The organism is Mycobacterium aquaticum (genome assembly GCF_002086485.1).
GTDB classification, from domain to species: Bacteria; Actinomycetota; Actinomycetes; order Mycobacteriales; family Mycobacteriaceae; genus Mycobacterium; species Mycobacterium aquaticum.
Genome location: NZ_MVHF01000015.1, coordinates 56,707 through 112,341, shown reverse-complemented (window position 1 = coordinate 112,341; position 55,635 = coordinate 56,707). Strand labels below are relative to the sequence as shown.

Annotated in this window: 56 protein-coding genes, 1 tRNA gene and 1 other RNA gene (2 of these 58 cut by a window edge); 26 read left to right on the top strand and 32 right to left on the bottom strand. The window is 67.2% G+C overall.

The genetic code is table 11. The features are described from left to right. From BST13_RS16690 to BST13_RS16665, 6 genes are all read left to right on the top strand, one after another. Window positions 1-844, top strand: partial view of a PDR/VanB family oxidoreductase gene (locus BST13_RS16690; protein WP_083165134.1) — the 3' portion only. Its footprint begins 107 nt before the window's first position; the window shows 844 of its 951 coding nt (coding positions 108-951); its start codon lies off the left edge, out of view; the stop codon is at window positions 842-844. A 1-nt stretch (window position 845) separates the two neighbouring features. Beyond that, window positions 846-1,502, top strand: coding sequence for an MSMEG_1061 family FMN-dependent PPOX-type flavoprotein (locus tag BST13_RS16685; protein ID WP_083165133.1), 657 nt, complete (start codon window positions 846-848; stop codon window positions 1,500-1,502). Between the two features lie 49 nt (window positions 1,503-1,551). Continuing rightward, window positions 1,552-2,907 carry a WS/DGAT/MGAT family O-acyltransferase gene (locus BST13_RS16680; protein ID WP_083165167.1) on the top strand — a complete coding sequence of 452 codons (1,356 nt, stop codon included), beginning with the start codon at window positions 1,552-1,554 and terminating at the stop codon, window positions 2,905-2,907. Between the two features lie 89 nt (window positions 2,908-2,996). After that, window positions 2,997-5,216, top strand: a complete 2,220-nt coding sequence (locus BST13_RS16675) for a propanediol/glycerol family dehydratase large subunit (RefSeq protein ID WP_083165165.1) — start codon at window positions 2,997-2,999, stop codon at window positions 5,214-5,216. Next, entirely contained in the window at window positions 5,213-5,545 is a 333-nt protein-coding gene (locus tag BST13_RS16670) for a diol dehydratase small subunit (RefSeq protein ID WP_083165132.1), read from the top strand. Before BST13_RS16675 ends, BST13_RS16670 begins: the two co-directional genes overlap by 4 nt. Further along, entirely contained in the window at window positions 5,545-7,245 is a 1,701-nt protein-coding gene (locus BST13_RS16665) for a diol dehydratase reactivase ATPase-like domain-containing protein (protein WP_083165166.1), read from the top strand. Before BST13_RS16670 ends, BST13_RS16665 begins: the two co-directional genes overlap by 1 nt. Window positions 7,246-7,249: 4 nt before the next feature. Here BST13_RS16665 and BST13_RS16660 read toward each other — a convergent pair whose 3' ends face one another. From BST13_RS16660 to BST13_RS16645, 4 genes are all read right to left on the bottom strand, one after another. Beyond that, entirely contained in the window at window positions 7,250-7,483 is a 234-nt protein-coding gene (locus BST13_RS16660; protein WP_083165131.1) for a hypothetical protein, read from the bottom strand. Window positions 7,484-7,607: 124 nt separating this feature from the next. After that, a complete protein-coding gene (locus BST13_RS16655; RefSeq protein WP_083165130.1) occupies window positions 7,608-9,389 on the bottom strand; it encodes a penicillin-binding transpeptidase domain-containing protein in 1,782 nt (593 codons plus the stop codon). After that, window positions 9,386-10,045, bottom strand: a complete 660-nt coding sequence (locus BST13_RS16650) for an SGNH/GDSL hydrolase family protein (RefSeq protein WP_083165129.1) — start codon at window positions 10,043-10,045, stop codon at window positions 9,386-9,388. Before BST13_RS16650 ends, BST13_RS16655 begins: the two co-directional genes overlap by 4 nt. 93 nt (window positions 10,046-10,138) lie before the next feature. Beyond that, window positions 10,139-10,651 (bottom strand): lipoprotein LpqH, encoded by a 513-nt coding sequence (locus tag BST13_RS16645; RefSeq protein ID WP_083165128.1) that lies wholly within the window; start codon window positions 10,649-10,651, stop codon window positions 10,139-10,141. 137 nt (window positions 10,652-10,788) lie between these two features. On the opposite strand from BST13_RS16645, the gene BST13_RS16640 reads away from it, so the two are divergent. Next, window positions 10,789-11,703, top strand: a complete 915-nt coding sequence (locus BST13_RS16640) for a haloalkane dehalogenase (RefSeq protein ID WP_083165127.1) — start codon at window positions 10,789-10,791, stop codon at window positions 11,701-11,703. Here BST13_RS16640 and BST13_RS16635 read toward each other — a convergent pair. Together BST13_RS16635 and BST13_RS16630 are read right to left on the bottom strand one after the other, a co-directional pair. Further along, a complete protein-coding gene (locus BST13_RS16635; protein WP_083165126.1) occupies window positions 11,700-12,872 on the bottom strand; it encodes a hypothetical protein in 1,173 nt (390 codons plus the stop codon). The two genes, BST13_RS16640 and BST13_RS16635, sit on opposite strands and share 4 nt — an antisense overlap. Before the next feature lie 264 nt (window positions 12,873-13,136). Continuing rightward, the gene (locus tag BST13_RS16630) at window positions 13,137-13,649 is read right to left on the bottom strand and encodes a lipoprotein LpqH (RefSeq protein WP_095533574.1); all 513 of its coding nucleotides are present in this window, start codon (window positions 13,647-13,649) and stop codon (window positions 13,137-13,139) included. Between the two features lie 68 nt (window positions 13,650-13,717). Here BST13_RS16630 and tgt point away from each other — a divergent pair, with 68 nt between their 5' ends. After that, complete coding sequence (gene tgt, locus BST13_RS16625) at window positions 13,718-14,950, top strand: tRNA guanosine(34) transglycosylase Tgt (RefSeq protein WP_083165124.1); 1,233 nt, start codon at window positions 13,718-13,720, stop codon at window positions 14,948-14,950. A 34-nt stretch (window positions 14,951-14,984) separates the two neighbouring features. After that, window positions 14,985-16,196 (top strand): cytochrome P450, encoded by a 1,212-nt coding sequence (locus tag BST13_RS16620; RefSeq protein WP_083165123.1) that lies wholly within the window; start codon window positions 14,985-14,987, stop codon window positions 16,194-16,196. Here the strand turns inward: BST13_RS16620 and BST13_RS16615 are convergent. Continuing rightward, complete coding sequence (locus tag BST13_RS16615; RefSeq protein WP_245839665.1) at window positions 16,099-17,409, bottom strand: MFS transporter; 1,311 nt, start codon at window positions 17,407-17,409, stop codon at window positions 16,099-16,101. The genes BST13_RS16620 and BST13_RS16615 overlap by 98 nt on opposite strands. A gap of 97 nt (window positions 17,410-17,506) precedes the next feature. Between BST13_RS16615 and BST13_RS16610 the strand changes: the two genes are divergently transcribed. Continuing rightward, window positions 17,507-18,877, top strand: a complete 1,371-nt coding sequence (locus BST13_RS16610) for an aldehyde dehydrogenase family protein (RefSeq protein WP_245839663.1) — start codon at window positions 17,507-17,509, stop codon at window positions 18,875-18,877. Here the strand turns inward: BST13_RS16610 and BST13_RS16605 are convergent. From BST13_RS16605 to BST13_RS16590, 4 genes are read right to left on the bottom strand one after another with little or no spacing between them, the layout of a single operon-like run. After that, a complete protein-coding gene (locus tag BST13_RS16605) occupies window positions 18,864-19,619 on the bottom strand; it encodes an amino acid ABC transporter ATP-binding protein (protein ID WP_083165122.1) in 756 nt (251 codons plus the stop codon). The genes BST13_RS16610 and BST13_RS16605 overlap by 14 nt on opposite strands. After that, window positions 19,616-21,076, bottom strand: a complete 1,461-nt coding sequence (locus BST13_RS16600) for an ABC transporter permease subunit (protein ID WP_083165121.1) — start codon at window positions 21,074-21,076, stop codon at window positions 19,616-19,618. Before BST13_RS16600 ends, BST13_RS16605 begins: the two co-directional genes overlap by 4 nt. A 59-nt stretch (window positions 21,077-21,135) precedes the next feature. Beyond that, complete coding sequence (gluQRS, locus tag BST13_RS16595; protein WP_083165120.1) at window positions 21,136-22,017, bottom strand: tRNA glutamyl-Q(34) synthetase GluQRS; 882 nt, start codon at window positions 22,015-22,017, stop codon at window positions 21,136-21,138. A 13-nt stretch (window positions 22,018-22,030) separates the two neighbouring features. After that, the gene (locus tag BST13_RS16590) at window positions 22,031-22,399 is read right to left on the bottom strand and encodes a hypothetical protein (protein ID WP_083165119.1); all 369 of its coding nucleotides are present in this window, start codon (window positions 22,397-22,399) and stop codon (window positions 22,031-22,033) included. Between the two features lie 55 nt (window positions 22,400-22,454). On the opposite strand from BST13_RS16590, the gene BST13_RS16585 reads away from it, so the two are divergent. Beyond that, on the top strand, window positions 22,455-22,964 hold the full coding sequence (locus tag BST13_RS16585; RefSeq protein WP_083165118.1) for a carboxylesterase family protein: 510 nt from the start codon (window positions 22,455-22,457) through the stop codon (window positions 22,962-22,964). A 38-nt stretch (window positions 22,965-23,002) separates the two neighbouring features. Here the strand turns inward: BST13_RS16585 and BST13_RS16580 are convergent, their stop codons facing one another. Then, window positions 23,003-24,076, bottom strand: a complete 1,074-nt coding sequence (locus BST13_RS16580; protein WP_170064295.1) for an ATP-dependent DNA ligase — start codon at window positions 24,074-24,076, stop codon at window positions 23,003-23,005. Window positions 24,077-24,123: 47 nt separating this feature from the next. On the opposite strand from BST13_RS16580, the gene BST13_RS16575 reads away from it, so the two are divergent. After that, entirely contained in the window at window positions 24,124-25,236 is a 1,113-nt protein-coding gene (locus tag BST13_RS16575; RefSeq protein WP_083165117.1) for an ATP-dependent DNA ligase, read from the top strand. Continuing rightward, on the top strand, window positions 25,236-26,282 hold the full coding sequence (ligD, locus tag BST13_RS16570; protein ID WP_083165116.1) for a non-homologous end-joining DNA ligase: 1,047 nt from the start codon (window positions 25,236-25,238) through the stop codon (window positions 26,280-26,282). The genes BST13_RS16575 and ligD overlap by 1 nt, the downstream gene beginning before the upstream one ends. A gap of 10 nt (window positions 26,283-26,292) precedes the next feature. Here the strand turns inward: ligD and BST13_RS16565 are convergent, their stop codons facing one another. The 7 genes from BST13_RS16565 to BST13_RS16535 all read right to left on the bottom strand — a co-directional run bounded on the left by BST13_RS16565 (window position 26,293) and on the right by BST13_RS16535 (window position 32,508). Further along, the gene (locus BST13_RS16565) at window positions 26,293-26,862 is read right to left on the bottom strand and encodes a TetR/AcrR family transcriptional regulator (RefSeq protein WP_083165115.1); all 570 of its coding nucleotides are present in this window, start codon (window positions 26,860-26,862) and stop codon (window positions 26,293-26,295) included. Between the two features lie 82 nt (window positions 26,863-26,944). After that, window positions 26,945-27,439, bottom strand: a complete 495-nt coding sequence (locus BST13_RS16560) for a GreA/GreB family elongation factor (RefSeq protein WP_083165114.1) — start codon at window positions 27,437-27,439, stop codon at window positions 26,945-26,947. Window positions 27,440-27,543: 104 nt separating this feature from the next. Beyond that, window positions 27,544-28,794 (bottom strand): NAD(P)/FAD-dependent oxidoreductase, encoded by a 1,251-nt coding sequence (locus BST13_RS16555; RefSeq protein ID WP_083165161.1) that lies wholly within the window; start codon window positions 28,792-28,794, stop codon window positions 27,544-27,546. Window positions 28,795-28,884: 90 nt separating this feature from the next. Next, window positions 28,885-30,414, bottom strand: a complete 1,530-nt coding sequence (locus BST13_RS16550; protein ID WP_083165113.1) for a PucR family transcriptional regulator — start codon at window positions 30,412-30,414, stop codon at window positions 28,885-28,887. Between the two features lies 1 nt (window position 30,415). Next, complete coding sequence (locus tag BST13_RS16545) at window positions 30,416-31,435, bottom strand: S1C family serine protease (protein WP_083165112.1); 1,020 nt, start codon at window positions 31,433-31,435, stop codon at window positions 30,416-30,418. 46 nt (window positions 31,436-31,481) lie between these two features. Further along, window positions 31,482-32,348, bottom strand: coding sequence for a lipid uptake coordinator LucA (lucA, locus tag BST13_RS16540; protein WP_083165111.1), 867 nt, complete (start codon window positions 32,346-32,348; stop codon window positions 31,482-31,484). Window positions 32,349-32,422: 74 nt separating this feature from the next. Continuing rightward, a tRNA-Ser gene (locus BST13_RS16535) sits at window positions 32,423-32,508 on the bottom strand. Window positions 32,509-32,614: 106 nt separating this feature from the next. On the opposite strand from BST13_RS16535, the gene ffs reads away from it, so the two are divergent. The 3 genes from ffs to BST13_RS16520 all read left to right on the top strand — a co-directional run bounded on the left by ffs (window position 32,615) and on the right by BST13_RS16520 (window position 36,043). Beyond that, window positions 32,615-32,709, top strand: an RNA gene (gene ffs, locus BST13_RS16530) — signal recognition particle sRNA small type. 50 nt (window positions 32,710-32,759) lie between these two features. Then, window positions 32,760-34,040 (top strand): aspartate aminotransferase type Ic, encoded by a 1,281-nt coding sequence (locus tag BST13_RS16525; protein ID WP_083165110.1) that lies wholly within the window; start codon window positions 32,760-32,762, stop codon window positions 34,038-34,040. A 26-nt stretch (window positions 34,041-34,066) separates the two neighbouring features. After that, on the top strand, window positions 34,067-36,043 hold the full coding sequence (locus BST13_RS16520) for a DNA polymerase III subunits gamma/tau (RefSeq protein WP_083165109.1): 1,977 nt from the start codon (window positions 34,067-34,069) through the stop codon (window positions 36,041-36,043). Here BST13_RS16520 and BST13_RS16515 read toward each other — a convergent pair. The 4 genes from BST13_RS16515 to BST13_RS16500 all read right to left on the bottom strand — a co-directional run bounded on the left by BST13_RS16515 (window position 36,040) and on the right by BST13_RS16500 (window position 41,136). Further along, on the bottom strand, window positions 36,040-36,867 hold the full coding sequence (locus BST13_RS16515) for a nitrilase-related carbon-nitrogen hydrolase (RefSeq protein WP_083165108.1): 828 nt from the start codon (window positions 36,865-36,867) through the stop codon (window positions 36,040-36,042). The two genes, BST13_RS16520 and BST13_RS16515, sit on opposite strands and share 4 nt — an antisense overlap. Further along, the gene (locus BST13_RS16510) at window positions 36,864-38,312 is read right to left on the bottom strand and encodes a purine-cytosine permease family protein (RefSeq protein WP_083165107.1); all 1,449 of its coding nucleotides are present in this window, start codon (window positions 38,310-38,312) and stop codon (window positions 36,864-36,866) included. Before BST13_RS16510 ends, BST13_RS16515 begins: the two co-directional genes overlap by 4 nt. A gap of 113 nt (window positions 38,313-38,425) precedes the next feature. Then, complete coding sequence (locus BST13_RS16505) at window positions 38,426-39,739, bottom strand: class I SAM-dependent methyltransferase (protein WP_083165106.1); 1,314 nt, start codon at window positions 39,737-39,739, stop codon at window positions 38,426-38,428. Continuing rightward, the gene (locus BST13_RS16500; RefSeq protein WP_083165105.1) at window positions 39,736-41,136 is read right to left on the bottom strand and encodes an FAD-binding oxidoreductase; all 1,401 of its coding nucleotides are present in this window, start codon (window positions 41,134-41,136) and stop codon (window positions 39,736-39,738) included. Before BST13_RS16500 ends, BST13_RS16505 begins: the two co-directional genes overlap by 4 nt. A 91-nt stretch (window positions 41,137-41,227) precedes the next feature. Here BST13_RS16500 and BST13_RS16495 point away from each other — a divergent pair, with 91 nt between their 5' ends. Beyond that, entirely contained in the window at window positions 41,228-41,668 is a 441-nt protein-coding gene (locus BST13_RS16495; protein ID WP_083165104.1) for an SRPBCC family protein, read from the top strand. On the opposite strand, the gene BST13_RS16490 is transcribed toward BST13_RS16495, so the two are convergent. Further along, window positions 41,665-42,432, bottom strand: a complete 768-nt coding sequence (locus BST13_RS16490) for an Rv3717 family N-acetylmuramoyl-L-alanine amidase (protein WP_211296104.1) — start codon at window positions 42,430-42,432, stop codon at window positions 41,665-41,667. The genes BST13_RS16495 and BST13_RS16490 overlap by 4 nt on opposite strands. A 113-nt stretch (window positions 42,433-42,545) precedes the next feature. Between BST13_RS16490 and BST13_RS16485 the strand changes: the two genes are divergently transcribed. From BST13_RS16485 to BST13_RS16470, 4 genes are all read left to right on the top strand, one after another. Continuing rightward, window positions 42,546-42,878 carry a YbaB/EbfC family nucleoid-associated protein gene (locus tag BST13_RS16485; protein WP_083165102.1) on the top strand — a complete coding sequence of 111 codons (333 nt, stop codon included), beginning with the start codon at window positions 42,546-42,548 and terminating at the stop codon, window positions 42,876-42,878. 6 nt (window positions 42,879-42,884) lie between these two features. Beyond that, window positions 42,885-43,496: a recombination mediator RecR gene (gene recR / locus BST13_RS16480; protein WP_083165101.1), complete on the top strand. Its 612-nt coding sequence runs from the start codon at window positions 42,885-42,887 to the stop codon at window positions 43,494-43,496. Window positions 43,497-43,625: 129 nt separating this feature from the next. Next, window positions 43,626-44,336 carry an MBL fold metallo-hydrolase gene (locus BST13_RS16475; protein WP_083165100.1) on the top strand — a complete coding sequence of 237 codons (711 nt, stop codon included), beginning with the start codon at window positions 43,626-43,628 and terminating at the stop codon, window positions 44,334-44,336. Between the two features lie 80 nt (window positions 44,337-44,416). After that, window positions 44,417-45,478: a hypothetical protein gene (locus BST13_RS16470; protein WP_142282797.1), complete on the top strand. Its 1,062-nt coding sequence runs from the start codon at window positions 44,417-44,419 to the stop codon at window positions 45,476-45,478. A 9-nt stretch (window positions 45,479-45,487) separates the two neighbouring features. Here the strand turns inward: BST13_RS16470 and BST13_RS16465 are convergent, their stop codons facing one another. From BST13_RS16465 to BST13_RS16435, 7 genes are read right to left on the bottom strand one after another with little or no spacing between them, the layout of a single operon-like run. Further along, the gene (locus BST13_RS16465) at window positions 45,488-45,811 is read right to left on the bottom strand and encodes a hypothetical protein (RefSeq protein ID WP_083165098.1); all 324 of its coding nucleotides are present in this window, start codon (window positions 45,809-45,811) and stop codon (window positions 45,488-45,490) included. A gap of 9 nt (window positions 45,812-45,820) precedes the next feature. Then, the gene (locus BST13_RS16460) at window positions 45,821-46,864 is read right to left on the bottom strand and encodes an LLM class flavin-dependent oxidoreductase (protein ID WP_083165097.1); all 1,044 of its coding nucleotides are present in this window, start codon (window positions 46,862-46,864) and stop codon (window positions 45,821-45,823) included. After that, entirely contained in the window at window positions 46,861-47,058 is a 198-nt protein-coding gene (locus tag BST13_RS16455; protein ID WP_083165096.1) for a tautomerase family protein, read from the bottom strand. Before BST13_RS16455 ends, BST13_RS16460 begins: the two co-directional genes overlap by 4 nt. 1 nt (window position 47,059) lies before the next feature. Next, the gene (locus BST13_RS16450; protein ID WP_083165095.1) at window positions 47,060-48,547 is read right to left on the bottom strand and encodes an aldehyde dehydrogenase; all 1,488 of its coding nucleotides are present in this window, start codon (window positions 48,545-48,547) and stop codon (window positions 47,060-47,062) included. Further along, window positions 48,540-49,271 (bottom strand): alpha/beta fold hydrolase, encoded by a 732-nt coding sequence (locus BST13_RS16445; protein WP_083165094.1) that lies wholly within the window; start codon window positions 49,269-49,271, stop codon window positions 48,540-48,542. The genes BST13_RS16450 and BST13_RS16445 overlap by 8 nt, the downstream gene beginning before the upstream one ends. Window positions 49,272-49,276: 5 nt before the next feature. Continuing rightward, the gene (locus BST13_RS16440; RefSeq protein WP_083165093.1) at window positions 49,277-49,828 is read right to left on the bottom strand and encodes an amino acid synthesis family protein; all 552 of its coding nucleotides are present in this window, start codon (window positions 49,826-49,828) and stop codon (window positions 49,277-49,279) included. Beyond that, window positions 49,825-50,439 (bottom strand): amino acid synthesis family protein, encoded by a 615-nt coding sequence (locus tag BST13_RS16435; RefSeq protein ID WP_083165092.1) that lies wholly within the window; start codon window positions 50,437-50,439, stop codon window positions 49,825-49,827. The genes BST13_RS16440 and BST13_RS16435 overlap by 4 nt, the downstream gene beginning before the upstream one ends. Window positions 50,440-50,776: 337 nt before the next feature. Between BST13_RS16435 and BST13_RS16430 the strand changes: the two genes are divergently transcribed. Genes BST13_RS16430 through BST13_RS16410 form a run of 5 tightly spaced genes read left to right on the top strand, consistent with a single transcriptional unit; the run spans window position 50,777 to window position 55,013 of the window. Beyond that, window positions 50,777-52,219: a purine-cytosine permease family protein gene (locus tag BST13_RS16430; RefSeq protein ID WP_083165091.1), complete on the top strand. Its 1,443-nt coding sequence runs from the start codon at window positions 50,777-50,779 to the stop codon at window positions 52,217-52,219. A gap of 35 nt (window positions 52,220-52,254) precedes the next feature. Next, window positions 52,255-52,683: an ester cyclase gene (locus BST13_RS16425; RefSeq protein ID WP_083165090.1), complete on the top strand. Its 429-nt coding sequence runs from the start codon at window positions 52,255-52,257 to the stop codon at window positions 52,681-52,683. Between the two features lie 29 nt (window positions 52,684-52,712). Further along, window positions 52,713-53,207 (top strand): flavin reductase family protein, encoded by a 495-nt coding sequence (locus tag BST13_RS16420; RefSeq protein WP_245839661.1) that lies wholly within the window; start codon window positions 52,713-52,715, stop codon window positions 53,205-53,207. 13 nt (window positions 53,208-53,220) lie between these two features. Then, window positions 53,221-54,297 (top strand): C45 family autoproteolytic acyltransferase/hydrolase, encoded by a 1,077-nt coding sequence (locus BST13_RS16415; RefSeq protein ID WP_158087156.1) that lies wholly within the window; start codon window positions 53,221-53,223, stop codon window positions 54,295-54,297. A 56-nt stretch (window positions 54,298-54,353) separates the two neighbouring features. Continuing rightward, window positions 54,354-55,013, top strand: coding sequence for a GntR family transcriptional regulator (locus tag BST13_RS16410; RefSeq protein ID WP_095533573.1), 660 nt, complete (start codon window positions 54,354-54,356; stop codon window positions 55,011-55,013). Window positions 55,014-55,223: 210 nt separating this feature from the next. On the opposite strand, the gene BST13_RS16405 is transcribed toward BST13_RS16410, so the two are convergent. Next, window positions 55,224-55,635, bottom strand: partial view of a type 1 glutamine amidotransferase gene (locus BST13_RS16405; RefSeq protein WP_083165087.1) — the 3' portion only. Its footprint extends 305 nt past the window's final position; the window shows 412 of its 717 coding nt (coding positions 306-717); the start codon falls outside the window, past its right edge — the gene reads right to left on this strand; it ends in the stop codon at window positions 55,224-55,226.

Genomic DNA, 55,635 nt, shown 5'->3' with positions numbered 1-55,635 from the left:
GGCCTGGGAACCGGGCGCGCACGTCGATGTCGTGCTGCCCACGGGCATCACGCGGCAATATTCGCTGTGCGGGCCACCGGCCGAGCGCGACACCTACCGCATCGCGGTCCGGCGCGAGGTCCGCAGCCGCGGCGGTTCCGAATACGTCCACGCCTTTCTCCGCCCCGGGCAGAAACTCGCAATTCGCGGCCCCCGCAACAACTTTCCGCTCCGGGAACACGGCCGCTACCTGTTCATCGCCGGTGGCATCGGCATCACGCCGATCCTGGCGATGGTGCGGGAAACCGCCGAGCGAGGCAAGCCATGGCGGCTGGTCTACGCGGGGTCGAGTGCGGCCGGGATGGCGTTCACGGGCGAGCTGGCGGAGCTCGGCGGCGCAGCCGAGTTCTACGTGAGTGACGAAACCGGCCGCATTCCGCTGGATGACCTGCTGTCGAAACCGCAGACAGGCACCGGCGTGTACGCATGCGGACCCGAAACACTCTTGGCCGCCATCGCCGAGCGCATGACGCACTGGCCCCCTGGCGCGCTGCACATCGAACGGTTCGCATCGCGACCCAAGCCGACGCGCCCCGACACCGAAATCGAAGTACGTTGTGCCCGTTCGGCCAAGACCGTCACAGTGCCGCCGGGACGAAGCATCCTCGACGCGCTCGGTGACGCAGGTGTACCCGTGACGGCGTCGTGCCGCGAGGGACTGTGCGGCACGTGTGAGACCGCGGTGCTCGACGGTACGCCCGACCACCGCGACGACATCCTCGACGAGCAGGAACGCGCCGCCAACGACCGCATGTTCATCTGCGTGTCCCGCGCTGTCGGGCCCCGGCTGGAACTGGACATCTGACATGGACCACACCGCAGCCGACGGATACCAGCCCATCGATCTGTCGCGCATCCGCGAAATCATCGGCTATCCACCGAAATTCATCGAGGAGAAGAAGACCTCCAGCCTCGGCGAGTTCGCCCGGCGGTTCATCGCGCACAGCACCTTCTACGTCGTCGCGACCGTCAACGACGCCGGGCAGGTCGATGCGAGCCCGAAGGGCGACCCGCCCGGTTCGGTCAAGATTCTCGATTCGCGGACCCTGGCGATTCCCGACCGGCCGGGCAACAAGGCCATCGACACGTTCCGCAACCTCGTCGAGCGCCCCGGCATCGGCGTGCTGTTCCTGGTTCCGGGTGTCCGCGAGGTGCTGCGGGTCAACGGCGACGCCTTCGTCACCGACGATCCAGATCTGCTCGACATGCTCGCGGCCGACGGCAAGCCCGCGGTGCTCGCCACGATCGTCCGCATCCAGGAAGTGTTCTACCAATGTGGCAAGGCGCTGATCCGCTCCCGCATGTGGAACCCCGATCCCGGACTGGCCGATGCGCTCCTGGGCGGTGCGAACTTCTACTGCGCGATCGGCGCCGAGATGGGTGAGATGGCCACCGCCATGGGAATCGACGTGAGCGGGCTGATCGACATCACCAACGAGCACTACGAGACGACGTTGTACTGACGCCCCGGTTTCTCCCTTGCCGGTGCGCGCCGAAGCGTTCAATGGGCACATGGAGTTCATGTCGCCCACCGATTCGATGTTCCTGATCGCTGAGACGCGTGAGCACCCGTTCCATGTCGGTGGTCTGGCGCTCTATGAGCCGCCGGCCGGCGCGAGCCCCGAATTCGTGCGTGAGCTGTACGAGGAGATGGTCGCGCACACCGACTTTCAGCCCGTGTTCCGCAAACATCCGGCCACCATCCTCGGCGGCATCGCCAACGTCGGCTGGACCTACGACAACGATGTCGACCTTGACTACCACCTGCGCCGTTCGGCGCTGCCGTCGCCGGGCCGGGTGCGTGACCTGCTCGAACTGACCTCACGGTTGCACAGCGGTCTGCTGGATCGGCATCGCCCGCTGTGGGAGGCCCATCTGATCGAGGGCCTGGCCGACGGCCGGTTCGCGGTCTACACCAAGCTGCACCACTCGTTGATCGACGGGGTGTCGGCACTCAAGCTGATCATGCGCACCCTCTCGGAGGATCCGGCCGACACCGAGGTGCGGGTGCCGTGGGACCTGCCGCGCAAGAAGCGCGAGCACCAGAGCCCGTCGCTGTTGCGCACCGTGACCGATGCGGCAGGTGCCGCCGTCGGGATCGCGCCGTCGACGGTGAAACTGGCCCGTGCCGCGTTGCTCGAACAGCAGCTCACGTTGCCGTTCGCCGCGCCGAAGACGATGTTCAACGTCAAGATCGGCGGCGCGCGCCGAGTGGCGGCGCAGTCGTGGCCGCTGGAGCGATTCAAGCGGATCAAGGAGGCCAGTGGCGTCACCGTCAACGACGTGGTGCTCGGCATGTGCGCAGGCGCGCTGCGGGCATATCTGCTGGAACAGGGCGCACTGCCGGACCGTCCGTTGATCGCGATGGTCCCGGTCAGCCTGCGTTCCGAAAACGAGGCCGACGCGGGTGGCAACTTGGTCGGGTCGATCCTGTGCAACCTCGCCACCGATCGCGACGATCCCGCCGAGCGGCTCACCATCATCAGCGAGTCCATGCGCGGCAACAAGCAGATCTTCGCCGAACTGCCTCGGGTGCAGGCATTGGCGTTGTCCGCCTTGATGATCGCGCCGCTCGGACTGGCCGCGGTGCCGGGCTTCGTCAAGGCCACTGCCCCTCCGTTCAACCTCGTCATCTCCAACGTCCCGGGGCCGCGGCAGCCGCTGTACTGGAAGGGGGCCCGGCTCGACGGCAACTATCCGCTGTCGATCGCGCTGGACGGCCAGGCCATGAACATCACGCTCGCCAACAACGGCGACAATCTGGACTTCGGTCTGGTCGGTTGCCGGCGCAGTGTGCCGCATCTGCAGCGGATGCTCAGTCACCTGGAGGACTCGCTCAAGGCTCTCGAGGTCGCGACGGGTACCTGACACCAAAAACGCGTATTGGGTAGACCAAAAACCGCCACTCGCGCAAAATGGTTGCCGTGACGGATGGCGATGGTGTGACCCTGGGCCGGATGCGGATTCTCGATGCGAAACCGGTCAACCTCGACGGTTTCAGTGTCACGAACCCCGATCTGGGCCTGGCCGCGATGAGCAGCCCCAACGATCCGCAGCCGTCGCTGGAGGTGCGAGACGGACAGGTCGTCGAAATGGACGGCAAGACCGCCGCCGACTTCGACGTCATCGATGAGTTCATCGCCCGCTACGGACTGGATCTCGACGTCGCCGCCGAGGCAATGGCGTGTCCCGACGTCGCGCTCGCGCGGATGGCCGTCGACCCCGGGGTGCCGCGCGCGGAGGTGGTTCGGCTGATCGGCGGCACCACCCCAGCCAAGTTGGCGCGGGTGATCGCGGTGATGACTCCGGTCGAGATGCAGATGGCGATGGCCAAGATGCGGGCTCGCCGCACGCCGAGCAATCAGGCGCACGTCACCAACCAGCTCGACGACCCGCTGCTGATCGCCGCCGACGCGGCCAGCGCGGTCGCCTACGGTTTCCGCGAGGTCGAGACGACTGTTCCGGTGCTCGGCGACGCGCCGTCGAATGCCGTTGCACTGCTGATCGGTTCGCAGGTCGGGACGCCCGGCGCGATGGCGCAGTGCTCCATCGAGGAAGCCCTGGAACTGCGGCTGGGGCTGCGCGGGCTGACCAGCTACGCCGAGACCATCTCCATCTACGGCACCGAGCAGGTGTTCGTCGACGGCGACGACACCCCGTTCTCCAAGGCCATCCTCACCAGCGCCTACGCGTCGCGCGGGTTGAAGATGCGGGTCACCAGCGGGGGCGGTGCCGAGGTGCTCATGGGGGCGGCGGAGAAGTGCTCGATCCTCTACCTGGAATCGCGGTGTGTGTCGCTGGCCCGCGCGCTGGGATCACAAGGGGTGCAGAACGGCGGCATCGACGGGGTCGGGGTGGTGGCCTCGGTGCCCGAGGGGATGAAGGAGCTGCTCGCCGAGAACCTCATGGTGATGATGCGCGACCTGGAATCGTGTGCGGGCAACGACAACCTGATCTCCGAGTCCGACATCCGCCGTAGCGCCCATACTCTGCCGGTCCTGCTGGCCGGGGCAGACTTCATCTTCTCCGGGTTCGGCTCGATCCCGCGCTACGACAATGCGTTCGCACTGTCCAACTTCAACTCCGATGACATGGACGATTTCCTTGTTCTGCAACGTGATTGGGGTGCCGACGGCGGGCTGCGGACGGTACCTGCCGAACATCTGGCCCGGGTGCGACGCCGCGCGGCCCAAGCCGTGCAGGCGGTGTACCGCGACCTCGGCCTTGCCGACTTCGATGACAGCCACATCGACGAGGTGGTGGCCGCCAACGGATCTCGCGATCTGCCGCCCGGTGACCCGAAGGCCGTCGCCGAGGCGGCGGCCGCCATCGAGGCCAAGCAACTCACGGTGTTCGACGTGGTTGCCTCGCTGTACCGAACCGGCTTCGGTGAAGAAGCCGAGGCGATCATGCGTCTGACGCGAGAACGCATGCAGGGCGACCAGTTACAGACCTCGGCGATCTTCGACGACCAGTTCCGGGTGCTGTCCAAGATCACCGACCCCAACGACTACGCGGGCCCGGGTACCGGGTACACCCTGAGCGAGGAGCGCCGTGCCGAGATCGACGACATCCGCCAGCAACGCAGCGCCGCAGAGTTGACGGCCGATCAGGCCGAACACGCCGGGCACATCATCGTCACCGATGTCGAACCGGCACGCCAAGGCCGTGACCCCCGTGAGGTGTGCATCGGCCTGTCCCCGGCGTTGGGCCGCAGTGTCTGGCTGACCCTGTGCGGGCTGACCATCGGCGAGGTGATCCGCCAGATCTCCGCCGGGCTCGAGGAGGAAGGATGTGTGCCGCGGTTCGTCCGCGTGCGCTCGACCATTGACGTCGGGCTGATCGGGTTGACCGCCGCCAAACTCTCCGGGTCCGGCATCGGAATCGGATTGCAGGGCAAGGGGACTGCCCTTATCCACCGTCGTGACCTGGCGCCACTGGCCAACCTCGAGCTGTTCAGCGTGGCCCCGCTGCTGACCGCCCGCAACTACCGTGAGCTCGGCCGCAACGCGGCCCGGCACGCCAAGGGCATGGCGCCCATCCCCATCCTCACCGGCGGCACCGACGAGTCCATATCGGCGCGCTACCACGCGCGGGCGGTGGCGCTCGTCGCGCTGGAGCGTGAGGCCAGTGAACCGGGCCAGGGCCCGATGACGGTGGAGGTGGCACGAGCATGAGCGAGAAGTTCACCGTCGCCGCGGCCGTCGACGGCAAGCTGGAGCTGTCGGATCTGCGCATGGACCCCGCCGTGCTGGCCCACCAGGCCACGGTCGCCGAGCGGGACGGCAACCCTCAGCTCGCCGAGAACTTCAGGCGGGCAGCCGAATTGGCGATCATCGACGACGAAGAGGTGATGGGTCTGTACGAGGCGCTGCGCCCGTACCGCTCCACAGCCGCCGAACTCGACGCGTTGCAGGCCTCACTGACCGCTCGTGGCGCTTCCCGCTGCGCCGAACTGGTGCGCCAGGCCGCCGTGGTCTACGCCCGCCGGGGCCTGTTGCGGTGATCGTCGCGGGTATCGATATCGGCAACCACACCACCGAGATCGTGCTGGCCCGCGTGCACGACGGTGCCGTGCAACCTGTCGGACATGGGCAGGCACCGACCCGGGGCCGCAAGGGATCCCGCGATTCGCTCGACGGGGCCGCGGCCCTGCTGCACCGGATCGAGGTCGACGCGGGAGTGCGCGCAGAGGTGCTCGTCTTGTCGGCGATCCGCCCGGTGGACACCGACACCGCGCCGCTGCCACCGGCGTCGTCGCCCCGCTCGCCGGTGCGCAGCCTGCGCAAGCCGGACGCCAGTACGCCGGCCGGCAGCGGATTCGCCGTGGGGCGCCACGCGCCGCTGGCCGCGTTGTCCGGCCCGGTCCAGGCCGGCCAGGTCATCGTGTCCGTCGACGGGAACACCGATTTCGAGGTCGCTGCCGCCGCGATCACCGCTGCGCTCGCGGGCGGATGGTCGGTGAGCGGCGTGATCGCCGCGCAGGACGACGCGGTGCTGATCGGCAACCGCATCCCGATCGACATCCCGGTGGTCGACGAGGTCGACGTGGCCGGGCTCGCGCCGGGAGTGTTGGTCGCCGTGGAGGTGGTGCCCGAGGGACGGGCCTACCGGGCCCTTGCCGATCCGATCGCGCTGTGCGCCGCACTGGAACTCGAGCACGAGCAACTGCCCGACATCGCCGAGTTCACCCGCGAACTCGCCGACGCCCCGGCGATCGCGGTGACCCCGCGCACCGCGCCGCCCGAGCCGCCCGCGGTCGACGATGACTACGTCGAATTCACCGTCGACGGCACGTCTGTCCGCTACTCGCCTGCGCAGGCGCACAGCATCCTGCGGCGCGACCCGCCGGGAGATCCGCTGCGGATCCGGTTGCGCTCCATCCCCACCGCCGACCACGAAATCACGGTCGACGACGCCTTTTTCACCGATCTTTCGGCGCTGGACAACGGGGCGTGGCTGCGCCGGGGAGTCGCCGACGCCCGCGGCACGGTCGTGGCATTGCTGGCCGCCGACCACGTCGCCGACGCGGCCGCCACGCTACAGGAGCTGACGGGGCGCCCAGCGTTCACCATCGCGAGCGAACCGGAAGCCGCGGCATGCGGGGCACGTACGACGCCAGGGCTGCCGCCGGATTCTGTCGTGTGCGATATCGGCGGCGGCACCATCGATCTGGTCGGCGCCGACCGGACGGTGACCGCGGCGGGAGCGGGAGAGACCATCACCGTCGCGGTGGCCCGGATGCTCAACATTCCGCGGGCTCTGGCCGAGCGGGTGAAGCGGACCCCGGCACTGCGCGTGGAGGGGCCACACGTCGCACACGAAGAAGACGGCAGGCGGGTGTTCCTCGACAACCCTGCTCCCGCCGATGCCATCGGGCGGTTGTGCACCCGGGGCAGCGCGGGCCTGGTCCCGTTCTCGAACAAGCTGGCCGCCGAGGAGTGGCGCAGCCTGCGCCTGGCGATCAAACAGGAGACGGTCGCCGCGAACATCGCGCGATGCCTCACCGCATTCGAAAAGCCGCCGACGGCACTGGTATTGGCCGGCGGCGGGGCACTCGACGACGAATTGTTGCGGACGGTGGGTGAATCCCTGCGGACGGTCCCGGTGGTGGTGGGCCGGGCCAACATCGACGGGATCCACGGTCCGCGGTTCGCGGTGGCGTCAGGTCTGGTGCATCTGTACGCCACCGCATCGCGAAGCTGACGGATCAGAACGGCAGATCCACGTTGTTGGTGGTGGTGTTGGCCTCGTCGTGGTTGGAGTCGATGTAGCCCAGCCGGTACGGGATGTCGGGGGTGGTGCCGTAGGGCACCAGCGGGCTGGCTCCGCTTGCGGTGTTGGCGGTCTGGGTTTCGGCGGCTGCGATGGGAGCCAGTGCGACCGTTCCGCCGATCGCGGCGGCGGCCAGTGCGGCGGCGGCGAACTTCATCGGGTTCTTCATGGTGGTCTCCTCGGTGCTGGTCGCCTGTGTCGGCGATGACTAAATCCTGTCTCTCCAGCACTTCGGTGTCGTCGCTGCTGACACCCAATCCAGGGTGCCGAATACCGCCATTCTCGCGGTAGTGCTAGCCGGTATTGGCCAGCGCCGGGCGGAGGAATTCGCCGGTGAGTGTGACGGCCGGAGCCGACGAATCGCCACCGACGATCAGCGTCGCGAACGCGATGTCGCCGACGATGCCGGCGAACCAACCGTGCGAGTGCGTGTTGTCGCCGAACTCGGCCGTACCGGTCTTGCCGCCGAGGTCGGGAATGTCGCGGAGTTCGGCGGCGGTGCCCTCTGTCACGGTCTGGCGCATCATCGCGCGTAACGCGTCAACCACATTGGGCGACAACGGTACCGACGGCTTGTCGGCGGTGGTCTTCTCGCCGTCGACCAGTGTCGGCACGATGGTCGAACCATGTGCCAGGCTGCCCTCGGCGACCGCGAGCCCGAACGGGCTGACCGTCACGGTGCCCTGCCCGATGCCGTTTTCGACGCGCTGAGCGGCGGTGTCGGCGTTGGGCACCTTGCCGGTGACGGTGGTGAGGCCGGGCACCGTGAAGTCCACGCCGATGCCGAAATCGCGTGCGGTGTTGGTGAGGGCGTCGGCGGGCAGCTTGTCGGCCAGCGCCGCCATGCTGGTGTTGCAGGAATGCGCGAACGCCGAGCTCAGCGGCACCGTCCCCAGGTCAAAGTTGTTCTCGTTGGGGATGGTCCGGTTCTCGATGGTCACCTGCCCAGGGCAGGCGACCGGGGTCTGGGGTGTCACGAGATTGGCCTTGAGGGCGGCCGCGGTGGTGATGGTCTTGAACGTCGAACCCGGCGGGTACAGCCCGGAAAAGACAATCGCACCTTGCGGATCGGCGGCCGCGTTCTGCGCCGCGGCCAGGATGCCGCCCGTCGAACTCGACAGGGCGATGAGCACGGCCGGCCGGGATTCACCCGCGACGGCATGCTGGGCCAGCAACTGCAACCGCATGTCCAGTGAGGTCTTCACCGGGTCGGTCGGCGCCGGTGGCGTGGAGATCAACCGCTGTGCCGGAGCGCCTTTGGCGTCGACGAGATAGACCGACCACCCCGCCGATCGCGTGATGCGGTCGTGCCAGATCTGCTCAAGGCCACCGATCGCCGGCGAGTCCAGTTCCCGGTTGGTCGTGAGCAACTGGCCCTGTTCGACGACGGTGACGCCGGGGATGGGCGTGAGCTGATCGCGGACCTTGCCCAGATCGTCTTCGCGCAGCTTGATCACGGTGACGCGGTCATCCTGTGTCCCGTTGAGCTGTGCGGCAATGGAATCCGCTGTGGTGGTCGGGTCGAACTGGTTGAGCAGTCCTGCCAGGGTCGCCGCCGATTCCGGATGGGTGCGCTCCAGGTTGATGACCCCGACGGTCTGCCAGCTCATCAACGGCTGACCGGTCCGGTCGAGCACGGGTGTCTGCAGCTCGCTGTCCTGGCTGTACTGAAGGCTCAGGCCGTCTTTCAGGTCGCGGTGCAGCAGGGTGGGGGACCAGGTGATGCGCCAGTTCTCGCCGGACTTGGCGGCCGATCCCGTGGTGTCGTAGGCGAAGTCGTGCCGCTGGCCCCAGGACCACTGGTATTTCAGCGTGAAACCGTTCTCCTGGCCGTCGGTGGGTGACGAACCGACGGCCAGCTTGGCCTGATCGCCCATGCCGTTGAACATCGCGGTGATCGTCTTTTCGGCCGTGGCCGGATCACTGGTCTGCTCGGCGGCCGCGTGCGCGTCCTTGCGCTGCAGGGCATCTGCGAACGAGGCGAACACGTCGGCGGGCTTGGGTGCCGACGAGCAACTGACGATGCCCAGCAGCAGAGCGAGCACTGCGAGGATGCCCAGGATGCGTCGGCTCATGCCGGCACCAGCGCGCGGACCTGCTCTGCCAGGGCTGCGCCGAGGTCGTGGTTGTTGGCCTCGGTGAAGTGGATGCCGTCGACCCCGTCGGTGCTCATCACCGAGCCCGCATCGAAGAACGGGATCTTCATGAACGAGGCGAGAGCGCTGTAGACCCTGGCAAGCTCGGCCGATTTGCGTTGCCCGCCTTCGAAGATCAGCTGGAACCAGGGATGTGGCATGGGCGCCAACGGCGGCGGCGCGACCACAAGTACCTGCGGAGCGGGGTAGACCGTGCCCACTCCACCCGCGCTGGTCAGCACCTGCGTCGCCAGCACCGACATACCGAGCGCGATGTCCAGCGGCTCGCGCCGGAAGTAGGCCTTGGTGTCGTTGGTGCCCAGCATGATCACGACCAGGTCCAGCGGCAGGTGCGCCGCCAGGCAGGACGGCAGATAGGCGGCGCCGTTGAGCCGCGGGTCGGTCGGGTCGTCGAGGTTGGTGGTGCGGGCGCTGAGCCCCTCTTCGATCACCTCGTAGTCGGCACCGAGCCGGTCGGCCAGCACGCCTGTCCAGCGGACATGGCGGGCGAACCGTTCCGTGGGTGCGCCGTCCGCGACGGGCACCCAGCCCCAGGTCAGTGAGTCACCGAAACACAGAATCCGCTTGGCCGCCATGGACCAAGCACATCACATCCCGCCGGGTTCGAGGGTGAGCCGGGGCCGCTCGGCACGCCGAACAGCCACCGGACCCATCCTCGTGCGCCATCGTCAGGGGCAGGTGATCTCCACTTCGTAGGGCTTGGTGATGGCTCCTGCGGTCGGGTTGGCCATGTCCATCCCGGTGGCGTTGCCCTTGATCGTGTAGGTGTTTCCGTCCTTGGTGGCATCGGCGCTGCCGCCGGGAACTCCGGGCGTGTAGCCGAGCGACACCCCGTCGATGTTGCCCAGCGCCAAGGCGGTGACCGTCGGCGGATCACCGGGCGTGAGAGTGGCGCTCACGCCCGTCGGTGCCTGCCCGATGGTCAGGCTGACGGTGTTCGCGACCGTCGCGCACACCACCGAGCCCTGGACCGCGTGGTCCTTGCCGTCGATGGTGACCTTGGCGGTGCCCGTCCCGGTGCTGGCCGTGACGTTGCCTCCCGGAGCCGACACGGTGGCGGTCTGCGTAGCCGTCGCCGCCGAACCACCCGATTCCGATTTCTTCTCGCTCGACGAACAGCCCGACAAACCGGCGATGATGACCGCCGCGCCCCCGACGGCTACTACGAACCCACGTTTCACCACTGTTCTCCTCCAGGTATGCGGCCCGTCGACGATGGCGGACCATACCTGTGCAGTATGGAGTCAGGTGCCGGTAGCGGCGAGGGATTGGACGAATTGTCTGGCCCGGCACCGGGAACGGTCGTAAGTTCGGCGTCATGCACACCCTGCGTACGCCCGAAGAGCGTTTCCGCGATCTACCGGATTTTCCCTACGCCCCAGGCTATTCCGATATCGCGGACGGCGACGCAGGCGTGTTGCGGGTGGCGTGGATCGATGAGGGACCGCCCGACGCCGACCCTGTGCTGTTGTTGCATGGGGAACCATCGTGGTCGTTTTTGTACCGCCGCATGGTCCCGGTGCTCACCGCGGCAGGGCACCGCGTGATCTGTCCCGATCTGGTGGGCTTCGGCCGGTCGGACAAACCGGCCCGCATCGAAGACCACAGCTGCGCCCGACATGTGGAGTGGATGCGGACGCTGGCCTTCGACGTACTCGGCTTGAGCCGGGTGACGCTGGTGGGGCAGGACTGGGGCGGGTTGATCGGGTTGCGGTTGGCCGCCGAGCATCCGGATCGCTTCGGCCACATCGTGGTTGCGAACACCGGCCTGCCGACGGGCGACATCCCGATGCCCGAGATCTGGTGGCAGTTCCGCACCGCGATCCAGAATCTGCCCACCATCGACGTGGGACGGTTCGTCGCCTCAGGTTGCCGTCGCCCGGTCAGCGATGCGGTCCGTGCCGCCTATGACGCCCCGTTCCCCGACGACACCTACTGTGCCGGGCCCCGCGCGATGCCGGGTTTGGTGCCCACCACACCCGACGACCCGGCCGCGGCGGCCAACAGATCGGCATGGAAGACGTTGTCGGCCAGTGAAACTCCGATGCTGGTCGCGTTCAGCGACGGCGATCCGATCACGGGCGCGATGGCAGGCATCTTCCGCCGCGAGATGCGTGGCGCCCAGGGCATCGAGCACCCCGTGATCACCGACGCCGGACACTTCCTGCAGGAGGACGCCGGGGAAGAGCTCGCCGCGGCGATCGTGACCTTCCTGCGGGACAACCCCGACTAGGGGTAGGTCTGCCCGCCGGTCAGGGTCACGGTCGTGTCGTCGAGATTGATCAGCGTGGCACTGTTCGTATCCCCGGTCTCCGTCACCTGGTTGCCCGTGGCGTAGTCGGTGGGCATACCACCCACGCCGGACGTGTTGTGATCGCCGGTGATGGCCACCTGGTTGCCGTCGGCGTAGTTGCTGACGGCCTTGTTCTCATTGCCGTCGATCGCCACCTGATTGTCGTTGCCGCGGAACGCGTTGACGATGTTCGAGTCGCCGGTGACAGTCACCTGGTTGTTGCTGGCGCGGGCGGGGCCGTTCTCCGCATACTCGCCGAGGGTGAATACGGTGTTCGAATCGCCAGTGACGTGGGTCGTGTTGTTGTCGCGGCTGGCGGCTTGCACGGAGTTCTTGTTGCCGTCGACGGTGATCTGGTTTCCGTTGCCCGCACCGGCGTAGACCGGATTGTTCTCGTCGCCTTTCACAGCGATGGAGTTGTCGCTCCCCGGGACGTAGGCAATGCCGGCTTCGGAGTTGTCGATCCCGCCGGCGATCACCGTCTGGTTCTTGTCGCCGACGACCTTGATGGTGTTGCCGTCGTTGCCGCGCGTCGTGGCGTCGCAGGCCCCGTAGCTTCCGGCGTGGTACTTCGCGCACCCGGCGAGCACCGGGGTGTTCTCGTTGCCCACCACCTTGGCAGAGTTGTTGTCGCCGTTGCCGGCCCGCACGACGTTGTTGTTTCCCTTGACGGTGACAGTGTTGCCGTTGCCATTTCCGGCGAACGCATCGTTGTTGTCACCGACGACCACGACGCGATTGAAGTTTCCGTTGGCCGCGGTACCGTTGCTCGCATGGCCCACGACGACGACGGTGTTGCCGACACCGTCTTTGGCCGTGGCCGTGCTGTCGGCGCCGATCGCGATCGCGCCGTTGGGGCCGCTACTGGATGCGTGCGCCGAGCCGCTGGAGAATCCGACTCCGGCTACCGACACGCTGACGTTGGGAGTTGCCTTGTGTACGGCTTTTTCGACGGAGTTCTGAAGGTTGGAGTCGGCTTGTGCCGCAGGCGCCGCAAAGAGGTTGGCACTGAACCCGGCACCGATGCCGAGCGCCACAGCCAAGGTTCCGACCCTGCCGATGGCCTTTGCGGTGCTGGTCCTCGTCTGCGCATCGCGGTGCAAAGGCATTTCGCTCCCCCTGGGCTCGATATTCGGTTGGACCGGACACTAACCACTTATTGACGCCATCGACAGCAAAACCGAGCCGAATTGCTTGAGTAGTTGTGTTCGCAACTACATGTCCGGCGGCGTGCGGTGCAAAACCGCACGATATGCCCGGTGCGGGAGGGGCCGGCGTCACAAGATTCGCCCGGACGCGGCCCGGGGGCGCCGGAATGTGTTGGAGGGCCGAGCTTTAGGGCAGCGGGACCCGATCTCGTTGTCGACGCCGGCTCAGGGGCAGGTGACCGCGACGTCGAACGGTGTGTCGACCGGGGGCTCGTTGCTTGCGGAGTTGGAGCCCATGCCACTGCCGGTCACGGTGTAGTTCTTGCCGTCGCGGGTGGCGACCACGGGCGTGCCCGACACGCCTTCGACGTAGGCCAGTGCCGGTCCGTCGGAACCGATTTCGCCGATGTTCACCGACTTCACCGCCGGCGCGTCACTGTCGGTGAGCTCGATCGTGGTGTGCAGGTGACCCTCGATGTTGATGGTGGTCAGCCCGTCCTTGGTCTCGCAGCCGACGCCGGTGAACGGTCCGGCGTCATTGGTGCCGAAGGTCACCCGCGCCTGATTGGGCTGCACGGGCGACACCGGCGGCAGCGTCGAGGTCGACGTTTCCTGGCCCGCCGCCTTCGGCCCGGGCGCCTGAGACCCGCCTGGCGAACTCGAATTCTGCGATGAACACCCGACGATCCCTACCAGCAACGTCGCGGCTCCGGCGGCGATGACGAATCCGTGCTTCACGACAAACGAGTATGGTCGCGTCCGCCCCCATGACGGAAATCGGGCGGCCATCCGGTTGAATACCTGCTGTGGGCGAGCCGTACTTCACCGTCGAAGCCGAGCTGCCCGGCCGCCTCGGTCGGGTGGGGGTGATCCACACCCCGCACGGGGACATCCGCACCCCGGCGTTCATCGCCGTCGGCACTGCGGCCACGGTCAAGTCGGTACTGCCCGAGACAATGAAACAGCTTGGTGCACAAGCCATCCTGGCCAACGCCTACCATCTGTACCTGCAGCCCGGTCCGGAGATCGTCGCCGAGGCAGGCGGGCTCGGCGCCTTCATGAACTGGCCCGGCCCCACCTTCACCGACAGCGGTGGCTTCCAGGTGATGTCGCTGGGGGTCGGGTTCAAGAAGGTGCTGGCGATGGACACGTCGCGGCTGCAGACCGACGACATCATCGCCAAGGGCAAGGAACGGCTCGCGGTGGTCGACGAGGACGGCGTGACGTTCCGGTCGCATCTGGACGGCTCGAAACACCGGTTCACCCCTGAGGTCTCGATCGGTATCCAGCACCAACTCGGCGCCGACATCATCTTCGCGTTCGACGAGCTGACCACGCTCGTCAACACCCGTGGCTACCAGGAACGTTCGGTGCAGCGTACCCACGAGTGGGCGGTGCGATGCCTGGCAGAACATCAACGGCTGCAGTCCTCGACGCCCGAGCGACCGCGGCAGGCGCTGTTCGGAGTGGTCCAGGGTGCGCAGTACGAAGACCTGCGCAGGCAGGCCGCGAGTGGGTTGGCCGGGATCCGCACTGCGGACGGTCACGGCTTCGACGGCTACGGCATCGGCGGGGCGCTGGAGAAACAGAACCTGGCGACCATCGTCGGCTGGGTCAGCAGTGAACTGCCCGCAGACAAGCCGCGGCACCTGCTGGGGATCAGTGAACCCGACGACCTGTTCGACGCGGTCGCGGCCGGAGCAGACACCTTCGACTGCGTATCGCCGTCGCGCGTGGCACGCAACGCGGCGGTGTACTCGGCGACCGGCCGGTTCAACATCACCGGCGCACGGTACAAACGGGACTTCACGCCGATCGACGCGGAATGCGACTGCTACACGTGTGCCAACTACTCGCGCGCGTACATCCGGCACCTGTTCAAGGCCAAGGAGATGCTGTCGGCAACGCTGTGCACGATCCACAACGAGCGGTTCGTGATCCGGCTGGTCGACCAGATCCGGGCGGCGATCGTCGCCGGCGAGTTCGACGAGCTGCGGGCGCACGTGTTGGGGCGGTACTACGGGGCGCCCGTACGTTGACCTGCCGCTTCTTCAACGCGTGCACAATAAGTAGATGACGACCGTCGCCGAAGGTCTGCTCCTCGAGCTGCTCGACCCGGCCAACCGGGCCGACCCGTATCCGACGTACCGGCGGATCCGCGAGCGCGGCGCATTGCAGCTGCCCGAGTCCCATGTCGCGGTGTTCTCCACCTTCGCCGAGTGCGATGCGGTGCTGCGGCATCCGTCCTCGTGCAGCGATCGGATGAAATCGACTCTGGCGCAACGCCACATGGCCGAACACGATGCCGAGCCCCGCGGCGCGACCAGCTTCCTGTTCCTCGACGCGCCCGACCACACGCGGCTGCGCGGCCTGGTCAGCAAGGCGTTCGTGCCCAAGGTGATCAACGCGCTCGAACCCGACATTCGCACTCTGGTGGACGGGTTGCTCGACACGGTCTCCGACGGCTCCTTCGACGCCATCGCCGGGCTGGCCTACCCGCTGCCGGTCGCGGTGATCTGCCGGCTGCTGGGCGTGCCGATCGAGGACGAGCCCAAGTTTCGCGACGCCTCCGCGCTGCTGGCCCAGGCCCTCGACCCCTTCATGGCGATGACGGGTGAGGTGTCCGAGCTGTTCGACCAGCAGATGGCGGCAGGCAGATGGCTCGCGGACTACCTTCGTGACCTGATCGCGCAGCGTCGGCGTCGCCCAGGGGACGATCTGATGTCGGCGCTGATCCAGGTGGAGGAATCCGGTGACCAGCTCACCGAGGACGAGATCGTCGCCACCTGCGATCTGCTGCTCATCGCCGGACACGAGACCACGGTGAACCTCATCGCCAACGCGATCCTGGCGATGCTGCGCCACCCGCAGCAGTGGACGGCCCTGGGCAGCGACCCCGGCCGGGTGTCGAGCGTGATCGAGGAGACCATGCGCTACGACCCGCCCGTGCAACTGGTCTCGCGAATTGCGGGGGCAGACATGACAATCGGCGACATAGACGTTCCCAAGGGCGACACCATGCTGCTGTTGGTCGCCGCGGCACACCGCGACGCGGCCGTGTTCGACCGCGCCGACGAATTCGATCCGGATCGAGGGGCCATCCGCCATCTCGGGTTCGGCAAGGGACCGCACTTCTGCCTCGGTGCACCGCTGGCCCGACTGGAGGCCTCGGTGGCGTTGTCGGCGATCACCGCGCGTTTTCCGCAGGCTCATCTGGCAGCGGATCCGGTGTACAAGGCGAACCTGACCCTGCGCGGAATGTCCACCCTGTTCGTCGCTCCCTGATCTCGCCGAGCGCGCGTGTCTGCTCCCCGCCACGCCGTGTTTCGTCGGCAGTTCGCGCACGGTCGGCGGTGAGCAGCATCGCGACTACGATCGCCGCGGCGGTGACGGCTGCGGCTGCCGGCCAGCCCAGCCACCCGACGGCCGCTGCTCCGAAGGCGGTGCCCAGGCTGCCGCCCACGAAGTACACCACTATGTAGGCGCTGTTGAACCGTGCCGGCGCGGCGGGATCGATGGCCAGAACCGTGCTCTGATTGGCCACTTGCGCGGCGAACAAGCCGGCGTCGAAGACAGCGAGACCGATGAGCGTGGCCACCGGATGTGCAAGGCACCCGGCCAGCGCGACTGCGCCGGTCGCGGCCACGCCCAGACCGAACCTCATGACTCGTCGTGCGCCGGCACGGTCAGTCCACACACCTGCGACGCGGGTGGCGACAATGCCCAGTAGACCGGCGAGGGCGTATAGGCCGATCCGCTCGGGTGAGTAGGAGTAGGGCGGCTGCGCCAGCGCGACCGCGAGGCCGGCCCACACCGCGCAGAACGCGAAGAACCACAGTGCTCCCCGCACCGCAGCGATGCGCAACGTCGGGTATCGCAGGTACAGGCCGGGCAGTCCGCGGAGCGTCTCGAGGTAGCCGTCCGTGGCCGAACCCGCTGCGGCGGGCACGACCCGTAACGCGACGAGTGCGGCGACGACGCATGCGCCTGCGAACACGAGCAAGCCGCCGCGCCAGCCCGCCACGTCCGTCAGCCATCCGCCGGCGATTCGGCCACCGATGATCCCGGCCGAGATACCTGCCGTCACAATTCCCAGCGCGGTTGCCCGACCGCTTTCGGGGACGAACCGCGCGGTTGCCGAGCTCAACTGCGCGCCGACGGTCGAACAGGCACCGATCCCACCGATGGTAAGTCCCAGCAGCCACAGCGTGCCCGCGGCCGCGTTGGCTGCCAATGCCACGGCCAGCGCGGCGAACTGTGCGGCAACAACGTGATTCGGTGGAAATCGGTCGACCAGCGGTACCAGCATCGCCAGCCCGATCAGGTATCCGACTGGACCGCACGCCAGTGCGATACCGACCTGGGCAACCGAGATGCCAAGACTGTCAGCGACATCCGATATCGCCGGTTGGAGCGGGTAGCTGGCGGCAGTGCCGAGGGCGGCGGCAATCACCATGAACCACAATGTGATTCGATGCATGTCTGGCTGCGGTGTCATGCCCGTGACGTTATGGGCACCCACATCGAGGTGCTGGCGGAAATCCGACCACGCAGTGCGGTGCGTGTAGGTACGCCCGACGTGGGTACCCGAAGGTGTGCCTCAGACACCTGAACTGACGATTCACAACCCACGCACCGGCGACCTGGTAGGCCGCGTGCCCATCGCCGGCCCCGCCGAATGCGGTGTGGCCATCGAGCGAGCCCGTGCTGCGGCGAAAAGTTGGTCCCGGACCCAGGCCACGGACCGGGCCGCGGCGCTGCGCGCGGCCGCCGAGGCGCTCCGCGCGGCAGCCGAAGAACTCGCCGAACTCAACGTCCGTGAGACCGGCAAGTTACGGCAGGACGCCATGGGCGGCATCGAAGCGGGGGCCGGGACACTGGCACAGTACGCCGAACTCGGCCCGCTGCATGGTGGCCGCACGCTGCAGGGCAACTGGTCGGCCACCGACCTGATGATCCCGGAACCCCGTGGAGTGGTGGCCGTGCTGACGCCCTGGAACGACCCGGTCGCGGTGGCCGCCGGGTTGTTGGGCGCCGCGCTGGTGACCGGCAACACCGTCGTGCACAAACCGAGCGAGCGCTGCCCGCGAACCGGCCGCAGGTTCGCCGAGCTGCTGGCCGAACACCTGCCCGACGGCGTGCTGCAGATCGTCGACGGCGACGGCACCGTCGGGGCCCGACTCGCAGGCGATGACCGCGTCGACGTAGTGGCGCACGTCGGCAGCAGCGTGACCGGCCGCGCCATCGCCCAGTCATGTGCCCAGCGGGGCGCCAAGGCGCTGCTGGAAAACGGCGGCAACGATGCGCTGATCGTCGACGCGGGAGTGGATCCGACGTGGGCGGCGCAACAGGCCGCGCTCGGCGCCTTCGCCAACGCCGGACAGATCTGTGTGTCGGTCGAGCGCATTTTCGCCGTGGCGTCGGTAGCCGACGAATTCACCCGGGCACTGGTGCGCGAGGCACACGCGTGGGCCGACCGCATCGGCCCCGTCGTCGACGAGCGACAACGGGCCCAGGTGCACCAGCAGGTTGCTGACGCCGTCAAATGCGGCGCGCGGGTGCTGATCGGGGGACAACCGGGTGATGGGCCCGGAACATTCTATCCACCAACCGTTTTGAGTGACTGCACCCAGGATATGGCGGTGTTCTCCGAGGAGACTTTCGGGCCGGTCGCTCCGGTCCGAGCCGTGCCCGATTTCGGCACCGCTCTGCTGGAGGCCGCTGACGACCGCTATGGGTTGGCCGCCACTGTGCTGACGACCCACATGGCCCACGCCCAGGAGGCGTGGCGCGCGCTGCCGGTGGGCACCGTCAAGATCAACGACGTGTTCGGCGGTGCGCCCGGTGGCGCGTCCCAGCCCCGCCGGGCCAGCGGCAGTGGCTTCGGGTTCGGACCCGAGCTGCTCGACGAGATGACGGCGGTGAAGGTGGTGCACCTGGCGCCGCCCCCGGCTACAGCGGGTTGAGGATCCGCTGCAAGAACTGCCGGGTGCGTTCCTCCTTCGGATCACCGATCACCGCCGCGGGCGGCCCTTGCTCAAGGATCACGCCGCCGTCGGTGAACAGCACCTGATCGGAAACCTGCCTGGCGAACTGGATTTCGTGGGTGACGATGACCAGGGTCCAGCCCTCGACGGCGAGATCGCGGATGACCGAGAGCACTTCGCCGACCAGTTCGGGGTCCAGCGCCGAGGTCGGCTCGTCGAACAACACCACCTTGGGCTTGAGGGCCAGCGCCCGGGCGATCCCGACCCGCTGCTGCTGGCCGCCGGAGAGTTGATACGGGTACTGGTCGCGCTTGTCGGCCAGGCCCACCTGGCTGAGCAGTTCGGCGGCCTCGGCCTCCACCTCGTCGCGTGGCCGCTTCTGTGCCACCAACGGGCCTTCAGTGATGTTCTGCAGCACGGTCTTGTGCGGAAACAGGTTGTGCGACTGGAAGACGAAACCGCTCTGCGCTCGGTATTGCCGCAGCTGGTCCTTGGGCACGGGGTTGGCGAAGTCCAGTTCGACGTCACCGACCTTGATCACGCCCGCATCCGGCACGTCGAGCGCATTGAGCGCCCGCAGCAGCGTGGTCTTGCCCGAGCCCGACGGGCCGATGATAGTCGTCGCGCTGCCGCGCGCCACCGTGAACGACAGTCCTTTGAGGACTTCGTTGTCGCCGAACGCTTTTCGGACGCCTTGGGCAGTGATCCGATCCTCGGTCATCGCGCCACGTACCTTTCCAGTCGGTGTTCCAGGCGACTCTGGCCGAACGACAGCACCAGGCAGATCACCCAGTAGTACACCGCCGCCGTGCCGTAGAGCGCGAAGAACTCGAACGTCGGGGCGGCGATGATCTGCGCTTGCCGCAGCAGCTCGGTGACCAGGATCGTCGATGCCAGCGATGTGTCTTTGACCAGCGAGATCAACGTATTCGACAGCGGCGGCACCGCAACCCTGGCCGCCTGCGGCAGGATGATGCGCCGCAGCGTACCGACGTAGCTCAGCCCGATGGTCTCGGCGGCCTCCCACTGGCCCTTGGGGATGCTCTGGATCGCCGATCGGATGATCTCCGCCGCGTAGCCACCGACGTTGAGGGAGAACGCGATCACCGCGGCGGGGAACGGGTCGATCTTCACCCCGAACTCCGGCAGGGCGAAGAACACGATGAACAACTGCACCAGCAACGGGGTTCCGCGGATGATCGAGATGTAGAACCGGGCGACGTTGCTGAGCACCACATTCGACGACAGCCGGGCCAAGGCCACCGCCAGGGCGATCACCAATCCGATGGCGAAGCTGATGACGGTCAGCGGAATCGTCTTGGTGATGGCCGCTTTCGCCAGCGGCCACAGATTGTCGGCGATGAGCTGCCAGGTGGACCGCGGTGTCTTCGGTCCCTCGCCGGCCTGCGGCCCGCCGGATGCGTTGGCCTTGAGGTACTTCTGCGAGATGGAGGCCAACGTTCCGTCGGCGCGCAGCTCGTCGAGTGCCTTGTTCAGCTCGGGTAGCAGGCCGCTGTTCTTGCCCGCGGCGAAGCCCTGTTCGCTCTTCTCGCCGACGGTGCCCGCGATCCGGACCGACTTGTCATTGGTTTCGGCCAGATAGGCATAGACCGCGATGCTGTCGTTGACGACGACGTCGACCCGGCCCTGGTTGAGCAGCGCGATGGCTTGCGTGAAACCTTCGACCGTCTCGACCCGCGCGCCGGCTTTGCGGGCCACGTCCGACCAGTTGCTGGTGGCGTTCTCGGCAGCCACCTTGCCCTTGAGATCGGCCAGCGAGTTGATCGACTGGTTGTCGGCGCGCGTGACGATGACGCCTTCACCGACCGAATACGGTTCGGAGAGGTCATACTTCGCCTGGCGCTCGGGATTGATGGTGACCTCGTTGGCCACCACGTCGAATCGGTTGGCCTCCAGCGCGGCGAACATCGAATCCCATGGGGTTTCCACGAATTCGGCCTTGACGCCGATCTTGTCGGCCACCGCACGGGCCACGTCGACGTCGTATCCGGTGAGTTGGCCGGTGACCGGATCGTGGTAACTGAAGGGGCTGTACACGCCTTCGGTGCCGACCCGTAGCACCCCGGCGGCCTTCAACGGATCGGTGGTGTTGTTTGCCGAAGGTCCGCACGCCGCCGTCAGCAGCGCAAGGATCAGCAGCAGCCCGAACAGCGGCATTCGAAGATAGCGCACTGCCGGAAGCTAACAGGAACAGCCGCCGCGGCGAAGGGTTCTGCTCAGTTGGCTCGATATATCCACGGATGTCGCGGCAGCCGTGCCGGGTCGAACTCGGCCAGCATGCCGTCCACGGTCGTGGCGGTGTATCCCAGAGACGTGCTGATCTCGGCCAGGGCCCGGTCGACGCCGATCTCGCCGAGCGTCACGGCGCCGTCGCGTTTGGCCAGTCGGGCCCCGTCCTCGTTGAGCACCAGCGGCACATGGGCATACGTGGGCTCGGGGTAGCCCAGCAGCCGGGCCAGATAAGCCTGCCGCGGCGAAGAACTCAGCAGGTCGTCGCCGCGCACCACCTGGTCGATACCGGTTGCTGCGTCGTCGACCACCACGGAGAGGTTGTATGCCGTGACCCCGTCACCGCGGCGCACGACGAAATCGTCGACGATGCCGGTGTAAGAGCCGTGCACGAGATCGGTGACAGTCCCGACGAACGTGTCGGTGCGCAGCCGCAATGCCGGTGGACGGCCGGTTTCGGCTCGGCGCTGGGCACGCTCGTCGTCGGTCAGATCGCGACAGGTGCCGGGGTAGGCGCCCTGCGGTGCATGCGGCGCCTGCGGTGCCTGGGCGATATCCTTTCTGCTGCAATAGCATTCGTAGAGTCGGCCGTCGCCGCGCAACTGTTCGATGACCGCGTCGTACCGCTCGCGGTGCCCCGTCTGCCATTCCACCGGGCCATCCCACGTCAGTCCGATGGCCGCCAGATCGTCGACCTGACGGTTCCCGATCTCGCTGAACGTGCGGTCGTCGAGATCCTCCACCCGCAGCAGGAACCGGCGTCCCGTCGACCGCGCGAACAACCACGCCAGCACTGCGGTACGCAGATTGCCGATATGCAGATCGGCCGACGGGCTCGGTGCAAACCGTCCGGCGGGGGCGAGGCTCACGCCCGCAATCTAGCTAACGACGGTCCCAGGGCGGCGCTTCGCCCATCTTCTTGTAGTACTTCGCGAGGTGGCTCTTCACGCGGTCGACGTCGTCCTCCGGGATGTCGATGCCGCCCCGCGCGCCGTCCATGATGCCGCCTGCGGCCATCACACCCCGCGGTACGGCTTCGAGCTTGCCGCCGACCACGTCGGCGATCAGCAGCTTGTAGGCGGTGAAGTTGTCCTTGGCGTCCTTGTCGTACCAGACGTGCGCGTCGCGGTATTTCGCGTTGGGTTCGTCCTGCGCGTCGGCCCACTTGCGGACCCGTTTGTCGGCGGCGTCGCCGTCCCATTCGCGGTCCCGGTCGGCCAGCGGCAGATCCTGAAATGCTGTCACAGACATGCTGGTGGCATGCCCGATGACCGAGGGCGGTAAACGGGGTCGCTAGCGTCGGAGCATGACGCAGCGACGCATCAGCGGTGGAGCGATCTGGGTCGAGGAACACGACGGCATCGTGCGGGCCCGCGGCATTCCGTACGGCCGCGCGGCGCGGTTTCAGCCTGCGCAGCCGGCGGCGTGGTCGGGGGTGCACGACGCCACCCGGTCGGGGTCGGCGTGCCCGCAGCGGCCGTCACGGCTGGCGTGGGTGACCGGGGCGGTGCTCGACGGGCTGTCGACGAGCGAAGACTGCCTGGTCGTCACCGTGACCGCACCCGCAGACGCCGACGGTCTGCCGGTGATGGTGTGGTTGCACGGCGGCGCATATATCGCGGGCAGCGGCGAATCAGCCAAGTACGACGCAGGCCTGGTCCGACGCGCAGATGCTGGGCCCGGCGCGGGTGATCGACGAGGCGCTGGGGCGCGAACTACGCACCCGCTGGGCCCAGTTCGCGCATCACGGCGTCGAATCCCTGCCCGCCGGGCCGCTGGTGTTCGGTTAGCTCGGGCGCACCCTCCGCGATTGTGAATCCTCTGCGAGATTCAGCGCACTTTTTCGCACCAGCGTCACACTCGCGGGGCGCGGAGCCCCGGCACGATGTCGCTCAGCTCGAAGGTCACCGGCTGATCCAGCTGCGCATACGTGCAGGAACGCGGATCCCGGTCGGGCCGCCACCGGTTGAACTGCGCGGTGTGCCGGAATCGCTCGCCCTCCATGTGGTCATAGCGCACCTCGACCACCCGCTCGAGCCGCAGCGGCACGAACGACAGATCCTTGCCCGCGTTCCAGCGCGAACCCCCGTAGCGGCGCAGCGCGTCTGCATCCACGTGCGCGGCCCAGTTCCACGGGTGTCCCTCGAACTCGGTGACCAGAGGCTGCAATTCGGCGAACAGCTCACGGCGTTTGGCCATCGGGAAGGCGCCGATGACGCCGACCGACGCCAGCGAGCCGTCGTCGTCATACAGGCCGAGCAGCAGGGAGCCGATCGCGTCGGGCCCGGACTTGTGCAGGCGATAGCCCGCAACGACGCAGTCGGCGGTGCGCTGGTGCTTGACCTTGAACATCACCCGCTTGTCCGGTTGGTAGGTGAGGTCGAGCGGTTTGGCGACCACGCCGTCCAGTCCGGCGCCCTCGAACTCGGCGAACCACTGTTGCGCGGTCGTCAGGTTTGTGGTGGCCGGGGTGAGGTGGATCGACGGCCCGCAATCGGCAAGGGCATCGACCAGGGCCGCGCGGCGCTCGGCGAACGGGCGCCCGGTGTAGTCCTCGTCGCCGAGCGCGAGCAGATCGAAGGCGATGAAGTGTGCCGGGGTCTGCTCGGCCAGCAGGCGCACGCGGCTCGCGGCCGGGTGCAACCGCAGCTGCAGGGCTTCGAAGTCCAGGCCGTTGTCGGTGGGGAGGACGATCTCCCCGTCGATCACGCAGCGCTGCGGCAGTTCCGCCTTCGCGGCCGCGACCAGTTCGGGAAAATACCGGGTGAGCGGGCGTTCGTTGCGGCTGCCCCATTCGACTTCGTCGCCGTCGCGGAAGCAGATCGACCGGAAGCCGTCCCACTTCGGCTCGTACGACATGCCTGCGGGAATCTCGGCCAGCGATTTCGAGAGCATCGGGGAGACCGGCGGCATGACGGGCAGCTGCATCGCTCCATTGTCGATGACATTGCCCGGGTTCCCGGGTCTACGTGAGTATGGAACCTGTGGACCTACCTGTCGCGCCGCCGCTGGAACCCATGTTGGCCAAGGCTCTGGTGAAAGTGCCCGATGACGCCGGGGTGTGGTCGTATGAGCCCAAGTGGGACGGCTTCCGGGCGCTGGTTTTTCGTGACGGCGACGACGTGTTGCTGCAGTCGCGGAGCGGCAAAGACCTCGGCCGGTACTTTCCCGAGCTGCTCGACGCGCTGCGCGACGAACTCGTCGACCGCTGCGTTCTGGACGGCGAAGTGGTGGTTCCGCGGGAGATTCGTGCGGACGCGAGGGGCACAACGTCACCAAGCCGGACCCGCCTCGACTGGGAGTCGTTGTCGCAGCGCATCCACCCGGCCGAATCCCGGATCCGCATGCTCGCCGAACAGACGCCGGCACACTTCATCGGGTTCGACGCGCTCGCGACGGGCGAGAAGTCCTTGCTGGACGAGCCGTTCCGGATCCGGCGTCAAGCCCTCGTCGACGCGATCCATGAGACAAAGTGGTGTCACGTCACCCGAACCACCGAGGACTCGGAGTTGGGTACCGAGTGGCTCAAGACCTTCGAGGGGGCGGGGCTCGACGGCGTGATCGCCAAGCGGCTCGACGGGCCGTACCTGCCGGGCAAGCGGGAGATGGTGAAGGTCAAACACCACCGCGACGCCGACTGCGTGGCCATCGGCTATCGCATCCACAAGAGCGGTGAAGGCGTCGGGTCGATCCTGCTTGGCTTGTACCGCGACGACGGCGAGCTCCAAATGGTCGGCGGCGCAGCATCGTTCACCGCGAAAGACCGGGTGAAACTGCTGGCCGACCTGGAACCGCTGCGCGAGGGCGACGAAGTGCGAGAAGGTGATCCGAGCCGGTGGAGCTCGGCGGCCGACAAGCGCTGGATCCCGGTACGTCCCGAGAAGGTGTGTGAGGTGGCGTACGACCAGATGGAGGGAAACGGCATGCACGGAGCCGGGCTGCCGGCGACATCAGGCTACGGCCAGAGGTTTCGGCACGCGGTGAAGTTCCTTCGGTGGCGGCCCGATCGGGAACCGTCGAGTTGCACGTTCGACCAGCTCGACGTACCGCTGAACTACGACCTCTACGACGTCCTGGAGAAAAGCTGATGGCAACGCCTGCAACGGAACTCGACGTCGACGGGATCAAGGTCCGGTTCACCAACCCGGACAAGGTGTACTACCCGAAGCTGGGCAAGGACGGCACCAAGGGCAAGCTGATGGACTACTACCTGTCCGTCGCCGACCGCATGGTGACCCTGCTGAAAGACCGCCCGACGCATCTGCAGCGGTTTCCCGACGGCATCGATGGTGAGGAGATCTACCAGAAGCGGGTGCCGCAGAAGCATCCCGATTATCTGCAGACATGCCGCGTCACCTTCCCGTCGGGCCGCACCGCCGACGCGCTCAAGGTGACCCATCCGGCGGCCATCGCGTGGGCCGCGCAGATGGGCACCATCACGTTGCACCCGTGGCAGGTCCGGTGCCCGGACACCGAGCATCCCGATGAGCTGCGCATCGATCTGGACCCGCAACCCGGCACCGGCTTCAAAGAAGCCAGGACCATCGCGTGCGATGTGCTCAAGCCGCTGCTCGACGAACTGGGTCTGGTCGGCTACCCGAAAACCTCCGGTGGCCGTGGCGTGCACATCTTCCTGCGGATCAAGACCGACTGGGATTTCATCGAGGTCCGCCGGGCCGGGATCGCGTTGGCGCGCGAGGTGGAACGCCGCGCACCCGACGCGGTGACCACGTCGTGGTGGAAGGAAGAGCGGGGCGAGCGGCTGTTCATCGACTACAACCAGAACGCGCGCGACCGCACCTTCGCGTCCGCCTACTCGGCCCGCAAGACCCCGATCGCGACCGTGTCCACCCCGCTGAGCTGGGCCGAGCTGCGCGACGCCGACCCCGACGACTACATCATCGCCACCGTGCCGGGTTTCCTTGCCGGACGCGATGATCCGTGGGCCGGGATCGACGACGACAAGCAATCCCTGCAACCTTTGCTGGATTTGGTCGCCGCGGACGAGGAGCGTGGCCTCGGAGATCTGCCGTACCCGCCCAGCTACCCCAAGATGCCGGGGGAGCCGCCACGGGTGCAGCCGAGCAAGAAGGTCGCTGCCCACTGGGACGAAGACGGCAACCGGCGCGAGTAGAAGCCGCGGCCTACTTCTTCAACATCAGGTCCAGGAACCGTTCCTGGCGATCGGAATCGGTGAGCTGTGTGGTCGAGTCGACGAGGTGCAGCATGCCGATGCCCGCCGCGAACGTCGACTCGGCGCGCAGCTGCGCTTCCTCGGGGCTGAACCCGTAATCCTGGTATGCCTTGGCCACCGCGAGCAGTACCCGCAGGTCGGCGGCCCGCACATTGGCCGCGGCCACCTCGTCGGAACGCGCCCACTCCCGCATGGCCCGCTCCAACGTCCAGTGCTGGGGGCTGAGAAGCGCCGACATCATCTTCGACAACCGCTCGCGCGGCGGCAGGCTTTCCAGTTCGGCCAGCGAGCGGCGGTCGTTCTCCAGAAACGTGTTCCAGGACGCCACCAGCGCCGCGCGGTAGCCGTCCATGTCGGTGAAGTGCCAGTAGAAGCTGCCGCGCGTCGCACCGACCTGTTGGCAGAGGCGCTCGATCTTCAGTGCCCGCATCCCGTCGGTGGCCAGCAGGGCGTAGCCGGCCTGCAGCCAGTCGTCGGCGGTCAAGGTGCCGGGTGTGCCGCCCTTGCGTGCACCTGCCATGGCAATCAGGTTATGCCGCGGCTCGTTCGGTCATGTGCACAACCGGCTATTGAAGTGCCGGCTCAGGGCTTCCGCCCTTTCCTCAAGCGCGGCGGCGCAAGGCGGTGACTCCGCGGTAGGTGGTGACGGGCTGGTGCAGCCCGTACGGAACCGCCGAGACGAGTGTGACCGGAATCTTGTCGCCGCTGGGAACCGAGTAACTGCGGCGCTCGCCCGGGCGGGCCCCGAGGATCGCGCTGCCGAGCGGGGACTGCACCGAATATACTTCCAGCTCACCGTATTCCGCGCCGCGGACGCCGAGCAGGAACTCCTCGGTGTCCCCGTCGTCGTAACGCACGGTCAACACCATGCCCGGTTCCGCCACGCCGTCGTCCGGCGGATCCTCCCCGACGACGCAGTTGAGTAGCAGATCGTGGATGTGCTGGATGCGGGCCTGACGGGCGCGCTGGACGGCGACGCTGTTCTCGTCGGAATCGCTGGCTGCTTCGGTCGCGATCAGTTCGCGCAGCGTGGCAAGCTCCTGCTGCAGGCGGTCGTGGGCCTGCGGTGACATCCAAACACGTTGACTCGTAGTCATTTTGGTTCCTCCTGGTGGTGAAGGGTGTTTGTCGTCAGGGGCGGGACAGGGCACCGCCCCTGACGACGCGGTGGCCCACAGCGGGGCCGCGACGTGCTGAATTCCTAACGGAGCGGGTTGAATTCGCGTAGCGCTTCGGGCTGCTTGCCGGTGGTGATGTACTCGGCCAGCAGTCGGCCGGTGACGGGACCGTGCGCCAGTCCCCACATTCCGTGGCCGCCTGCGACGAAGAGTCCGTGTGCCACCTCGCCGATCAACGGGCGGCCGTCGGGGGTGACCGGGCGACCGCCGACCCACACGTCGGTGCGTTCGGCCCAGTGCACACCGTCGAGCAGCGGTGCGGCCGAGGCGACGATGGCCTCCACACGGGCAGGCTGCAGTGGATCGTCGGGGGAACGGAATTCCATCGTTCCGGCGACCCGCAGCGCACCCTGGTATGGCGTACACGCCACCCGGACGTCCGGCAGGTACATGGGACCCGGAACCGGGCGGTCCACCGGCACGGTGAACGAGTAGCCGCGGCCGGCCCGCACCGGGGTCCGGACCCGCCGGCCGGCCAGCCGGGACAGCCACGCGCCGGTGGCGATCACCGCGGCATCGGTGGTCAGGTCCGTGTCGCGCAGCTTGACCCGAATGCGGCTGCCCGCGGGTTGCACGTCCGTGACCTCGGCGATGCGGATGGCTCCGCCGCGGGCGACCACGGATTCGGCCAGGGCATGCACGAACCGGCCGGGGTCCACGAAGCGCTGGCCTTCGACGCTGATGCCCGTGGTGATCGCCGCAGACGCGAGCGGCACGTTCTCGCGCAGCGTCTCGCCGGAGAGTCGATTGATGGTCACGGTCTGGCCGACGGCGGCGAGGCCCCGCAGCTCAGCCAGCAGATGCTCGGCCTGATGCGGCGATTCGAACAGCGCGGTGATGGGTCCGTCGGTCGTTGGGGCATCCACGCCGTTGCTGGTCAGGACGTCGTAGGCCTCGATGCACTCCGCGTTGAACGGCACGTTCGCCCGTGCGACCCGACTCCACGAGGAGCGGCGGCAGTTGGCGGCGAACCGCAGCAGGAACGACCACAGTCGCGGATCGGCCGTCAGCGGGATGTGCAGCGGCGCGGTCGGGTTGGCCAGCGAACGCAGCCCGTAGCGCAGCACCCCCGGATCGTTGAGCGGGATGGTCAGCGTCGGCGACACCCAGCCGGCGTTGCCCCAGGATGCGCCCGCGGCCACCCCGGTGCGGTCCACCACGGTCACGTCGACGCCGCGCTCCTGCAGGAACCATGCGGTCGACAGACCGACGATCCCGGCACCCACGACGACGGCGGAACGTGGACCGCCGTCAATCCGTTCGACGCCGACCATGCCGCCACCTCCGCGATCGAGATTCACACTGACATCACCCATGGTGAGGTCGGCGACCACGGCACGGTTTGCCCGATTTCGACAATCGGACTATGGCGGATTGTCGGCTTCCGACAGACTGTCAGTAACGGCTAATTCGATCATCATCGCCAGCCGCTTACGGGCGTCGTCGAGGCCGAGATTGGTCACCTCGGCCATCTTGCGCAGGCGGTAGCGCACGGTGTTTTCGTGGACGTCGAGCCGCTGTCCGGCGTCGGCCAGATCGCCCTGTGCCTCCAGCCAGGCCCGCAGGGTCTCGGTGTATCGGGTGGAGTGCGTGCGGTCGTGTTCGCGCAGCTCGGCGACCGGACCGCGCTGCGGCACGCGGCCCGACTGCGCAGCCACCCGCAACCGTTGCAGCAGGATGTCGTCCCAGGCTTCGTCGTAGACCGGAGCGGCTCCGGTGCGCCGCACCTCGTGCAGCGCCAGGCACTCCTCGGCCTCGCGACGCGCCGACGCCAGTTCCGCCGCGGTTGCCGGTCCGCTGACCCCGGCCAGCAATGTCACCTGGGCGGGCAACGCCGACCGCAGTGCCGTCAGCCAGCGTCCCGCAGCCTCGGCATCGGCGCCGGGGAGCACGGTGTATACGGCGTTGCCGGCCAGCGCGCTGCGGCCCGGCCGGGACCAGCCGAAGCCCGTGGTGGCCCGCTCGAACGCCAACAGCAGTGCCGCGTGCCGGTCGTCTGAGGTGTGCGCCCGCAGGGCGATGACCCGCAGCGGGGTCTGCGGCAACGCGAGCCTGCTCACCACCGTCGTAGCGTCGGCAGCGCCCTCGAGCAGCCGCAGCACGAGTTCGGACTCCACCTGCCGTTCCAGATCCGCGCTGGCGCGCGAGCGCAGCAGATGCATGGCCACCAGCCGCGCGCCGTGGGCCAGCGCGACGCGCCGGTCTTCGGGCAGCGGCTCGGCGCAGGTCACCCAGACCGAGCCCAGCAGTTCGCGCCCGGCCCGCGCGGCCACCACCATGCGTCCGGTCAGCCCGTAGTCGGGGTCGCCCGCGACGAACATCGGATCGTCGGATTCGGCGAGATGACGGAACACACCGCGCGCCTCGAACACGGCCCGTAGCCGCTGTGGGGCCTCTCGGCTCAGGATCGTCTCGGCGCGAGCCGGGTCGGCGTGCTGCTGCATCCGCGAGTACGCCAGCACCGTCGAACGCCGGCCCTCGATGGTCACCGAACCGCCGACCGCGTCGGCGAGGCTGTCCGCGAGCGCGAACAAATCCGTTGGCCCACGCCCCGATTCGGTCTCCCGGCCCTCCAGGACCAGGCCGTACACCACGGCGGCCAGCTCGCTCCAGGACACCTGCGGGTCGACGACCATCACCGCCATGTCCTCGGGCTCACCCGAGATGGGCTCGCCGGAGTCGCGGACCAGCACCACCACTGCTCGCGCCGCGGTGGCCCAGGCGATGGCTTCGGCGGAATCGGAGGCGCCGACGGCGATCAGGACGTCGCCGACCACATAGCCGGGCTCGTGGATCACGACACTGCGCAGCTCGGTCGACCGCGGGGTGGAGCAATGCCGCAGGTGGACTCCGTAACCGCCCAGTACGTTGATCAGCCGGTCGAGGGTTATCAACTCACGGCCCGGCGGCCAGCGTCGCCTTGCCGTTGCGCGGAGCCCCGGAGGCGTCCTGCCAGGTCAGGTCGATGACGTCGCCCGGGTAGTGCCGGTCGAGCACCATCGTCAGGGTCCGTGCCGAATCCAGCGGCGTGCCGTCGATGCTGGTCAGCAGGTCGCCCGGGACCAGGCCGGCGCCGTCGGCAGGACCGCCTCGCATGACGTCCTGGATGATCACGCCGCCACCCTGGCGGGGTGCGCTGCGCACGCCGACGCCGAGCATCGTCGGGGCACCGATGTGCACCGAGCCCGACGGGGTGCGCGAGCGGATCTGCCCGGCGACGGCCATCGCGTCGTTGATCGGGATGGCGAAGCCCTTGCCACCCGGACCCATGCGGAAATTCACCGACGCAGCCGTCGTCATACCGACCACCTGGCCCGCGCCGTTGATGACCGGGCCGCCCGAGTCCCCGGCGCGTACGGGTGCGGCGAACTCGAACAGGCCGGTGATCTCGTCGCTGCTCCCGGTCAGCTCGTCTTCGGCGTTGACAGTGCGCCCGAAGGCGGTGACCGTGCCGACCTCCTGGGTCAGCGGGGCGTTGCTGCCCTGGGCATTGCCGAGAGCCACCACCGGATCACCCGGTGCCAGTGCGTTGGAATCCCCGATCGTCGCCGTCGGCAGCCCATCGGCACCACGCAGCTGCAGAACAGCCACGTCGTGCTGCCGGTCGTACCCGATGAGGTCAGCGGGGTAGGACCGGCCGTTGACCGTGGCGCTGACCGCGTTGGCGCCCTGCACGACGTGGTAGTTGGTCAGCACCTCACCGTTCGGGGACAGCACGATGCCCGTGCCGATGCCGTACGCCTGCTGGTAGTCGACCCTGGTGTCGACCCGGGCCACTGCCGGTTGCACCACAGAGACCGCGGACAGCGGATCACCGGGCGCGGCGGTTGCCGGTGCCAGCGGTGCCACCAACACCAAGGCAGCAAGGACCGCCAGGATTACCGATGTGGCACGGTGTGACCGCAGTTTGCCCATGTATCCATCTTCGCCCGCGTAAGCGGCGCTGTCGACGCGCGGGGCTTCAGTCCTCGACGGCGACGTTGTCGCGGGAACGCCGGCGCAGGCGCGAGATGCCGCCCTTGTTGGCGGGCCGCCGGTTGCGCAGTTTGCCCTGCTGACCTGCGGCGTCGTCGTCGGCGGCAGCTTCCTTCGAGGAATCGGCAGCGTCGGCGGACTGGTTTGCGGAGTCTTCACTCGGCTCGTGCTCGTCGGCCGAGGATTCCGGCTCCTCCGCGGCGGACTCGGTCAGCTCGACCGGCGCCTCGTCAGCGGCTGTGACCTGGGGTTCCTCGGATTCTTCGACGGATTCCGGCTCGTCGCTCTCGTCCGATTCCGCGGTGTTTTCAGACTCGTCAGCCTCAGTGGCCTCTTCGGACTCAGCGGCCTCGTCAGCCTCAGCAGCCTCGGATTTCCGGCGACCGCGGGCCTTCTTCTGTGTCGTCTTGAGCGGCTTCGGGGGCGGCGGCGGAAGCTCCGCGAGGAACGCCAGATAGAAGCCGAGGATGCCGAGCAGGGCGATCGACGCGGCCGCGCCGTAGATGCCGAACAGCCACTGGCCGGCACTGTCCAGGGACAACCAGATCTCGGAGATCGCGGCGCCGACGATGAGCACGCCGGCCAGCACGTGGAACGCGACCGCCGAGGTGCGCAGGCGCAACGCCAACTGCGGGGTGCCGTACTCGGGGCGACGCGTGCGTTGCAGCGTGAAGAACACCGGCAGTGCCGCCACCGCGATCAGGACGCCGGTGACGATCCGCAGCACCAGACCCAGCGTGGGCGAGGTCTCGCCCATGAGCTCGGGCCAGCGGGGGAGAACGAAGAAGAAGTAGAGCCCGGCCGCGACGAGTGAGAACGACGCATGCCATATCACCGCGACGGTGCGGCTCATACCCCTCCTTGGATTTGGGTGGGCCGGGGTGCGACCAGACTGCGTATGAGCAGGTCACACCCCGGACCCGAGTGCGGAGGATAGGGGATTTGAACCCCTGAGGGCTGTTAACCCAACCCGCGTTCCAGGCGAGCGCCATAGGCCACTAGGCGAATCCTCCGTCGGCAATCGTAGCCGACAGCGCAACCTGCTCTGTCCGGGTGCGGGTGTGGACCCGCTGTGCACCTGTGGTTCGTGGGCATCGAGCACCGGGTACTACACTCGCCCGTGGACCCCGCGCGGCGTCCATCCTGTGAACTCCCCCAGGGCCGGAAGGCAGCAAGGGTCAATGGGCTCTGGCGGGTGCGCGGGGTCCCCTTACGTTCATTGATCGCCCGGACCTTCCGGGTCCACGCTTGTGAAAGGCGCGCGGTGTCGTCGTTCCACTCCCTCGGCCGCGACGATCTGCTCGCGCAGCACGAAATCCAGCAGCGCAACTATGCCGAGCTACAGGCCAAGAACCTCAGCCTCGACCTGACCCGCGGCAAGCCGTCCCCGGCCCAGCTGGATCTGGCGAATGCGCTGCTGAGCCTGCCCGGCGACGCCGACTACCGCGACCGCGACGGCACCGACACCCGCAACTACGGCGGCCTCAACGGCCTGACCGAGCTGCGCGAGATCTTCGCCGAACTGCTCGGCATCTCGGTGCAGAACCTGATCGCGGGCGACAACTCGAGCCTGGCGATGATGCATGACTGCATCGTGTTCTCGCTGCTGCACGGCGGCGAGGATTCGGAGCGGCCGTGGATCAAGGAACCGGTCGTCAAATTCCTGTGCCCGTCGCCGGGATATGACCGGCACTTCGCGATCACCGAATCGTTCGGCATCGAGATGATCCCGGTGCCGATGGGCGAGGAAGGCCCCGACGTCGACCTCATCGAGGAACTCGTCGCCGCCGACCCGGCCATCAAGGGCATGTGGTGCGTGCCGGTGTTCTCCAACCCGACCGGCACCGTCTACTCCGCGGAGACCGTCCGGCGTCTCGTCCAAATGCCCACGGCCGCACCGGATTTCCGGCTGATGTGGGACAACGCCTACGCCGTCCACACGCTCACCGAAGATTTCGTCGAGCAGGTCGACGTGCTTGGCCTGGCCGAAGCTGCGGGCAACCCCAACCGCCCGCTGGTGTTCGCCTCGACTTCCAAGATCACCTTCGCCGGAGCGGGCGTGTGCTTCCTTGGCGCGTCCAAGCGCAACATCGCCTGGTACGTGCTGCACGCGGGGAAGAAGTCGATCGGCCCCGACAAGGTCAATCAGCTGCGGCATGTGCGGTTCTTCCGCGACGCCGACGGCGTCCGGCAGCAGATGCAGCGCCACCGCGAGCTGATCGCTCCCAAGTTCGCGCTCGTGGCCGAGGTGCTCGAAGACCGCCTGGGTGAGTCGAAGATCGCGTCGTGGACCGATCCCAAGGGCGGCTACTTCGTCAGCCTCGACGTGTGGCCCGGCACCGCCAAGCGCACGATCGCCCTCGCACAGAACGCGGGTATCGCGCTGACCGAGGCGGGCTCGGCCTTCCCCTACCGGAATGACCCGGAGGACAAGAACATTCGCATCGCCCCGACGTTCCCGTCGCTGCCCGATGTGCGGGAGGCCATCGACGGACTGGCGACGTGTGCGCTCTTGGCGGCGACCGAGTCGCTGCTGGATGACTAGTCGGGACCGGTAGGTAGCCTGCATCCGTGGCTCTCTACCGCAAGTACCGTCCGGCTACCTTCGCCGAAGTCGTCGGGCAGGAGCATGTCACCGAGCCGCTCTCGACGGCGCTCACCGCGGGCCGGATCAATCACGCGTACCTGTTCTCCGGGCCGCGCGGCTGTGGCAAGACCTCGTCGGCGCGGATCCTGGCCCGCTCGCTGAACTGCGAGCAGGGGCCGACGCCGACGCCGTGCGGGGTGTGCGATTCGTGCGTCGCGCTGGCCCCCAACGGGCCGGGCAACCTCGACGTCACCGAACTCGACGCGGCCAGCCACGGTGGCGTCGACGACACCCGCGAGCTGCGCGACCGCGCTTTCTTCACGCCTGCGCAATCGCGGTACCGCATCTTCATCATCGACGAAGCGCACATGGTCACCACGGCCGGCTTCAACGCGCTGCTCAAGATCGTCGAGGAACCGCCCGAGCACCTGATCTTCGTGTTCGCCACCACTGAACCGGAGAAGGTGCTGCCGACCATCCGGTCGCGCACCCATCACTACCCGTTCCGGCTGCTGGCCCCGCGGACCATGCGCCCGCTGCTCGAACGTATCTGCGGCGAAGAGAGCGTAGACGTCGACGACGCGGTCTACCCGCTGGTCATCCGCGCCGGTGGCGGTTCCCCCCGCGACACGCTGTCGGTGCTCGATCAGCTGCTGGCCGGAGCCGAGGGCAACCGGATCACCTACCAGCGGGCGCTGTCGCTGCTCGGTGCCACCGATATGGCGCTGATCGACGACGCTGTCGAGGCCCTGGCCGCCGGTGACGCCGCGGCGCTGTTCGGGGCGGTCGAGTCGGTGATCGACGCCGGCCACGATCCGCGCCGGTTCGCCACCGACCTGCTCGAACGCTTTCGCGACCTGATCGTTTTGCAGGCGGTCCCCGACGCCGCGACCCGCGGGGTCGTCGACGCGCCCACCGACGTGCTCGACCGCATGCGGGAGCAGGCGGACCGGCTCGGTTCGGCGACGCTGACGCGCTACGCCGAGGTGGTCCATGCCGGGCTGGGGGAGATGCGCGGTGCCACGGCGCCCCGGCTGCTGCTGGAGGTGGTGTGCGCGCGGCTGCTGCTGCCCTCGGCGCACGACACCGAATCGGCCTTGCTGCAGCGCATCGAACGCATCGAAACCCGGCTCGACATGTCGATCCCGGCCGGAGAGGCCCAGGCATCGGCCGGTCGGCCAGCCGCCGAGCCCACCAAGACCTACACCCGGCGCAGCCAGGCGGCGGCCACACCGCCGCCGACGCCTGAACCGGCGCTGGCTCCCGAACCCGCGCCCGCTGTTGTGCCGGCGCCGCCCGCTGCGGCAGCGCCACCGCCACCCCCTCCACCGGCGCCCGAGCCCCAACCGGAACCGGTCCGGGTGCGTGTGCCCGAGCCCGTGGCGCCGGAACCCGAACCGGAACCCGCGCGCGAGCCGGAACCGGAATACGAGCCGGCGCCGTCAGCGCCCGCGCCCGGCGGCGAACCCAACGCCGCCGCCGTGCGGTCCATGTGGTCAACGGTCCGCGAGAAGGTGCGCGAGCGCAGCCGCACCACCGAAGTCATGCTCTCGGGGGCGATCGTGCGGGCGGTCGAGGACAAAACCCTTGTGCTGTCCCATGAATCGCCACCGCTGGCCAAGCGGCTGACCGAATCGCGCAATGCCGACGTGATCCGCGATGCGCTCAAGGACGCGCTCGGGGTGGACTGGCAGATCCGGTGTGAGGTGGGCACCGCGGAAGCCGCAGCACCGCCACCGCCGCGGGCCACCAAACCCCCGCCCAAGGTGCCCGCCCGGGTGGCTCGCTCCATACCCGAAGCCGATCTGGCGCCCCCTCCGGAACCGCCATCGCCAGAGGACGAGGAAGAAGAGTTGCTCGCCGAGGCGGGGCAGAGCGAGGCCGGGCCGCGCCGCGACCCCGAGGAGGTCGCGCTGGAGCTCCTGCAGAACGAACTTGGCGCGCGCAAGATCGACGGCTAGCGAGTCACCCGCTCGTACAGCTCGGGGCGTCGGTCGCTGTGGATGTCGCTGAGCCCGCCGACGCGTTTGTCCAGGGCCAGGTCGAGATCCACCTCAGCCGTCACCGTTTGGGCTTCGGCAGTCGCGTTTCCGCCGGCCAGCACCCAGCCGTCGGCGTCGATGACGACGCTGCCGCCCACCCAGCCGACCTTGCGTTCGACGCCCGTGCGGTCGCACGCCACCACGGCCATGCGGTTGACGGAGGCATCGGCCTGGGCCCGCACGACCTCCAGTGGCCGTTGATCGTCGCGCCGCGGATAGGTCGGCCAGTTGACCGGGGCGGCGAGGAGCTGCGCCCCGGCCAGGGCAGGGATGCGAACCCACTCCGGAAACTCGAGGTCATAGCAGATCATGGTGCTGATCCGGCCGATCTCGGTGTCGACGACGGGCGGTGGAGCGTCTCCCGGCGTGAAGATCAGCCGCTCCCGGTCCCACATATGGGTCTTGCGGTACACCGCACGCAGGCCGGTGTGGTCGACGATGACGGCAGAGTTGTACAGGGCGTCGTCGCGACCGAGCTCGCAGAACCCGCCCACGAGCACCAGGTGGTGGGTCCGCGCCAGGCTGCACCACAGTTGGATGGTCGGTCCGTCGACGGGTTCGGCGGATCGGGCCGCCTCGGCTCTGCCGCTGAACACGTACCCGCTGGAGACGAGCTCCGGCAGGACCACGACCTTGGCGCCTGCGTTCGCGGCGTCACCGACCGCGGCGGCCACGATGCACCGGTTGGCCTGCGGGTCGCCCAGCACGGGGGACACCTGGCAGGCCGCAACGGCAACAGTCACGGCGCCACCTTGGCATCATCGAGCGCGGCGAGCTCGCGTTCGCTGGCGGCCATGGCGGCCTCCTCGGCCGAGCGGTCGAGATTCCGGGTCAGCAGCCAGTAGCTCACTCCGCTGACCACCAGCCCGACTGCGAATGAAATGTCGCCGCCGCCAATGGCTTTGGCGGCCGGGCCTTCGTAGAACGTGGTGGTGATGAACGGGATCATGGCGGCGAAGCCCACGGCATAGGCCACCAGCCCGCGCCAGGACCAGCGACCGTAGACGCCGTTCGGTTTGAAGATGTCCGCGATGGCGTAGTGGCCTCGGCGCACGAAGTAGAAGTCGACCAGGTTGACCGCGGTCCAGGGGATGAGGAAGTACAGCATCATCAGCACGAAGTTGTTGAAGCTGGACAGGTAGTTCTCGGGGATCACCAGCGCGATGGTGTAGACCACGATCGCGATCACCAGGATGCCGATGATCCGTCCCCGGACGCTGGGTTTGAGCTGCTTGAAGCCGTCGACGGCGCTCGCGCCGGTGAGCATGGCGCCGTAGAGGTTGATCGCCATGATGCTGAGCAGAGCCGGGACGGAGATCACCGCGGCGAAGGTGCCGAAGCCGTGGAACAGGGAGTTGCCGACCTGCTGGATGCTGCCGATGGCATCGGGTTCGGCGATGGCCGAGCCGATGAACGCACCGAGCGACATCAGCCACATGGCCGATAGGGCCGCGCCGGCGTAGGTCCAGCTGATGACGGCCGGGGCCGACACGTCGGGAGGCAGGTAGCGGCTGTAGTCGGAGACGTAGACGGCGTATGAGATCTGGTAGCCGGCCGCGGCTCCGAAGACGATGAGGAACTTCCCCCAGTCGAAGTGCGCGTCGGGAATGGCCGAGCCGCCGTGCAGGCTGGTCAGCGCGGCAATGGTCAAGAGCAGAAAGACCGCCACCATCAGGTAGGACTGCCAGCGCTGGATGAAGTGCAGCAGGTCGTAGCCGACGACGGCCAGCAGGATCGCGACGAGGATCAGCACCGGATACCACACCGCGGCGCTGCCGGGGAGGATCAACTGAAGGGCCTGGGTCGCCAGGATGACGTTGAACACGTTGAAGCCGACGTAGACGAACAGCACGGCGATGAAGGGCACGATTGCCCCGCGGGTGCCGAACTGCGCCCGCGACTGGATCATCTGAGGCAGGCCCATCCGTGGGCCCTGGTTGGCGTGGAACGCCATGAAGAACGTGCCGAACCCGGCGCCGAGGACCACGGCGAGCACCGACCAGCCGAGGCTGAGACCGATGGCGGGGCCGATGAAGCCCGCGACCATCGTGGTGACGACGAAGTTGCCGGTGAACCAGAACGGTCCCTGATGCCACACGGTGCCGTGCCGCTCGCGCACGGGGACATAGTCGATGGAGCGGGTTTCGATCACCGGGCGGCGGGCGGCCGTCGAGTTCGATGGGTTCATGGATGCGTCCTTGGTCGGGGTACCAAGAACACTAAGTGTGGCGCAGCTAACAGTGCATCGACGTCACGTCGAACTGCGCAACATCGAATTCGACAGAATGTCCAAGCGCACGCTTAGGGCTGCCACCACGGGCGCAGCGGTAGTCCTCCATCGTGGCCGTGCTCGTCGAGCTTGACCGCCAGCACCTGGTGCAGCTGGATGACGTTGGTCTCGAAGCCCAGCCGGGAACCGGCCATGTACAGGCCCCACACCTTCGCGGTGGGCAGGCCGACCTCGGCCACGGCCTCGTCCCAGTGCTCGACGAGGTTGGCGCACCAGTCGCGCAGGGTCATCGCGTAGTGATGCCGCAGGTTTTCCTCATGCAGCACCTCCAGGCCCACATCCTGGATCTCGGTGATGATCCGGCCGGAGCCCGTGAGCTCGCCGTCGGGGAACACGTAGCGGTCGATGAAACCTCCGGCGGCCGCACCCGACCGATTGTCGTGCCGGGTGATGCAGTGGTTGAGCAGCAGCCCGCCGACCCGCAGCTTGGACTTCAGGAAACCGAAGTACGACGGGTAGTTGTGCACGCCGATATGTTCGGTGAGGCCTATCGAGGACACCGCGTCGAAGCCGGACTCGGCGACATCCCGGTAATCCCCGTGCCGCACCTCGGCCAGATCGCCCAGCCCTTCCTCGGCGATGGCCTTCTGGGCCCACGCGGCCTGCTCGCGCGACAGCGTCACACCGATGGCCCGTACGCCCTGGCGCGCCGCGTAACGGACCATGGCGCCCCAGCCGCAGCCGACGTCGAGCAGCCGGTCCCCGGGCTGCAGCCGCAGCTTGTCGAACACCAGGCGGTACTTGTTCTCCTGCGCTTCCTCCAGCGACGCGTCGGCGCTCGGATAGCAGGCGCACGTGTAGGTCATCGACGGCCCGAGCACCCACTCGTAGAACGTGTTCGACACGTCGTAGTGGTGATGGATGGCCTCGGCGTCGCGAACTCTGCTGTGCCGCAACCCTTCCACCATCCGGCGCCAGCGCGGCAGCGCCTCCTGCGGCGGAGGGGCGATGGGCTTGAGGTGCTCGATGCCGATGGAGCGGATGATGTTGGCCAGCACACGCGCCGGTGGCCGTTTGAAGTCCATCTTCTCGGCCAGCGCGCACAGCAGCGGGTACGGATCGCCCGGGTGCACGCCGTGCGGTTCCAGGTCACCCGACACGTAGGCGCGGGCCAGCCCGAGGTCACCGGGGGCGGTGGCGAGGTAGGTCGTGCCGCGCGGGGTCTTGAGGTCGAGTCCGAGTGCGGCGTCCTCAGGGCCGGCGGTGCTGCCGTCGTATGCGGTGAATTTCAGCGGCAGTTGTCCCGCGGCGAAGATCTCCAGGATCTCGGCGAGCGTCAGTTTGTTCGCCTGAGAGTGTGTCGAATTTTCCCTGAATGTTGTCATTGCCGTTGCACCGCTTTCGAGTACAGATCAAGGAGACGTGAATCGGGATCGTAGGTTTTCTTGACCGTCTTATAAGCTTCCCCGCCATATAGTGCGTCAAACTCGTCACGCGGGTAGAACGCGTCCGAATACAGCGATTTGTGTCCGTCGAGCTGGCTGACCTTGCGTTCGATGAGCCGGTTGGTGTGCCCGGGTTCGGGCCCGACCGGCACCGACGACCAGAAGCCGACGTTGACGTAGGTGTGGTGGGGCCGCAGCGGATACAGCGGCCACGTGCCTGCGGTTCTCGGATCATCGCGTAACCGCAGCGGGCACAGCCAGATTGGTTCGATCGGGACGTTCTCGAGAAACCACGTGAGAAATTCCGCGCAGTTCTCGATCGGCACCTCGATGTCCTGTACCACGCGTTCCCGCGGCGGGCGCCCGTTGCGCTTCTCGATGCGGTCGGCGATGTTGAATCGCCGGTCGTAGCCGATGAGCTTCCAGTAGAAGCTGCTGCGGCGGTAGCGGCGCGGCCACAGCCGCCGGATCGCGGGGTTCTGCGCGCCGAATGCCCGTGAGCACCAGAACCAGTCGGTGTCCCACCGCCACAGGTAATCGTGAATGGTCAGGCGGTCATGCTTTTCCGCCGCGGTCTTCCCGTCGTGCTGGATGGACCGGTAGTAGATGGCGCTGCCGGTGTAGTCGCTGACAGGACCGGCCGTGGCGGTCTTGATGCCCACACACAGGTAGCTTTCGTCGGCACTGAACACCACGCCGTCGAGGTAATCCACCTTCTCGCCGCCCAGCCCACCGGTTTCGATGATGCGGTCCATGGCCGCGACCAGGTCGGCCAAGGTGTGGAAGCGCAGGTGGCGCAGCGCGACGAACGGCAGCACCGGTTCCAGCTCGATCCGTAGCCGCGTCGAATAGCCAAGGGTGCCATAGGAATTGGGGAAAGCGCGGAACAGATCGGAATGCTCGGTGGGCGAGGCGGTGACGATTTCGCCTGCGCCGGTGAGGATGTCCATCTCCAGCACGGATTCGTGCGGCAGCCCGTTGCGGAACGACGTGGACTCGATGCCGAGGCCGGTGACCGCACCGCCGAGGGTGATGGTTTTGAGTTGCGGTACCACCAAGGGCGCCAGCCCGTATGGCAGCGTCGCATCCACCAGGTCCTCGTAGGTGCACATGCCTGCCACATCTGCGGTCGACGCGTGTGGGTCGACCGCGATGACATTCGTCAAACCTGATGTGTCCAGGCCCTTACCGGCGTGCCGGTCGCGGGCGCGGAACAGGTTCGACGTGTTTTTGGCAAGACGAACTGTCTCGGTGGGCTTTATGGCGCGATAGCTGTCGAGAAGCCGCTGTACGCCGGCAGCGTGGACAGCCTGTGCGTCAGTCGGAACAACAGACACACATATACGCTAGTCGGCGGTTGCATTCGATGCGACCCAGAGGAGCGCGGTTATCAGACCGCGACGTCATTGATACAAGGAGTATTCACCGATGGGACAGGTCAGCGCGGTCAGCACCGTATTGATCAACGCCGAACCCGCCGCCGTGTTCGCTGCGATCGCCGACTACCAGACGGTGCGGCCGAAGATTCTCTCCTCGAACTACAGCGGCTACCAGGTCCTCGAAGGCGGGCAGGGTGCGGGCACCGTCGCCACCTGGAAACTGCAGGCGACGAAATCACGTGTCCGCGACGTCAAGGTGACCGTCGACGTGGCGGGGCACACCGTCATCGAGAAGGACGCCAACTCGTCGATGGTGATCAACTGGACCGTCGCGCCGGCCGGAGCCGGATCGTCGGTCAACCTCAAGACCACCTGGACCGGCGCCGGCGGGGTGGGCGGCTTCTTCGAGAAGATCTTCGCGCCGCTGGGGCTGCGCAAGATCCAGGACGAGGTGCTCGCCAACCTCAAGAAAGAAGTGGAAGGCACCTAGCGCGCCGACGCGACCTGCTGCGAACCGAGGAACCCGGCGATCCCGCGGACGATGGCGTCGGCGTACTTCTGCCTGCCCTCCGGCGACTTCATCAGCGACGAGTCGACCGGGTTCTTCATGTTGCCGCACTCGACGAGGATCGACGGGTACTGCGCGAGGTTGAGCCCGGCGATGTCGGAGCGGGCATCCAGCCCGCCCGAGCCGATGTAGGTGGCCGGCGGGATTCCCGACGCGGAGATCTGATCGCGCATCACCTTCGCGAACTGCACCGACGGACCGGCCTGCACGGCGTTGAGCGGCGGCGACGAGTACAACACGTGGAAGCCTCGGCCGTTGGCGGGGCCGCCGTCGGCATGGATGGCGACGATGGCGTTCGGGTGCACGGCGTTGGCCATCGCGGCGCGCGCGTCGACACACGGCCCCACCGAGGTGTCGTCGCCGCGCGTCATCGCCGTCCGCACTCCCAGCGCGGTCAGCGCGGCCCGGACTCGCAGCGTGGTGTCCCAGGTGAAGGTGTGCTCGGGGTAGCCGTCGTCGGTCGAGGTGCCACTGGCCTGGCAGTCCTTGGTGCCGCCGCGTCCGGTCGGGACCTGCTTGCTGATCGAGGCGTCGTTGGCGCCGTTGTGGCCGGGATCGAGGAAGACGATCATCCCGGCGAGGTTCGCGGGTGCGGCATGGGCAATCGGTGCGGCGGCGGTCGAGACAGCGATGAGCACGCTGCTGGCAACCGCGGTGCCGACACGCAGGCAGGCTGGGACTCGCACGGGCGCCACCGTAGCCCGGGCGCCGTCTAGGCTGGAAGGTCAAACCGCCGCGCTCGAGCGGAGAGCAACCAAGTCGAGACCAAGACGCAACCAACACGGCAAGGGGACCTGTCATGCAACCCGGAGGCACACCCGACATGTCGGCACTGCTCGCACAGGCACAGCAGGTGCAGCAGCAGCTGATGGAGGCCCAGGAGGCGATGACCAACTCCGAGGTCGAGGGTCAGGCAGGCGGTGGTCTGGTCAAGGTCACGGTGAAGGGCAGCGGTGAGGTGGTCGCCGTGTCGATCGACCCGAAGGTCATCGATCCGTCCGATCCGGAGACCCTGCAGGATCTCATCGTGGGCGCACTGGCCGACGCGTCGGCGCAGGTGCAAGAAATGGCACAGAGCCGCCTCGGCCCGCTGGCCGGCGGGTTGAGCGGCTTCGGCATTCCGGGACTGTAGGTATCCGTGTTCGAGGGTCCCGTCCAGGATCTGATCGACGAGCTGGGCAAACTGCCCGGCATCGGGCCCAAGAGCGCCCAGCGGATCGCGTTTCACCTGCTGAGCGTCGAGCCGCCCGACATCGACCGGCTCACGGCCGTGCTCGGCCGCATCCGCGACGGGGTCACGTTCTGCGAGGTGTGCGGCAACGTGTCCGACGCGCAGCGCTGCCGGATCTGCAGCGACCCCCGCCGTGACGCGTCACTGGTATGCGTCGTCGAGGAACCCAAGGACGTGCAGGCCGTCGAGCGCACCCGCGAATTCCGGGGCCGCTACCACGTGCTCGGCGGCGCGCTGGACCCGTTGTCCGGTATCGGGCCCGACCAGCTGCGCATCCGTGAGCTGCTGAACCGGATCGGGGAACGTGTCGACGGCGTCGACGTGGCCGAGGTGATCATCGCCACCGACCCGAACACCGAGGGCGAGGCCACCGCCACCTACCTGGTGCGCATGCTGCGCGACATTCCGGGGCTGACGGTGACGCGTATCGCCTCGGGCCTGCCGATGGGTGGGGACCTGGAGTTCGCCGACGAGCTCACCCTCGGCCGCGCGCTGGCCGGCCGCCGCGCGATGGCCTGACTCTTGCGGGTCGAGTGGCCAGTTACGTACGCGAATCGCGAAAAATGCGTGCACAAGTGGCCACTGGGCCGGTTTCGACCACAGCGAAACCGCTCGACCGTGACGGGCCATGATCACTAGCGTCGAATCATGCCCGATCTGCTTGAGCTGGCTCCCTCGCTGTATCGCCTGCGCATTCCCGGCGACCGCGCGCATCTCCTGAACTGCTACCTCTGGCTCGGAGCCGACGGTGTGACGCTGATCGATACCGGTTGGCCAGACAGCGCCGAGCTGATTTCTCAGGCTCTGACAGCGCTGGGCCGCTCGCGCACCGACGTGAAACGTATTGTGCTGACCCATTTTCACGAGGACCACTGCGGCTCGGCCGCACGGATCGTCGACTGGTCGGATGCCGAAGTGGTTGCCGGCGTTGCCGATTCGCCGTATATCCGGGGCGACGAACCCGGACCTGTGCCGGTGCTGACCGACGGTGAGCGGACGATCCGCCCCGACATCGAGTCCTCACCGCACGGGCCCGCTTGCCGGGTGGACGGAGAGGTGGTCGACGGGGATGTGCTCGACTTCGCCGGAGGCACCCGCGTCGTCGCCGCACCCGGGCACACGCCGGGCAGCATCGGACTGTATCTGCCCGCTGCTGACGCCGTGCTCACCGGTGATGCGGTCGCGGAGTTCAACGGACAGGTGATCCTCGGTGTCTTCAACACCGACCGGCGCGCCGCCACCGTATCTCTGCAGACACTCGCGGCCACCGGCGCCCAGATCGCCGGGTTCGGTCATGGGGAAGCCGTTGTCGCCGACGCTGCGGCGCGCATCGCTGCGGCGGTCGACCCGTTCGCCTGATCGAGTAAGTGAGGTAGTTCGCTACGCGTTTCAGCGTGCCGGGCACAGGAATACCGTCACAGGTGACGAAGGAGATGGTCATGGCCATCGCGGAATCGCCTACGAATGGTGTCCATTCGGCTATCGGTCAGGCGCACCAGGACTGCCTGGAGGGGACGCTCTGGCGAGGCCTGAAATCCGGCCTGCCGGAGGGGTGTTCGCGAACCGCCCCATGGCGGCAGGCGGCGCAGCACCGCCGCATCTTGTTGTTGGACGATCTCGCGGGTCTGGATCTCGGTAAGACGCCGTGCAAGATGCAGACCCGCAGATACCTGATCGACGATCTGCTGAAAGACGCCAATGAGGCTTCGTGCGCGCGAGTCACTCCGCTGAAGTGGTGGTGGGGAACCGAGATCGAGCGGGCGTGGTCGCGTTTGCGTGAGGTGGAAGAGCGGATGGTCGGGCTGGTCGACGGCGCGACGCTGCCGGTGTACGCCGCGCGGGCTGCCCAGCGGGGACACGCCTACCTCGACTATGCCGACCCTCAGCTTGCCCAGCTCGACAAACTCTGTGCGCAATCTGACCCGCCGGAGGCCGAGTTGCGCTCGGCTACCGCCGAGGTGTTGCGGGCTGCGCATGCCAAGGCCGATCACGCCAACCGCGAGGCACGCTATCTGCGGAACCGGTTGCTGATCGCCTCCGTTTTCTGCGTGGTGTTCTCCGCCGCGATCGTGGTGGCGCAGGCGGCCGCGCCGACTCTGAATTTCGTCGTGCCACACGATGATTGGCATGCCTCGGCCTGGGGGTGCCTCGTTGTCGTGATGTTGTTCGGAGCAGTCGGGGCGCTGTTCACCGCAATCCCCGCGGTGTCGCGGATCCCGACCAATGTCGGACCGTTCAACCTGCCGCTGCAACAGGGACTGCTCAAGATTGCGTTCGGGCCGTTGGTCGCCGTGGTCGGTCTCGCACTGCTGGGCAACGGTATCGGGCCCATGAAGCCTCCGCAGACCGTGCCGGACCTGTTGTTGATGGCCGTGATCTTCGGCGCCGGCCAGCATGCGGTCACCCGCTACGTCGACAAGCGCGCCGGGCAGATCCTGACGGCTGCCGCGCCGACGACTGCCTCGAACAGCACCAACCGAAACGCTGCGTCCACTGCCTAGGCCACAGTGTCAGGACGCCAGGCCCGGCGCCAATTCCTCGAGCATGAGATCCGCGACCGGGCTGTCACCGAGCGGTTTGAGCACCACACCGTCGGCGATGCCGAGCCGCTGCACGTCGGCGATCAGACCGGCCAGCCCGCGCGGGGTGCCGACGTATCGCAGTGCGGTGCCCGGGGGTAGGTCACCGAGCGCTTTGAACGCCGCACGGATGTCGCGGTCGATCAGCACCTCGACGTCGAGCAGCACGGGTAGCTCCGGTGCGGCGGCACGCTGGGTGGCGGCCCGGCGCTGGGCATCCTGCAGATCGATGGCGTGAATGCGCACACCATTCATGGCCGGCTCCTATTGGAATGCGGGAACGACTTCTTTGATGAAGAGTTCGAGGCTCTTGCGCTTTTCGTCGTGCGGCAGGCTGTTGTCGCACCAGAAGCTGAACTCGTCGATGCCGAGTTCCTGGTAGAACCGCAGGCGCTCGATGACCTCGTCGGGCGTGCCGATCATCGCGGTGCGATGCAGGGACTCCAACTCGAACTCGGGGCGCTGCGCGAACTTCGACTCCGGGCTGGGCTCGAGGAACCCGTTGACCGGCGCCGTCTTGTTACCGAACCAGGCGTCGAACGTGCGGTAGAACTTCGAGATCGCCGCGGCGGCCGGGCGCCAGCCGTCTGGATCCTCGGTGGCGTGAACGTGGGTGTGGCGCAACACCATGATCTGGGGGCGCGTCACCTCGGGGTGGTTGCCGACGGCGGTGTCGAACTTTCGCTTGAGGTCGACGACCTCGTCGTCGCCCTTCATCAGCGGCGTCACCATGACGTTGCATCCCTGGGCCACAGCGAAGTCGTGCGAATCGGGATCGCGCGCGGCGATCCACATCGGCGGCGTCGGCTGCTGCACGGGCTTGGGAACGCTCGTCGACGTCGGGAACTGCCAGATCTCGCCGTCGTGCGCGTAGTCGCCCTGCCACAGCTTGCGCACCGCGGGCACCAGTTCGCGCAGGTACTTGCCGCCGTCGGTGGCCGACAGCCCGGGCATCATGCGGTCGAACTCGATCTGGTAGGCGCCGCGGGCCAGGCCAACTTCCATGCGGCCGTTGCTGATCACGTCGAGCAGGGCGCATTCACCTGCCGCGCGAATGGGATTCCAGAACGGGGCGATGATGGTGCCCGCGCCGAGCCGGATCGTCGAAGTCTGACCGGCCAGGTAGGCGAGCAGCGGCATCGGACTCGGCGAGATGGTGTATTCCATGGCGTGGTGCTCGCCGATCCACACCGTCGAGAAGCCGCCGGCCTCGGCCATCAGGGACAGCTCGGCGAGGTTCTCGAAGAGCTGCCGATGGCTGATCGAGGAGTCCCAGCGTTCCATGTGGACGAACAACGAAAATCTCATGCTTGCTCCTTCATCTCTGCGATGGTGAGATCGCCTGTTGCCCAATGAGTCCGGGGAACCTCGCGGACGATGACGCGGATGTGCTCAGGTTGGGTGTCCACTGTCCTCAGCACCGCCTCGTGCACCTCGTGCATCATGGCGCGGATCTGGTCGGCCGAACGGCCTTGCGCGATGGTCACTTCGACGAGTGGCATGTCAGCTCCGCATCACGAACGGATCGGGCACCGGGCCCTCGTTGGTGTTGATCCACACGCTCTTGAGCCGGGTGTATTCCTTCATGGTCTCGGTGCCGTGCTCGACGCCGACACCGCTGCTCTTGAAGCCCTGCCGCGGCGACATCGGTGACATGGCCCGGTAAGTGTTGACCCAGATGGTGCCGGCGTCCAGGCGTGCGGCCATTCGGTGTGCGCGGGCCAGATTCGACGTCCACACGCCTGCGGCAAGACCGTATTCGGTGTCGTTGGCCAACTGCACGACCTCGTCCTCGGAGTCGAACGGCATGATCGCGGCGACCGGGCCGAAGATCTCCTCGCGCACCACGCGCATCTGGTTGGTGACGTCCACCAGAACCGTTGGCTCGTAGAAGAACCCGCCGAGACCACCGTCGGTGGCCCGGCCTCCGGTGAGTACCCGGGCTCCTTCGGAGCGGCCGAGGTCGACGTAGGACGCCACCTTGTCGCGCTGATCCTCGAACGCCAGTGGGCCGAGTTCGGTGTCGTCGTCGAGCGGATTGCCCATCCGGATGCTGCGGGCCCGTTCGGCGACGCGCTCGAGCAACTCGTCATAGATGGCGCGCTGGGCGAACACCCGGCTGCCCGCGATGCACGTCTGCCCGGCGGCTGCGAAGATGCCCGCCACCACACCGGTGGCCGCGTTGGCGACGTTGGCGTCGTCGAACACGATATTGGGGGACTTGCCACCGAGTTCCAGCGTCGACCCGATGAACCGGCCCGCTGTCGCAGAAGCGATCCGTGACCCGGTCGCGGTGCTACCCGTGAACGAGATCTTCGCCAGCCCAACGTGATCCACCAGAGGCTGGCCGGCTTCGGCGCCGAATCCGGTGACCACGTTGACCGCCCCTGGTGGAAAGCCCGCTTCGATCACGAGCTCGGCCAGCTTCAGCACCGTCGCCGAGGTGTACTCGGACGGCTTGATCACCACGGTGTTGCCCGCGCACAACGCAGGGGCGAGCTTGCTCGTGGTCAGCGTCAGCGGCGAGTTCCACGGCGTGATCGCGCCGACCACACCCAGCGGCTCCCGCATGGTGTAGTTGAGCACCCGACGATCTGAGGTCGGGATGACGTCGCCGTGGATCTTGTCTGCCAAACCCGCGTAGTAGTAGTAATACTCGGGCAGGGTTGCGAGCTGACCACGCATCTCACGCAGCAGCTTGCCGTTGTCCAGGGATTCCGAGCGAGCCAGGTCCTCGGCGTTCTCGGCGACCAGGTCCCCGAGGCGGCGCAGCAGATGGCCCCGCTTGGTCTGGCTCAGATCTCGCCACCGCGGATCGTTGAACGCCTCGGTGGCCGAGGCCACCGCCGCGTCGATGTCGGCCGCATTCCCGCGGGCCGCCTGGTACAGCACATCGCGGGTGGCCGGGTTGGTGCTCTCGAAGTACTCACCGGACGCCGGAGCGGTCGCCTTCCCGCCGATGAAGTGCTGCAGTTTCGGGGTTTCAGACATGAACGGACCTTCCGATGAAAGACGTTATGGCGTCGGCGAGTTCGCGGGGGCATTGCACCGGCAGCATGTGCCGCGCCCCGGGGATGATGACCGCTTCGCAATCGCGGATGGACGCCGCGAGCCTGCGGGTCATGTCCGGGGTCGAGCCCGGATCGTCGGACCCGGTGATGGCCAGTGCCGGTACGTCGATGAGAGCGAGCTGCGGGCCGATCTCGGCGTCGGCGGTGGCGAAAACCCGGTAACAGTTCAGGAAGCTGTCCGGATCGTTGGCCAGCAAGGTGGCCTCCGTGCGGGCGATCTGCTCGGGGGCCACGTCGGTGCCGTCGTACCAACGCCGCAGGGACGCAGCCGAACTCGCCGCAATGTCGGTGGCGGCGGTGTCGAGCCGGGCCAGTACCGCGACCCGCTCCTCGGGTGTGCGCCGGCAGACCGAGGCCACCGAGGTCAGCGAGGCGACCAGCTCGGGACGGTGCACCCCGAGGTGCTGGGCGACCAGGGCACCGAGGGAGAACCCGACCAGGTGCGACCCGGTCGGGATCTCGGCCGCGACGCCATCGGCCAAGTCCGCCAACGTCACTCCCGCGGGCGCGGGCGGCCTGGCGCCGTGTCCGGGCAGGTCGGGAGTGATGATGTCGAACCGGTCGGCCAGCAGCGCGGCGAGGGGCTCCCACACGGTGTGGTCCAGGCCCACTCCGTGCAGCAGGACGAGCGTCGGCCGGCTCACCGGAGTTACTTCTCGCTGCTCAGCGGCGCCAGGCGCTGCTGCGGGCGGCCTTGTGAGGCAGCGGCCAACGCGATGACGATCTCGTCGGCATGCGGGGCGTCGGCGATGCGCACCTCCACGGTCTGATGGTGCGACCGGATCGTGGCGTCGGTGATGTGCTTGAGCGGGATGTCGAAGATGACGCCCGCCGGTCCGCGCTTCTCGACCGCGGGCAGCAGCGTGGTGGCATTGGCGGCCTTGCGGAAATGATCGCCGAACTTCAGTGTGTGGATCAGGCCCGAGCCGTGTTCGATCTCGCCGTTCAGCCCGACGATCGCGGCCTTGCCGTACGCTTCGGCGGGCTCATCGAGAGCCTCGAGAACCAGCGGTGCCAACAGTGCTCCCACGTCGGACGCGGTCGCATCGATCCCTGGGCCCAGGTCGTCGACGAAACCTTGTCCAGCCCAAGGATTCTCGATCACTGCCGCGACCACGGCCACCCGGGCCGGCGGATTGACCTCGCGGCCACCCTCGGTGCGGATCTCCTCGACGACGGTGACGATCTTGCGCAGCTTCATGACAGGACACTCTCCAGACTCTTGACGGTGACGGCGGGGTCGGTGGTGCGGTCCCCGATCCGGGGGTGGGGCCGTGGGCCGGTCGACCCGGCGGCGATGATGACGAGTTCGTCGGCGCGTGGGCCGTCGGATATCCGGGTGTTCACCGTCTGGTAGTGGCTGCGGGTGGCGGCCTTCGTCTTGTGCCACATCGGAACCACCAGTGGCTCACCGGCGTCGGCGCGCACATCGGCGAAACAGATGATCGAGTCGCCCTCGAGAAATTCGCGCATGAGGTTGCCGAAGTACGGCGTGTGGATCAGTGCACCGCCGTGTTCGATCTCGCCGGCGGTGCCCACGATGGCGGCTTTGCCGAACGCCTCGATCGCGTCGGCGCCTCCCAGCGTCTCGATCAAGCGATCTGTGAGCAGTTGCGCCAGCACCGGGGCGATCTGCATGACTTCGGGGGTCAGGTCGCGTGACGGCGGGGTGTCGAGCCAGGGATTGTGGATCACCGCGGCGACGCTGGCCTGCAGCGCCGGGCGGGTCGGGCGTTCACCGGCTTCGGTCACCACCGTCTCGCGGTAGACGACCACCTTCCGCACATGTGGCCCAGCGAGGTTCTGTTGCATGCCACAGACGATAGCTTGATGCGGTAGGCGGGTCAAGAAGTACGCATTCTCCGCACGCCCTCGGGGGTCGCACTACCGCCGGTGAATCTCCTGAAATAGCACGTAAAAGGCATGTTAACGAGCCCCTGGAGGAGCTCGCATCAGCTGATCGGCAGCGGGTGTCGCACGTAGCCGTTGACATCCCTTGTGACTGCGCTTACATTCTGTTGTATGCCAGATGGCGCCTGCTGAGTGCTACAGCGATCGCCAACTGGATTCAGGCTCACAGGACTGTTTCCACCGTTCGCTGCATGCCATGGCACCGGACGGACCACCATCGAGAACGCAAGGTGATCCGATGACCACAGATTTCTCCCCGGACCTGTCGCCGGCCTCCACCGGCGAGCTGTCCCCGGACTTGCACTACCGCAACAAGATTGCGGCTGTCGAACCCTATGGCGTCGACGCCATCCCGGACTCCGAGCGGCACGGAAGGCCGGTGTCGCAGTTCTTCATCTGGTTCGCCGCCGGGATGAACTTCCCGATCATCGTGCTGGGATTCCTGGCGGTCAGCTTCGGGTTGTCGTTGGTCTCCTCGGTGACGGCGATCATCGCGGGGTCATTGGTGGGCGCAGTGGTCATGGGCGTGCTCTCCCGCATGGGTGGGCGACTCGGTGTGGCCCAGCAGATCCAGGCCCGCGGCCCGCTCGGATTCTTCGGAAATTTCGTTCCGGTGGCCTATGTGAACGTCTTCGCCGGTATCGGCTGGGCCGCTGTGACCGTCATTCTGGGCGGGCAGGCCCTGCGTGCACTGATACCCGCCATCCCGTACTGGCTAGGGACTTTCGTGCTGGTCTTCATCCAGCTCGTGGTAGCCGTCTACGGCTACAACATGATCCACTTCTTGGAGCGGATCCTGGCAGTGGTGCTCTTCGCCGGCTTCGTGATGATCACGGCAGTGTCGGTGAGTCGCGGCTGGCATGGCGGGTTCGATACGAATCCGCAGGCACCGTACTGGGTGGGCGGTGTGGGTGGGTGGATCACCTTCGCCGGGTTCTTCCTGTCCTTCCTGATCGCGTGGTGGCCCTTTGCGTCGGACTACTCCCGGTATCTGCCCGACGAAGACCATGTCAACCGCGCCACCGGGGTGTGGACGTTCGCGGGCAACTTCCTTTCCCTGTCCTGGCTGGGAATCGTCGGTGCCCTGTTGGGCAGTTCGGCCGCCAGTGGCGAGAGCGCCATCGACGCGTTGTTCCGCCTCACCGGACCCTTCCACGTCGCCGCACTGTTGGTGGTGTTGATCTCGTCGTTCTCACAGAACTTCCTGAACGTCTACGGCGGCGCGATTTCGGTTCAGACCCTGCGGATTCCGATCAGCCGGCGTACCGCCGTCGTCATCATCTGTGTAGTGGCGTACGCGATCGCCCTGTGGGCTGACGAAGGGTTCGAGGCAAAGTTCAAGACCTTCCTCTTCCTGGGCGCCTACCTCATCGCGCCCTTCGGCGCGGTGCTGCTGCTCGACTACGTACTCGGACACCGCCACGACCGCGCCCGCATTGCCGAACTCTTCGACTCCCGCCGCGTCCTGGAATGGGGATTCGTTGCCTGGGTGATCGGAGCCGCCGCATCCTCCCTGTTCTGGAACTTGTCCTTCTTTGTCGGCCCGCTCGCCGCGGCCCATCCCGAGTGGGGAGACCTGTCCTACTTCGTCGGGTTCGGTGTCGCGTGCGTCGCGTACGTGGCCACATATCGACTGCCTCCGCTGTGGCACCGGACCACACCGGTCTTCAAGGGGGAGTAGGAGCGCAAGCGATCCACCGCCAGAAAGGAAAACTCATGTCTGACAACGAAACCCGACGCCGTCGCATCAAGGACGCCTGGGAGGCCGCATGGGACCGCGGTGAGGTCGACGCGTTCGACAGCCTGCTTGCCGACGCGTACCAGCGGACCAGCGGCACCGGAAACACGCAGTCCCGCGACGAGTTGAAGGCATCGATCACCGCGACTCGCTCGGCGTTCCCCGACCTGCTGACCGTGGTCGACGAGGTGGTGGTCGAGGGCGACCGAGCAGCAATCCGCTGGCACAGCACCGGAAGCCACGCACATTCGTTCCTCGGGGTGCCTGCCACCAAGCGTGAGGTCGCGGTCAGCGGGGCGACCTTCGCGCGCTTCGACGACGACCGCATCGTCGAGGAACACGTCACCTGGGACCCGCGTGCCCTGCTGACCGCACTCGGCATCATCGCAGTGGGGCAGGACCGATGACCGCACCGGTCAGGCCTGACGTCGATTTGATGAAGCGGGTGAATCGGCAGTTCGTGACGGGTGTCACCGTGGTCACCGCACTCGACGGCGACAAGCCACGAGGGTTGGCGGTCAACGCGTTCGCGAGCATCTCACTGGATCCACCGACCGTGATGGTCGCCGTCCAGCACACGTCGTCGACGCATGACTGCCTGTTCCGTGCCGAGCACTTGGCGATCAACATCCTCTCTGCCGACCAGCTCGACGTGGTGGGCCGGTTCGCGGCGAAATCCGACGACAAGTTCTCCGGATTAGACTGGCATGCAGGGCCTTTCGGAAGCCCGCTGATCGATCGCAGTTCGGCCGGCATGGAGGTCGAGATCCGTGAACGGCTGCAGGCCAGCACGCACACGGTCTTCATGTGCCGGGTGGTGCATGCCGAGGTCGGCGATCGGGACCCCATGGTGTACAGCGCAGGCAAGTTCTTCCACGGTGGCAACCTGGCCGCGCTCGAATCTTCACCCATCGGCGCCCAACGTCGTTGAGAAAGCAGGGTTTATGAGCCAGTACCTCACGTGTTCGCTGTCGGGAACGGGAAGAGAGCGGGGTTTGTCGCACGGTCGTCAACTCGCCGCAGAGATCTCCGGCCTGTACGAGCGGTACATCGTGAATGGTCATGGAATCTCGCCGAATTCACCGGAAGAGTCCACGCTGCTGCGTCGGGCAGAGTCGTATTGGCCTGCGATTCAGGAGTTCGACAACGACCTCGCCGACGAACTTGTCGGAATCGCCGAGGGAGCCGAGCTCGAATTCGCCAAGGTGTTGTTGCTCAACTGCTATGACGAGTTCGGCCTGGATCCGGCCGACGGCCCGGCAGGGCACTGCACCGGTGTGGTCTTGGCGCCCGAAGCGACTGTCTCCGGCGCCACGTTGCTCGGCCAGAACTGGGATATCCCTCGTTGGTATCAGCCGTGTGTGCTCTTCCACGTTGCCGAGGCGCAGGGGCAGCCGGAGGCGTTCATCCTGAGCCAGCCTGGGATCATCGGTGGGCCAGGTATGAATCAGCACATCGCGCTGTGCTGGATGACGGTGCTTCCGACTGATGCGGTGGTCGGCGTCCCGGGCAGTCTGCTGACCCGACGGGCTCTGGCGATGACATCGATCGACGATGCGCTGGCAGTTGTCCTGGACGCGAAGCGGGCCACCGGGCAGAACCTCTTCGTGGCCAACGGCCGGCGTGGCGTCAACGTCGAGACGACGGCCGGCACTCACCATGTGACCGAAGTGGCGGTCACATGGGCGCACGCAAATCACTACAAGGACGAGATGCTGCGGGCGCTGGAGATTCCTGGCGACCCGATCTGGTCGAGCAGAAGCAGATTGGCGCGCATGGAGATGCTTCTTCGGCGTCGTGGACAGTCGCTCGGTCCGGAGCATCTGTTCGACATGCTGCGGGACCACGAGGGCTACCCCGGCAGCATCTGTGAGCATCAGGAAGGTGAGAACCAGGCGGAGACGCTGGCGTCGATCGTCATGTCGCCAGGGGAAGGCAAGCTGTTTCTGTCCTTCGGGCCGCCGTGTTCCAATTCGCCCATCGAGATGACCCTTCGACCCCTGGATCACGCGGTCAAGTGATCGACGTCGAACTCGATGAGTCATGATGAGGCGCAGGCACGTCAGGGAGGACTGCGGTGACCAGCAGTAATGGCTCGATCCAGGGTCGATTGATCGAGGAGATCAGGCGGCGGATCATCGCGGGTGAGATCGCGCCCGGCGTGAACATCTCCGAGCTGGCCATCGCCGAGGAGTTCGGAGTGTCCCGAACTCCGGTGCGTGAGACGTTCAAGCAGCTGCAAACCGAGGGACTCATCGAGATCCGGCCGCGGGTCGGAACGTTCGTGACCACACCGTCGCGCCGTGAGATCACCGAACTGTTCCAGATGAAGGAACTGCTGGAAGGCGCGGCGGCGCGGCTGCTTGCGCAACGTGGACGGGTGCCCGAGATCGACAAGCTGGAGGAGAATCTCCGCCAGGCCGACGAGGCCGTTGCCCGCGACGACCGTGCTCGCTACGCCGAACTGGTGGAGGAGTTCCACGATCTGCTGATCGTCGGTGCCGACAACAGCAAGCTCGAAGCGCACTACCGCATGCTGATGAACCAGCTCGCGTACGCGCGGCTGGTCCACACGTCACTGAGCCAGCCAGGCCGGCCCTTGCAATCCGATCGGGAACACCACGTCGTACTCGATCTCATCGTCGCCAAAGACGGCGACAGCGCCGAACGCGTGATGCGGGAACACGTGCGGGCGAGCCGGCAGGCCCTGCTCGCGGGCCTGGGTGACTCTGTGTAGTTGGTCCCCTTGCACCGCGAGCGTGCGCGTCTGTTGCCCGGCGCGCCGTGCAGACGGCAAATACGCACTGAGATTCTGCCGCGGACTTCGCGCACGTAACGTGGTGGCGGAGAATCGCGAATTTTCCCGCCACAGCGTTACGTACGCGGAGCCGTTGGGGCGTGAGCGTCGGCGTGTCGCACCGGCAGACACGCACGCTCGCGGGGCTGACTACACCCGACGGGGCGCCGCCAGCCGCTCCTTGCGCAGCAGCTCCACCTCGGGCAGTTCGAGCCCAGGCAGCTCGCCGACCACCCGCGACAACAGGTGATCGGCCAGCTCCGGGTTGCGGGCCAGACATGGCCCGTGCAGATAGGTGGCCACCACGCTGCCCTGCACCGCGCCGTCGTAACCGTCCCCGGCCCGGTTGCCCGCACCCTTGGTGACGGCCGCCAACGGGCGGGCGTCGGGGCCGAGAACCGTTCCGCCGCGGTGGTTTTCGAAGCCGGTCAGCGGCTGTGTGAGCCCGTCCAGCAGTGGTTTGGATGCCACTTCGCCGATGGTCCTGGCCTCCTGCGGCGACGTCGTGACGTCCAGGAGGCCAACGCCTTCGACGCGTTCGCCTGCCGAGGTCTCATACCAA

What these genes read in the sequence shown, in the direction of transcription:
- ligD (WP_083165116.1), top strand. Translation starts at nt 25,236, where the DNA reads ATGGCAACGCCTGCAACGGAACTCGACGTCGACGGGATCAAGGTCCGG.
- BST13_RS16460 (WP_083165097.1), bottom strand. Translation starts at nt 46,864, where the DNA reads ATGAGATTTTCGTTGTTCGTCCACATGGAACGCTGGGACTCCTCGATC.
- BST13_RS16465 (WP_083165098.1), bottom strand. Translation starts at nt 45,811, where the DNA reads ATGAATGGTGTGCGCATTCACGCCATCGATCTGCAGGATGCCCAGCGC.
- BST13_RS16420 (WP_245839661.1), top strand. Translation starts at nt 52,713, where the DNA reads ATGAAGCGGGTGAATCGGCAGTTCGTGACGGGTGTCACCGTGGTCACC.
- BST13_RS16620 (WP_083165123.1), top strand. Translation starts at nt 14,985, where the DNA reads ATGACGACCGTCGCCGAAGGTCTGCTCCTCGAGCTGCTCGACCCGGCC.
- BST13_RS16600 (WP_083165121.1), bottom strand. Translation starts at nt 21,076, where the DNA reads ATGCCGCTGTTCGGGCTGCTGCTGATCCTTGCGCTGCTGACGGCGGCG.
- BST13_RS16565 (WP_083165115.1), bottom strand. Translation starts at nt 26,862, where the DNA reads ATGGCAGGTGCACGCAAGGGCGGCACACCCGGCACCTTGACCGCCGAC.
- BST13_RS16640 (WP_083165127.1), top strand. Translation starts at nt 10,789, where the DNA reads ATGCACACCCTGCGTACGCCCGAAGAGCGTTTCCGCGATCTACCGGAT.
- BST13_RS16450 (WP_083165095.1), bottom strand. Translation starts at nt 48,547, where the DNA reads ATGTCTGAAACCCCGAAACTGCAGCACTTCATCGGCGGGAAGGCGACC.
- BST13_RS16660 (WP_083165131.1), bottom strand. Translation starts at nt 7,483, where the DNA reads ATGAAGAACCCGATGAAGTTCGCCGCCGCCGCACTGGCCGCCGCCGCG.
- BST13_RS16545 (WP_083165112.1), bottom strand. Translation starts at nt 31,435, where the DNA reads ATGGGCAAACTGCGGTCACACCGTGCCACATCGGTAATCCTGGCGGTC.
- BST13_RS16560 (WP_083165114.1), bottom strand. Translation starts at nt 27,439, where the DNA reads ATGACTACGAGTCAACGTGTTTGGATGTCACCGCAGGCCCACGACCGC.
- BST13_RS16435 (WP_083165092.1), bottom strand. Translation starts at nt 50,439, where the DNA reads ATGCAACAGAACCTCGCTGGGCCACATGTGCGGAAGGTGGTCGTCTAC.
- BST13_RS16615 (WP_245839665.1), bottom strand. Translation starts at nt 17,409, where the DNA reads ATGACACCGCAGCCAGACATGCATCGAATCACATTGTGGTTCATGGTG.
- BST13_RS16685 (WP_083165133.1), top strand. Translation starts at nt 846, where the DNA reads ATGGACCACACCGCAGCCGACGGATACCAGCCCATCGATCTGTCGCGC.
- BST13_RS16485 (WP_083165102.1), top strand. Translation starts at nt 42,546, where the DNA reads ATGCAACCCGGAGGCACACCCGACATGTCGGCACTGCTCGCACAGGCA.
- BST13_RS16670 (WP_083165132.1), top strand. Translation starts at nt 5,213, where the DNA reads ATGAGCGAGAAGTTCACCGTCGCCGCGGCCGTCGACGGCAAGCTGGAG.
- BST13_RS16510 (WP_083165107.1), bottom strand. Translation starts at nt 38,312, where the DNA reads ATGAACCCATCGAACTCGACGGCCGCCCGCCGCCCGGTGATCGAAACC.
- BST13_RS16495 (WP_083165104.1), top strand. Translation starts at nt 41,228, where the DNA reads ATGGGACAGGTCAGCGCGGTCAGCACCGTATTGATCAACGCCGAACCC.
- BST13_RS16430 (WP_083165091.1), top strand. Translation starts at nt 50,777, where the DNA reads ATGACCACAGATTTCTCCCCGGACCTGTCGCCGGCCTCCACCGGCGAG.
- BST13_RS16455 (WP_083165096.1), bottom strand. Translation starts at nt 47,058, where the DNA reads ATGCCACTCGTCGAAGTGACCATCGCGCAAGGCCGTTCGGCCGACCAG.
- BST13_RS16680 (WP_083165167.1), top strand. Translation starts at nt 1,552, where the DNA reads ATGGAGTTCATGTCGCCCACCGATTCGATGTTCCTGATCGCTGAGACG.
- BST13_RS16585 (WP_083165118.1), top strand. Translation starts at nt 22,455, where the DNA reads ATGACGCAGCGACGCATCAGCGGTGGAGCGATCTGGGTCGAGGAACAC.
- BST13_RS16475 (WP_083165100.1), top strand. Translation starts at nt 43,626, where the DNA reads ATGCCCGATCTGCTTGAGCTGGCTCCCTCGCTGTATCGCCTGCGCATT.
- lucA (WP_083165111.1), bottom strand. Translation starts at nt 32,348, where the DNA reads ATGAGCCGCACCGTCGCGGTGATATGGCATGCGTCGTTCTCACTCGTC.
- BST13_RS16575 (WP_083165117.1), top strand. Translation starts at nt 24,124, where the DNA reads ATGGAACCTGTGGACCTACCTGTCGCGCCGCCGCTGGAACCCATGTTG.
- BST13_RS16415 (WP_158087156.1), top strand. Translation starts at nt 53,221, where the DNA reads ATGAGCCAGTACCTCACGTGTTCGCTGTCGGGAACGGGAAGAGAGCGG.
- BST13_RS16440 (WP_083165093.1), bottom strand. Translation starts at nt 49,828, where the DNA reads ATGAAGCTGCGCAAGATCGTCACCGTCGTCGAGGAGATCCGCACCGAG.
- BST13_RS16505 (WP_083165106.1), bottom strand. Translation starts at nt 39,739, where the DNA reads ATGACAACATTCAGGGAAAATTCGACACACTCTCAGGCGAACAAACTG.
- BST13_RS16425 (WP_083165090.1), top strand. Translation starts at nt 52,255, where the DNA reads ATGTCTGACAACGAAACCCGACGCCGTCGCATCAAGGACGCCTGGGAG.
- BST13_RS16605 (WP_083165122.1), bottom strand. Translation starts at nt 19,619, where the DNA reads ATGACCGAGGATCGGATCACTGCCCAAGGCGTCCGAAAAGCGTTCGGC.
- BST13_RS16650 (WP_083165129.1), bottom strand. Translation starts at nt 10,045, where the DNA reads ATGGCGGCCAAGCGGATTCTGTGTTTCGGTGACTCACTGACCTGGGGC.
- BST13_RS16580 (WP_170064295.1), bottom strand. Translation starts at nt 24,076, where the DNA reads ATGCAGCTGCCCGTCATGCCGCCGGTCTCCCCGATGCTCTCGAAATCG.
- BST13_RS16655 (WP_083165130.1), bottom strand. Translation starts at nt 9,389, where the DNA reads ATGAGCCGACGCATCCTGGGCATCCTCGCAGTGCTCGCTCTGCTGCTG.
- BST13_RS16555 (WP_083165161.1), bottom strand. Translation starts at nt 28,794, where the DNA reads ATGGTCGGCGTCGAACGGATTGACGGCGGTCCACGTTCCGCCGTCGTC.
- BST13_RS16635 (WP_083165126.1), bottom strand. Translation starts at nt 12,872, where the DNA reads ATGCCTTTGCACCGCGATGCGCAGACGAGGACCAGCACCGCAAAGGCC.
- BST13_RS16590 (WP_083165119.1), bottom strand. Translation starts at nt 22,399, where the DNA reads ATGTCTGTGACAGCATTTCAGGATCTGCCGCTGGCCGACCGGGACCGC.
- BST13_RS16675 (WP_083165165.1), top strand. Translation starts at nt 2,997, where the DNA reads ATGCGGATTCTCGATGCGAAACCGGTCAACCTCGACGGTTTCAGTGTC.
- BST13_RS16470 (WP_142282797.1), top strand. Translation starts at nt 44,417, where the DNA reads ATGGCCATCGCGGAATCGCCTACGAATGGTGTCCATTCGGCTATCGGT.